This window comes from Serratia sp. PL7 (assembly GCF_945957435.1).
In genome coordinates this window covers 230,310-286,323 of sequence record NZ_CAMFLB010000010.1, presented here as the reverse complement: position 1 = coordinate 286,323, position 56,014 = coordinate 230,310, and the positions used below count along the sequence as shown (strand labels likewise).

Annotated in this window: 57 protein-coding genes, 1 other RNA gene and 1 other annotated feature (1 of these 59 running past the window's edge); of the genes, 28 read left to right on the top strand and 30 right to left on the bottom strand. The window is 54.4% G+C overall.

The features are described 5' to 3' along the window. The 11 genes in view from N6G83_RS31875 to N6G83_RS31825 are tightly spaced (each overlapping or abutting the next) and all read left to right on the top strand, a layout consistent with a single transcriptional unit that may run on beyond the window. Positions 1-184 carry the final stretch of a hypothetical protein gene (locus N6G83_RS31875; protein WP_260524092.1) on the top strand. 185 nt of this gene lie to the left of the window's left edge, so 184 of the gene's 369 nt are visible here — the last part of the coding sequence; its start codon lies beyond the left edge, outside the window; its stop codon occupies positions 182-184. Next, positions 184-654: a hypothetical protein gene (locus N6G83_RS31870; RefSeq protein WP_260524091.1), complete on the top strand. Its 471-nt coding sequence runs from the start codon at positions 184-186 to the stop codon at positions 652-654. The genes N6G83_RS31875 and N6G83_RS31870 overlap by 1 nt, the downstream gene beginning before the upstream one ends. Then, the gene (locus N6G83_RS31865) at positions 651-962 is read left to right on the top strand and encodes an ANR family transcriptional regulator (protein WP_260524090.1); all 312 of its coding nucleotides are present in this window, start codon (positions 651-653) and stop codon (positions 960-962) included. The genes N6G83_RS31870 and N6G83_RS31865 overlap by 4 nt, the downstream gene beginning before the upstream one ends. Beyond that, positions 959-1,180 carry a hypothetical protein gene (locus N6G83_RS31860; protein WP_260524089.1) on the top strand — a complete coding sequence of 74 codons (222 nt, stop codon included), beginning with the start codon at positions 959-961 and terminating at the stop codon, positions 1,178-1,180. Before N6G83_RS31865 ends, N6G83_RS31860 begins: the two co-directional genes overlap by 4 nt. Next, complete coding sequence (locus N6G83_RS31855) at positions 1,180-2,001, top strand: Rha family transcriptional regulator (protein WP_260524088.1); 822 nt, start codon at positions 1,180-1,182, stop codon at positions 1,999-2,001. Before N6G83_RS31860 ends, N6G83_RS31855 begins: the two co-directional genes overlap by 1 nt. After that, a complete protein-coding gene (locus tag N6G83_RS31850) occupies positions 1,998-2,366 on the top strand; it encodes a DUF5406 family protein (RefSeq protein WP_025122272.1) in 369 nt (122 codons plus the stop codon). Before N6G83_RS31855 ends, N6G83_RS31850 begins: the two co-directional genes overlap by 4 nt. Further along, complete coding sequence (locus N6G83_RS31845; protein ID WP_260524087.1) at positions 2,363-2,950, top strand: hypothetical protein; 588 nt, start codon at positions 2,363-2,365, stop codon at positions 2,948-2,950. The genes N6G83_RS31850 and N6G83_RS31845 overlap by 4 nt, the downstream gene beginning before the upstream one ends. Beyond that, positions 2,940-3,161, top strand: coding sequence for a hypothetical protein (locus N6G83_RS31840; RefSeq protein ID WP_223537166.1), 222 nt, complete (start codon positions 2,940-2,942; stop codon positions 3,159-3,161). The genes N6G83_RS31845 and N6G83_RS31840 overlap by 11 nt, the downstream gene beginning before the upstream one ends. Then, complete coding sequence (locus N6G83_RS31835) at positions 3,158-3,631, top strand: hypothetical protein (RefSeq protein ID WP_260524086.1); 474 nt, start codon at positions 3,158-3,160, stop codon at positions 3,629-3,631. The genes N6G83_RS31840 and N6G83_RS31835 overlap by 4 nt, the downstream gene beginning before the upstream one ends. After that, the gene (locus tag N6G83_RS31830; protein ID WP_161739656.1) at positions 3,631-3,873 is read left to right on the top strand and encodes an excisionase; all 243 of its coding nucleotides are present in this window, start codon (positions 3,631-3,633) and stop codon (positions 3,871-3,873) included. Before N6G83_RS31835 ends, N6G83_RS31830 begins: the two co-directional genes overlap by 1 nt. After that, positions 3,857-4,981, top strand: coding sequence for a phage integrase Arm DNA-binding domain-containing protein (locus tag N6G83_RS31825; RefSeq protein WP_260524085.1), 1,125 nt, complete (start codon positions 3,857-3,859; stop codon positions 4,979-4,981). The genes N6G83_RS31830 and N6G83_RS31825 overlap by 17 nt, the downstream gene beginning before the upstream one ends. Before the next feature lie 125 nt (positions 4,982-5,106). On the opposite strand, the gene ushA is transcribed toward N6G83_RS31825, so the two are convergent. Further along, positions 5,107-6,759, bottom strand: a complete 1,653-nt coding sequence (gene ushA, locus N6G83_RS31820) for a bifunctional UDP-sugar hydrolase/5'-nucleotidase UshA (protein ID WP_211134873.1) — start codon at positions 6,757-6,759, stop codon at positions 5,107-5,109. Between the two features lie 251 nt (positions 6,760-7,010). Between ushA and N6G83_RS31815 the strand changes: the two genes are divergently transcribed. Together N6G83_RS31815 and ybaL are read left to right on the top strand one after the other, a co-directional pair. After that, positions 7,011-8,231: an MFS transporter gene (locus N6G83_RS31815; RefSeq protein ID WP_074032026.1), complete on the top strand. Its 1,221-nt coding sequence runs from the start codon at positions 7,011-7,013 to the stop codon at positions 8,229-8,231. Positions 8,232-8,456: 225 nt separating this feature from the next. Then, entirely contained in the window at positions 8,457-10,148 is a 1,692-nt protein-coding gene (ybaL, locus tag N6G83_RS31810; protein WP_024528412.1) for a YbaL family putative K(+) efflux transporter, read from the top strand. A gap of 53 nt (positions 10,149-10,201) precedes the next feature. Here the strand turns inward: ybaL and N6G83_RS31805 are convergent, their stop codons facing one another. The 12 genes from N6G83_RS31805 to N6G83_RS31750 all read right to left on the bottom strand — a co-directional run bounded on the left by N6G83_RS31805 (position 10,202) and on the right by N6G83_RS31750 (position 23,695). Further along, positions 10,202-11,506 carry an inosine/guanosine kinase gene (locus tag N6G83_RS31805; protein ID WP_024528411.1) on the bottom strand — a complete coding sequence of 435 codons (1,305 nt, stop codon included), beginning with the start codon at positions 11,504-11,506 and terminating at the stop codon, positions 10,202-10,204. Positions 11,507-11,617: 111 nt separating this feature from the next. Beyond that, positions 11,618-12,580 (bottom strand): ferrochelatase, encoded by a 963-nt coding sequence (gene hemH / locus N6G83_RS31800; protein ID WP_024528410.1) that lies wholly within the window; start codon positions 12,578-12,580, stop codon positions 11,618-11,620. 127 nt (positions 12,581-12,707) lie between these two features. Continuing rightward, the gene (locus N6G83_RS31795; RefSeq protein ID WP_211134872.1) at positions 12,708-13,856 is read right to left on the bottom strand and encodes a glycerate kinase; all 1,149 of its coding nucleotides are present in this window, start codon (positions 13,854-13,856) and stop codon (positions 12,708-12,710) included. Positions 13,857-13,991: 135 nt separating this feature from the next. After that, a complete protein-coding gene (locus tag N6G83_RS31790) occupies positions 13,992-15,125 on the bottom strand; it encodes a sugar diacid recognition domain-containing protein (protein ID WP_098928396.1) in 1,134 nt (377 codons plus the stop codon). Between the two features lie 112 nt (positions 15,126-15,237). Then, the gene (gene adk / locus N6G83_RS31785) at positions 15,238-15,882 is read right to left on the bottom strand and encodes an adenylate kinase (protein WP_024528407.1); all 645 of its coding nucleotides are present in this window, start codon (positions 15,880-15,882) and stop codon (positions 15,238-15,240) included. A 247-nt stretch (positions 15,883-16,129) separates the two neighbouring features. Next, entirely contained in the window at positions 16,130-17,995 is a 1,866-nt protein-coding gene (htpG, locus tag N6G83_RS31780) for a molecular chaperone HtpG (RefSeq protein WP_037434744.1), read from the bottom strand. Between the two features lie 143 nt (positions 17,996-18,138). Further along, a complete protein-coding gene (gene recR, locus N6G83_RS31775; protein ID WP_024484410.1) occupies positions 18,139-18,744 on the bottom strand; it encodes a recombination mediator RecR in 606 nt (201 codons plus the stop codon). After that, positions 18,744-19,073 carry a YbaB/EbfC family nucleoid-associated protein gene (locus N6G83_RS31770; RefSeq protein WP_021180123.1) on the bottom strand — a complete coding sequence of 110 codons (330 nt, stop codon included), beginning with the start codon at positions 19,071-19,073 and terminating at the stop codon, positions 18,744-18,746. Before N6G83_RS31770 ends, recR begins: the two co-directional genes overlap by 1 nt. A 40-nt stretch (positions 19,074-19,113) precedes the next feature. After that, positions 19,114-21,066, bottom strand: coding sequence for a DNA polymerase III subunit gamma/tau (gene dnaX / locus N6G83_RS31765; protein WP_024528405.1), 1,953 nt, complete (start codon positions 21,064-21,066; stop codon positions 19,114-19,116). Then, positions 19,717-19,781 (bottom strand) — a sequence feature (DnaX frameshifting element). Its footprint overlaps the gene before it by 65 nt. Positions 21,067-21,486: 420 nt before the next feature. Then, on the bottom strand, positions 21,487-22,425 hold the full coding sequence (locus N6G83_RS31760; protein ID WP_409529730.1) for an Rpn family recombination-promoting nuclease/putative transposase: 939 nt from the start codon (positions 22,423-22,425) through the stop codon (positions 21,487-21,489). A gap of 190 nt (positions 22,426-22,615) precedes the next feature. Further along, the gene (apt, locus tag N6G83_RS31755; protein ID WP_021180126.1) at positions 22,616-23,167 is read right to left on the bottom strand and encodes an adenine phosphoribosyltransferase; all 552 of its coding nucleotides are present in this window, start codon (positions 23,165-23,167) and stop codon (positions 22,616-22,618) included. 147 nt (positions 23,168-23,314) lie between these two features. After that, positions 23,315-23,695 carry a DUF454 family protein gene (locus tag N6G83_RS31750; RefSeq protein WP_021805456.1) on the bottom strand — a complete coding sequence of 127 codons (381 nt, stop codon included), beginning with the start codon at positions 23,693-23,695 and terminating at the stop codon, positions 23,315-23,317. A 147-nt stretch (positions 23,696-23,842) separates the two neighbouring features. Here N6G83_RS31750 and priC point away from each other — a divergent pair, with 147 nt between their 5' ends. Both priC and rsmS read left to right on the top strand, forming a co-directional pair. Further along, a complete protein-coding gene (gene priC / locus N6G83_RS31745) occupies positions 23,843-24,379 on the top strand; it encodes a primosomal replication protein PriC (protein ID WP_024528404.1) in 537 nt (178 codons plus the stop codon). A gap of 132 nt (positions 24,380-24,511) precedes the next feature. Next, on the top strand, positions 24,512-24,691 hold the full coding sequence (gene rsmS, locus N6G83_RS31740) for a pleiotropic regulatory protein RsmS (RefSeq protein WP_024528403.1): 180 nt from the start codon (positions 24,512-24,514) through the stop codon (positions 24,689-24,691). Positions 24,692-24,721: 30 nt separating this feature from the next. Here rsmS and mscK read toward each other — a convergent pair whose 3' ends face one another. The 3 genes from mscK to acrR all read right to left on the bottom strand — a co-directional run bounded on the left by mscK (position 24,722) and on the right by acrR (position 29,294). Then, positions 24,722-28,114: a mechanosensitive channel MscK gene (gene mscK / locus N6G83_RS31735; RefSeq protein WP_199063371.1), complete on the bottom strand. Its 3,393-nt coding sequence runs from the start codon at positions 28,112-28,114 to the stop codon at positions 24,722-24,724. A 157-nt stretch (positions 28,115-28,271) separates the two neighbouring features. Further along, on the bottom strand, positions 28,272-28,625 hold the full coding sequence (locus tag N6G83_RS31730) for a DsrE/DsrF/TusD sulfur relay family protein (RefSeq protein ID WP_024528401.1): 354 nt from the start codon (positions 28,623-28,625) through the stop codon (positions 28,272-28,274). A 21-nt stretch (positions 28,626-28,646) separates the two neighbouring features. Next, a complete protein-coding gene (gene acrR, locus N6G83_RS31725) occupies positions 28,647-29,294 on the bottom strand; it encodes a multidrug efflux transporter transcriptional repressor AcrR (protein ID WP_024528400.1) in 648 nt (215 codons plus the stop codon). Positions 29,295-29,436: 142 nt separating this feature from the next. Between acrR and sdeX the strand changes: the two genes are divergently transcribed. The 4 genes from sdeX (at position 29,437) to ykgO (ending at position 34,352) form a co-directional block, all read left to right on the top strand. Beyond that, entirely contained in the window at positions 29,437-30,618 is a 1,182-nt protein-coding gene (sdeX, locus tag N6G83_RS31720) for a multidrug efflux RND transporter periplasmic adaptor subunit SdeX (RefSeq protein ID WP_024528399.1), read from the top strand. Positions 30,619-30,635: 17 nt separating this feature from the next. Beyond that, positions 30,636-33,782, top strand: coding sequence for a multidrug efflux RND transporter permease subunit AcrB (gene acrB / locus N6G83_RS31715; protein ID WP_211134871.1), 3,147 nt, complete (start codon positions 30,636-30,638; stop codon positions 33,780-33,782). Between the two features lie 159 nt (positions 33,783-33,941). Next, the gene (locus tag N6G83_RS31710; RefSeq protein ID WP_065686283.1) at positions 33,942-34,199 is read left to right on the top strand and encodes a type B 50S ribosomal protein L31; all 258 of its coding nucleotides are present in this window, start codon (positions 33,942-33,944) and stop codon (positions 34,197-34,199) included. Positions 34,200-34,211: 12 nt separating this feature from the next. After that, a complete protein-coding gene (gene ykgO / locus N6G83_RS31705; RefSeq protein WP_021805462.1) occupies positions 34,212-34,352 on the top strand; it encodes a type B 50S ribosomal protein L36 in 141 nt (46 codons plus the stop codon). A gap of 108 nt (positions 34,353-34,460) precedes the next feature. On the opposite strand, the gene N6G83_RS31700 is transcribed toward ykgO, so the two are convergent. The 3 genes from N6G83_RS31700 to N6G83_RS31690 are packed head-to-tail and all read right to left on the bottom strand — an operon-like array spanning position 34,461 to position 36,914. Then, on the bottom strand, positions 34,461-35,339 hold the full coding sequence (locus N6G83_RS31700; protein WP_211134870.1) for a metal ABC transporter substrate-binding protein: 879 nt from the start codon (positions 35,337-35,339) through the stop codon (positions 34,461-34,463). Positions 35,340-35,364: 25 nt separating this feature from the next. After that, entirely contained in the window at positions 35,365-36,222 is an 858-nt protein-coding gene (locus N6G83_RS31695) for a metal ABC transporter permease (protein ID WP_024528395.1), read from the bottom strand. Next, positions 36,222-36,914, bottom strand: a complete 693-nt coding sequence (locus N6G83_RS31690) for a metal ABC transporter ATP-binding protein (RefSeq protein WP_211134882.1) — start codon at positions 36,912-36,914, stop codon at positions 36,222-36,224. Before N6G83_RS31690 ends, N6G83_RS31695 begins: the two co-directional genes overlap by 1 nt. A 379-nt stretch (positions 36,915-37,293) precedes the next feature. Here N6G83_RS31690 and N6G83_RS31685 point away from each other — a divergent pair, with 379 nt between their 5' ends. The 3 genes from N6G83_RS31685 to N6G83_RS31675 all read left to right on the top strand — a co-directional run bounded on the left by N6G83_RS31685 (position 37,294) and on the right by N6G83_RS31675 (position 38,427). After that, positions 37,294-37,647 (top strand): hypothetical protein, encoded by a 354-nt coding sequence (locus tag N6G83_RS31685; protein ID WP_024528393.1) that lies wholly within the window; start codon positions 37,294-37,296, stop codon positions 37,645-37,647. A 157-nt stretch (positions 37,648-37,804) separates the two neighbouring features. Continuing rightward, a complete protein-coding gene (gene tomB / locus N6G83_RS31680; protein WP_021180141.1) occupies positions 37,805-38,173 on the top strand; it encodes an Hha toxicity modulator TomB in 369 nt (122 codons plus the stop codon). 50 nt (positions 38,174-38,223) lie between these two features. Beyond that, positions 38,224-38,427, top strand: coding sequence for an HHA domain-containing protein (locus tag N6G83_RS31675; protein WP_021180142.1), 204 nt, complete (start codon positions 38,224-38,226; stop codon positions 38,425-38,427). An 81-nt stretch (positions 38,428-38,508) separates the two neighbouring features. On the opposite strand, the gene N6G83_RS31670 is transcribed toward N6G83_RS31675, so the two are convergent. Then, on the bottom strand, positions 38,509-39,435 hold the full coding sequence (locus N6G83_RS31670) for a LysR family transcriptional regulator (RefSeq protein ID WP_211134869.1): 927 nt from the start codon (positions 39,433-39,435) through the stop codon (positions 38,509-38,511). A gap of 135 nt (positions 39,436-39,570) precedes the next feature. Between N6G83_RS31670 and N6G83_RS31665 the strand changes: the two genes are divergently transcribed. After that, positions 39,571-41,358 carry an adenine deaminase gene (locus tag N6G83_RS31665; protein ID WP_211134868.1) on the top strand — a complete coding sequence of 596 codons (1,788 nt, stop codon included), beginning with the start codon at positions 39,571-39,573 and terminating at the stop codon, positions 41,356-41,358. Between the two features lie 73 nt (positions 41,359-41,431). Here N6G83_RS31665 and ffs read toward each other — a convergent pair. Then, positions 41,432-41,528, bottom strand: an RNA gene (gene ffs, locus N6G83_RS31660) — signal recognition particle sRNA small type. 207 nt (positions 41,529-41,735) lie between these two features. Between ffs and N6G83_RS31655 the strand changes: the two genes are divergently transcribed. Continuing rightward, positions 41,736-42,050 carry an MGMT family protein gene (locus N6G83_RS31655; protein ID WP_024528390.1) on the top strand — a complete coding sequence of 105 codons (315 nt, stop codon included), beginning with the start codon at positions 41,736-41,738 and terminating at the stop codon, positions 42,048-42,050. 52 nt (positions 42,051-42,102) lie between these two features. On the opposite strand, the gene N6G83_RS31650 is transcribed toward N6G83_RS31655, so the two are convergent. Further along, complete coding sequence (locus N6G83_RS31650) at positions 42,103-42,591, bottom strand: YbaY family lipoprotein (protein ID WP_024484390.1); 489 nt, start codon at positions 42,589-42,591, stop codon at positions 42,103-42,105. 234 nt (positions 42,592-42,825) lie between these two features. Here N6G83_RS31650 and tesB point away from each other — a divergent pair, with 234 nt between their 5' ends. Further along, a complete protein-coding gene (gene tesB, locus N6G83_RS31645; RefSeq protein WP_024484389.1) occupies positions 42,826-43,689 on the top strand; it encodes an acyl-CoA thioesterase II in 864 nt (287 codons plus the stop codon). A gap of 52 nt (positions 43,690-43,741) precedes the next feature. Here the strand turns inward: tesB and amtB are convergent, their stop codons facing one another. The 5 genes from amtB to N6G83_RS31620 form a co-directional block, all read right to left on the bottom strand. Continuing rightward, on the bottom strand, positions 43,742-45,028 hold the full coding sequence (gene amtB, locus N6G83_RS31640) for an ammonium transporter AmtB (protein WP_074030779.1): 1,287 nt from the start codon (positions 45,026-45,028) through the stop codon (positions 43,742-43,744). 37 nt (positions 45,029-45,065) lie between these two features. Then, positions 45,066-45,404, bottom strand: a complete 339-nt coding sequence (gene glnK, locus N6G83_RS31635; protein ID WP_004949337.1) for a P-II family nitrogen regulator — start codon at positions 45,402-45,404, stop codon at positions 45,066-45,068. Between the two features lie 273 nt (positions 45,405-45,677). Continuing rightward, the gene (locus N6G83_RS31630; protein WP_024528388.1) at positions 45,678-47,456 is read right to left on the bottom strand and encodes a SmdB family multidrug efflux ABC transporter permease/ATP-binding protein; all 1,779 of its coding nucleotides are present in this window, start codon (positions 47,454-47,456) and stop codon (positions 45,678-45,680) included. Beyond that, positions 47,449-49,224, bottom strand: coding sequence for a SmdA family multidrug ABC transporter permease/ATP-binding protein (locus N6G83_RS31625; protein ID WP_024528387.1), 1,776 nt, complete (start codon positions 49,222-49,224; stop codon positions 47,449-47,451). The genes N6G83_RS31630 and N6G83_RS31625 overlap by 8 nt, the downstream gene beginning before the upstream one ends. Before the next feature lie 80 nt (positions 49,225-49,304). Beyond that, positions 49,305-49,766 carry an Lrp/AsnC family transcriptional regulator gene (locus tag N6G83_RS31620; protein ID WP_021180156.1) on the bottom strand — a complete coding sequence of 154 codons (462 nt, stop codon included), beginning with the start codon at positions 49,764-49,766 and terminating at the stop codon, positions 49,305-49,307. Positions 49,767-49,888: 122 nt separating this feature from the next. Between N6G83_RS31620 and N6G83_RS31615 the strand changes: the two genes are divergently transcribed. Continuing rightward, positions 49,889-50,938, top strand: a complete 1,050-nt coding sequence (locus N6G83_RS31615) for a PLP-dependent cysteine synthase family protein (RefSeq protein ID WP_024528386.1) — start codon at positions 49,889-49,891, stop codon at positions 50,936-50,938. 87 nt (positions 50,939-51,025) lie between these two features. Here the strand turns inward: N6G83_RS31615 and cof are convergent, their stop codons facing one another. Further along, positions 51,026-51,847: an HMP-PP phosphatase gene (gene cof / locus N6G83_RS31610; protein WP_211134867.1), complete on the bottom strand. Its 822-nt coding sequence runs from the start codon at positions 51,845-51,847 to the stop codon at positions 51,026-51,028. Between the two features lie 132 nt (positions 51,848-51,979). Here cof and N6G83_RS31605 point away from each other — a divergent pair, with 132 nt between their 5' ends. Further along, positions 51,980-53,686 (top strand): SgrR family transcriptional regulator, encoded by a 1,707-nt coding sequence (locus N6G83_RS31605; RefSeq protein WP_211134866.1) that lies wholly within the window; start codon positions 51,980-51,982, stop codon positions 53,684-53,686. 164 nt (positions 53,687-53,850) lie between these two features. Continuing rightward, the gene (gene queC, locus N6G83_RS31600) at positions 53,851-54,549 is read left to right on the top strand and encodes a 7-cyano-7-deazaguanine synthase QueC (RefSeq protein ID WP_211134865.1); all 699 of its coding nucleotides are present in this window, start codon (positions 53,851-53,853) and stop codon (positions 54,547-54,549) included. A 434-nt stretch (positions 54,550-54,983) separates the two neighbouring features. On the opposite strand, the gene N6G83_RS31595 is transcribed toward queC, so the two are convergent. Both N6G83_RS31595 and N6G83_RS31590 read right to left on the bottom strand, forming a co-directional pair. After that, on the bottom strand, positions 54,984-55,397 hold the full coding sequence (locus tag N6G83_RS31595; protein ID WP_024528382.1) for an acyl-CoA thioesterase: 414 nt from the start codon (positions 55,395-55,397) through the stop codon (positions 54,984-54,986). A 197-nt stretch (positions 55,398-55,594) separates the two neighbouring features. Beyond that, the gene (locus N6G83_RS31590) at positions 55,595-55,972 is read right to left on the bottom strand and encodes a ComEA family DNA-binding protein (RefSeq protein ID WP_211134864.1); all 378 of its coding nucleotides are present in this window, start codon (positions 55,970-55,972) and stop codon (positions 55,595-55,597) included. Positions 55,973-56,014: the final 42 nt, after the last annotated feature.

Below are 56,014 nucleotides of genomic sequence, written 5' to 3'. Positions count from 1 at the left end.
AGGCTATGAAGAATTTGGCCTGAAAGACGGAGGTGCTCACGTATCTACGCTCTACAGCGGAATGCTATCCAGCATGCACAAGTTAACGCCTCTGGGTGAAACCGTCATGGAAGAGATGATGGTGGCAGCCGTATCGGATGCTTTAGCGAACCCAGGGGAAGCCACCCTGCAGGTGGTGCACTGATGGCAAATAACAAAGGGGTTATTGCGGACAACAAAAAACCTTTGAAATACCACAATCGCCGTGAACATCCACTGCATCGACTGCCATTTGTTCACTTACGGAAAAATAAGTCAGGGGCTTCATTCTGGGCAGTCCCGAGAACCGGGAGCTATCAAGGCAGCGTCGAGGCTGGGGAAGCTCTGGCTTGCATGTATCTAAAACACCTGCGAGAGCATGGTGCCTCTCCCTGCGGAAACCTGCAGCACGTCGTCCTTGAGATGTGCGGCATGGGAAGCCTTGGGGTTCATTTGACCCAGGAGCAAAACTCGTTAGCTGGGCAGATAGTTGGCTTCTTCTCAACGTTGGATGGCTGGCTCGCGGCATCAGCTAAGGGCTTCGGTCGCAATCTGGATGGCGCTAACCCTTCAGATCTGCTGGCTAAAGCAAATTCTGGGATCGAGCTTCGCAATCCAGCATCGGGGGCCAAATGAAATTTAGCCCCTACATGCTCAACGCCACCCAGGCGGCCAAGTTCGAGAAGGCTGACCAGTTGCAACTTGCGGCCACGTTCTGGCGTCAGGCCAGCGCGGTAGCCGTGAAGCCGATAAACCAAAACTGGGCAGAAGTCCGGGCGGATCGTTGCGACAAAAGTCGAACTCTGGACGCGCGCAGTGATGCCTGGGCGAAAAAAGCAAAGGAACGCCAACAGCGCGCCGAAGTGACGAAAGCGAATAAGCGGACGGCCGAGGCGCTCAGCAAGCACATCAACAAGACCACCAGCGGGGAAGCATCAGCATGACAAAAAAACGCAATAGCAAAACACGCCAAGGCCTGTGCGGCGTGACCTTAGCGCAGGGGCTGCGACTGACCAGGGATCCGGTTTGGGAGTCCATCAACGTGAAACAGTCCGTAGCTCCATACCGCACCGATGGCGGCAATGTTCAGATGCCCTTAAATCGCGGTATGCGCCGTTATGCAAAACACATTGGTATCAATTTAGAAAAGGTAACGAAGTAATGGAAAAGCAAATGACAGTAGTTAATAACAAGCCAATGATGGGTAGCCGTAAAATTGCGGTCGTCGTCGGCAAAGATCATGGAAAAGTTTGTCGTGATATCCGCGTCATGCTGGGGAAGCTTTACAGCTTATCCGAAGAGGAGTGCACCCGTAATCCAGATTTGGCTTACCTTACAAATCATGGTGTTACATGCGTGCAATACGACCTAAACAACCCTAACGCCTGGGAATACTGGCTTGACCATGCGCACTCAGAATGCCTGGTTACTGGCTACGATGCAGCCCGACGCATGGCTCTCATCAAAAGCTGGAAAGAACTAAACGCAGAACTGACGCAGCCCCGCATTGTCGCACCGGCACAGCAGGCGATCTCCGCATCCGATCACATTCTGTCGGTCGCCCGTGTCGTGGCAGAGGCCACCGCGTCCGCGACGATGAAAGCCGTGATGGACGTTATCGGTCAGCAGGTGATCCACGCCCCTGCATTACCAACTCCCGAAGCCGCGTTGATCACGGAGCCTGAAATTCACCATCAGGAATCCGAATTTGTCCCGGTTATCGATCTGGTATGGAAGTTTGGCCTGTCTGATGCCGCATGCCGTCGCTTGGCTTCGTATTCGAACCTGCCAACCAAGCTGACCAACGGAGAGCGCGGTTATCTGCTGGTGCATAACGTGGCGTTCTCCGAGGCGTTTAGCTGCCTAATCGAAGAATCGACGCAGCCGACCGGCAAGCTTAAGCGCTGGCAGCATCCCGATTTCGGCGGTTTCGCGTTGAAAATTACCGAAGCCAATAAAGCAGCTGTGGAGGCCAAGCAATGACCACCACAACCAAAGCAACACCTGAACCAATGAACTTTGACCCCAACCTCATAATGTGTGGGCGCATGGTAGATAAGACCGTTCGTCTGACGTTTGGACGGTGGCACTACCGCACAACAATAGAAATCGTTATTGGCGGTAATACCAACGGACTCAGTGTAATTGAATCCGCTGTTGAGTCTGCTTATTACAGGCTCGATACCATTCCTTTCTTCAACGATGAGACAGGTGAAAATGAAGAAATGGCGGTGATCGATTTCGGTGATCTGGAATGTCATGACGATGGGTTGAGGGGCGATGAATGGCTGAAAGACATGCTGATTAGCGCTGAAATTATCAAGATTGAGCCGGAGGCAAAGCAATGATGTTCCCTACCGATATTCTACGCGCCGCCCTTCACTGCGTGGCCGACGAAAGCGAGCCGCGCGAGTACCTGCGAGGGGTGTACATCACCCCTACCCATATCAAAGCCACTGACGGGCGGGCAGCAGTGATGATGGAGCATGGCGATAAGACCGATATCGACGCGGTGTTTATCGTTCACGGCGACATTCCTGCCGAGGCAGATGGCACATGCATCAAAAGCTTTGATGATGGATGGCTCGCCATTCACTACGTCTCTATTGACGAGGATCAGGCTACGCGAATTGGTTGCAACAGGCTTGAGCTGGTCGAATGCCGCTACCCAGATTTCAGCAAGCTACTACCGGCAGACGCCGAGCCTTGTGATGAAATGCCGATGTTTGCCGCCCGGTTGCTGGCGCTCCCGTACCTGATGTTTGGTAGCGCATTCGGCCCGGTCAAGTTCAAGCCCTACAGCAAAACAGGCCCATGCCAACTGATTTTAGATCCGGTAGCCGATCATCTCTACGGCAACCCGTTCCTGGTGATTATGCCGCTGCGTGATAACGCATTTGAACTGTGCGCCGAGGTGCTCAATGAAAATTGATTATCAGGATCACGGCGTGACGGCCAGTCTTACGATCACCAGCTCGGTGTTTGAGTTCCGTAAGCATAACCGGGTGGTGGATACAGCCCTATTCCTTACGAACGTGACAGCCAAACACACCGGCTTTTTTATCATGAAGTCTGCACTATCCGGCAAAACGCCGGTTGTGATGAGAGCTTATAAGGTTGCATTACAGGAGATGGCACGATGAGCATCCTACTTGACCAAATCAGCCTTCTCACCGCGATAGCGACGGAGATCGATCGCCAGCACCCAGGTACCGGCGTTGAGGCAAGAAGGTTTAACGCCATCATCAAAGCTGCAAACGATATCTGCGCCGAGTTTGCCAAACCGGTAGTTAAGGCATCGCCGGGAATGGGGATCGCCGCATGGCTGGCCAGCGACGACACCGGGTTAAGCAGCAAGTTTATGGCGTCAGTTCTTACCGGTGAGTTCAAGGCGGAAAACCATTACCCACGCGATCCGGCTGATTTTGGCCGATGCCTACGCCTAGTTAATGCGGTGCCTGGATTAGCTGAAAAGATTGGTGACATGTCACAGCACGGCAAGCATTGGGCGGTTGTTGCTTCACATTGGGATGAATGGGTAGAGGTTTATCGGTTGAAAGATAGCGATCGCCTGTATCGGCTGATGCAAGCTTGTTATGAAGGGGGTGAATAATGTCCCGCACAATTAAAATCACTGACTGGGCAAAAGAAGAGTTTGACGAGCCGGTGCCGAGTTATCCGACACTGATTAAGTTCGCCAAAAATGGCATGATATCGCCCCAGCCAGTTAAGGCTGGCCGGTACTGGCGGGTAGAACGTACAGCGAGGTTTGTTGGTATGGCTGCCAAGCCGGTAGTGAAGAAAGACGATGATCCACGATTGAAGAGGATTCTTGAAGATGGCGCGACCACGTAAGTATAACGTCACCATTCCGGGCCTATCGTGCTATACCGACGCCAGAACCAAAAAGGTTTACTGGCGTTACAAGCACCCCGTGACAGGGAAGTTTCACGGGCTAGGCACCGATGAAGAGGCGGCGATAGCAATCGCTACAGAGGCCAGTTCGCGGCTGGCTGAGCAGAAGATGAGTCAACTACTCATGGCTCGCGACAAGATCAGCCGCAGCTTAGGTGAAGGTATTTCAGTTAGCGGATGGCTTGATCGTTACTGGAAAATTCAGGAGGAACGCCTGAAGCTTGGCGAAATCAAGCCTACAACCGTGAACCAGAAAAAGAACCCGGTAAAAGTGATTCGCTCGGAAATTGGCAACAAACAGCTTTCCGAGGTTAGTGTGCGCGACATTGCCGATATTCTGGAGCCGTACAAGGAGCGCGGACAGGCCATCATGGCCCAGGTTGTTCGTCGGGTGATTATCGATGTGTACAAGGAAGCCCAGCATGCCGGGGAAGTCCCTCCTGGTTACAACCCCGCCCAAGCAACAAAAAACCCAAAAGCCAAGGTTCAGCGGCAACGCCTCGATCTGGATGAATGGCAATCCATTTTCGAAACCGCCGCATCATTCCAGCCTTATCTGCGTAGAGCTATGCTGCTGGCGATTGTCACCGGGCAGCGTCTTTCAGATATCGCCAACATGAAATTCGCTGACGTTTGGGACGATCATTTGCATGTAGAGCAGGAGAAAACGGGGGCTCGTCTGGCCATACCATTAAGCTTGCGGTGCAATGCGATAAACATGAGTCTGCGCGAGGTTATAGCGGAGTGCCGGGATCGGATCGTAAGCCCGTACCTACTCCACCATCACCATACCGTGGCAACCGCGAAGCGAGGCGGCCAGATTGGCGATAAGAGCATTACAACCACATTTAGCAAAGCCAGGGATCAATCAGGGTTGAAATGGAGTAAGGGAACGCCACCAACATTCCATGAACAGCGGTCACTCTCCGAGCGCCTATACCGTGATCAGGGTATCGATACCATGTCTTTGCTTGGGCATAAAAACCAGCAAATGACCGATAAATACAATGATGACAGGGGCAAAAATTGGACAGTGATCGCGGTGTGATAACGGTTGTTTTTTGTACCGTTTTGCAGAAGAGTTTTGCAGGGGTTTTGCAGAAGATTTTTTGTGAAGCTAAAAACAGGCGGTTTTCAATCCTGTCACCGATAGAAAACCGCCTTTATATTTAATTACTTATAAACTATTTCACCCTTCGGTTCGTACGCCGCCGCATCCAGCGGTGAGTGCTTCTCGATATACTGCTTGAGCACTTCCGCATCGATAAAGCCGGTATTGACGTAGCTTGGCAGGGTATCAATCTTCGGATAACCGTCGCCGCCCAGGGCGTTGAAGTTCAGCGTCGCCATACGATAGGTCTTGTCTGCCTGTAAAGGTTCACCCTTGATCTTGACGTCGCTAACGCCTTTGCCGTCCGCCACCAAGCTGACGTTGGCGAACTGCGCATAGGCACCGGAATCCACCTTCATATTGGCTACCGCTGCCAGATACGGCTCAACCTCGCTGCCTTTCATATCGACATACACCAGGGTGTTGCCAAACGGCTGCACCTTGAGCACGTTTTTATAGGTGATATCACCAGCCTCGATCGAGTCACGCACGCCACCACCGCTCATCACGGCGAAGTCTGCGTTGGCGCGCTCCATCTGCGCGGCTAGCAGCACGCGCGAAAGGTTGGTCTGCACGAAGCGGACTTTACTGCGATCCCCTTCCAGTTTGCCGTTGACGCTGCCCACCTTCACTTCCAACTGGGCCTTGCCCTTGTCCTGGAACGGCGTCAGCAGCTTCATCATCGACGGATCTTCCTGGATCTGCTGGGTGTAATAGACCCGCTCGCTGGTGCCGTCGGCTTTCTCTACCTTTTTCTTCAGGTTGATCGGGATCAGCTGGTAATGCATCAATTTCAGTTCGCCGTTGCGGAACTGGAAGTCGGCACGACCAACGTATTTACCCCATTCGTGAGCCTGGACGATCCAGGTCCCGTTTTGGCGATCTGGCGAGCAAGGCGTGCCCGGGACATAATCCACCTGTTTGTGGTTTTCACTCGCCATACAGACCGGATCTTGCGAATGCCCACCGACAATCATATCCAGATAGCCCGCAGGCAGGCTACGTGCCATCTCCACGTCCCCCGGCGCGTTAGAGCCATGGTTACCATCGTCGTAGTGGCCCATGTGGGTGGTAGCGATAATCACGTCCGGCTTTTCATCTTTGCGCAGTTGCTCCACCACCTGCTTGGCTTCTTGCGCCGGGACACGGAATTCGATATCGGTAAAGTATTCCGGGTTGCCGATTTTTGCGGTGTCATCGGTGGTCAGGCCGATCACCGCAATCTTCACCCCTTGCTTTTCAAACAGGGCATAAGGCTTGAACAGGCGTTGCTGGGTGCTTTTTTGATAAATGTTGGCGGACAGTAGCGGGAAAGAAGCCCATTTTTCCTGCTGGCGCAACACGCTGAGCGGGTTGTCGAATTCGTGGTTGCCAATCGCCATCGCGTCGTAGCCGATCAGCGTCATGCCACGGAAATCGGGTTCTGCATCCTGCAAATCCGACTCTGGCACGCCGGTATTGATGTCTCCACCGGACAGCAGCAGCACACTGCCGCCTTTCGCCGCCACTTCCTGACGGATGCTGTCCACCAGCGTCTTTTGCGCCCCTAGGCCGTACTCACCATGATCGTTCTGCCAGAAATGGCCGTGATGATCGTTGGTGTGCAGGATGGTGATATCGTAGGTTTTATCCTTTTCCCAGGCACTGACCGTTCCTGAAAACAACGTCAGGGAAACAGCCAACGCACATGCGGTGGTGTGAAGCGAAAAGCGCATGGCAGATCTCCATTGTTAATAATGGGTATTTTTTGATGAGGACGAAATTGTAACGCGAATCGACTGCAACTAATTTCAAATTTTTGCGACATACGTCAAATTATGTCGGAAAGGCACGGCCGGTCCGAATTTTATCGGCGCTCCCGATAGCACATAATGATCGAGAGAGAATCAGCTACCCCGTTGTCGGACGAAAGATGAACGTTATAAGATGTCGCTTTCCCTCTCTCACTTACCAGGCTAATAATAATATGACTGACCGTAGTGAAACGGATATTCCACCGGTAACCAGCAGCGCGGCCAAAGGCACGGCGTTCTCTATTCTCGGTGCTATCAGCGTTTCTCACCTGCTCAACGATATGATGCAATCACTGATCGTGGCGATTTACCCGATTTTGCAAGCCGATTTTAGCCTTAGCTTTGTGCAGATCGGGATGATCACCCTGACTTATCAGCTCACCGCATCACTGCTACAACCGCTGATTGGTTATTACACCGATAAGCACCCGCAGCCTTATTCGCTCCCCATCGGCATGGGATTCACTCTGTCGGGCTTACTGCTGCTTTCGGTGGCCAACACTTTCCCTCTGGTGCTGCTGGCGGCCGCTTTGGTGGGCACAGGTTCCTCCGTATTCCATCCTGAGTCATCCCGCGTCGCGCGCATGGCATCCGGGGGGCGGCACGGTTTGGCCCAGTCGCTGTTCCAGGTGGGTGGCAACTTCGGCAGCTCCCTCGGCCCGCTGTTGGCCGCCCTGATTATCGCCCCCTACGGCAAGGGCAATGTCGCCTGGTTCTCACTGGCTGCGCTGCTGGCTATTGTAGTCTTGTTGCAGGTCAGTAAATGGTATAAGCAGCAACATCGGGCGGCCCAAGGCAAGCCAAAAGCCGCTTCTCTGGTCAAACCGCTGCCAAAACGTACCGTCATGTTCTCCTTAAGCATCCTGCTGGTACTGATATTCTCCAAATACTTCTACTTGGCGAGCATTAGCAGCTATTACACCTTTTATCTCATACATAAGTTTGGCGTTTCGGTACAGAATGCCCAATTCCATCTGTTTGCCTTCCTGTTTGCCGTAGCGGCAGGAACCATTATTGGCGGGCCTTTGGGTGATAAGTTTGGGCGTAAATATGTAATTTGGGGTTCTATCCTGGGCGCTGCCCCATTTACCCTGGCTTTACCCCATGCTTCTCTCTACTGGACCGGGATTTTGACGGTGATCATCGGGGTTATTCTGGCCTCGGCCTTCTCGGCCATTCTGGTGTATGCGCAAGAGCTGATCCCCGGCAAAGTGGGGATGGTTTCCGGTCTATTCTTCGGTTTTGCTTTCGGTATGGGCGGGTTAGGCGCGGCAGTTCTTGGTTATGTCGCTGATTTGACCAGCATCGAGCTGGTTTATCAAATCTGCGCATTCCTGCCGCTTATCGGCATTATCACTGCATTACTACCGAATATGGAGCATAACCAACAATAACCCTGATATTACCCCGGTTTAGCGCAGAAGTTAAACCGGGTTATCTACTCCAAAACCCCATTTAATCCGGTCAATTACGCCATGATTCCCCTTCCTTCTGCCAAAATAGACGAATAGTCTGGTTTTTTACACAAAACCCTAAATTAGCTAAGCAATAAACGCTCAAATGCAATAAACTAAATGTATCCTTTCGTAACACCCGTGAGCACAACCAGAGGAGTATGGATGCATAATTCAACACCCTTGATCACCACTATTGTTGGAGGGTTAGTACTCGCCTTCCTCTTCGGAATGCTGGCAAACCGCCTGCGCATCTCCCCGTTGGTAGGGTATCTAGCCGCAGGCGTACTTGCCGGCCCGTTTACCCCCGGTTTTGTCGCTGATACCTCGTTGGCGCCGGAACTCGCGGAGATTGGGGTGATCCTGCTGATGTTCGGTGTTGGTCTCCATTTCTCGCTTAAAGATCTCCTCGCAGTAAAAAATATCGCTATCCCAGGGGCCATTGCCCAAATCGCCGTCGCGACGGTGTTGGGGATGGGGTTGTCCAAACTGATGGGCTGGGATTTGGTTTCCGGCCTGGTGTTCGGCCTGTGTCTGTCCACCGCCAGTACCGTGGTACTGTTGCGCGCCCTGGAAGAACGGCAACTGATCGATAGCCAACGCGGGCAGATCGCCATCGGCTGGCTGATTGTCGAAGATTTGGCCATGGTGTTGGCCCTGGTGCTGCTGCCGGCATTTGCCAATATGCTCAACAGCGATACCGCCAGCACCACGCAACTGCTCACCGAGTTGGCCATCACCATTGGCAAGGTTATCGCCTTTATCGCGCTGATGATTATCGTCGGCCGCCGTGTGGTGCCATGGATCCTGGCAAAAACCGCCAGTACCGGCTCGCGCGAGCTGTTTACGCTGGCGGTATTGGCACTGGCGCTGGGTATTGCCTACGGCGCTGTCGGCCTGTTTGATGTCTCATTTGCCCTGGGTGCCTTCTTTGCCGGTATGGTGCTGAACGAATCGGAACTGAGCCACCGCGCAGCGCACGATACGCTGCCGCTGCGTGACGCCTTTGCGGTGCTGTTCTTTGTCTCGGTCGGTATGCTGTTCGACCCGATGATACTGATCAACCAACCGCTGGCGGTGTTGGCAACGCTGGCGATTATCCTGTTTGGTAAATCGGTGGCAGCCTTCGCACTGGTCAAAATGTTCGGCCACTCCAAACGTACCGCGCTGACCATTTCCGCCAGCCTGGCACAGATTGGTGAATTCGCCTTTATCCTGGCCGGATTGGGAGTCACGCTGGGCATGATGGATCAGCATGGCCGCAATCTGGTGCTGGCCGGGGCGATCCTGTCAATCATGCTCAACCCGCTGTTGTTTACCTTGCTGGAGCGCTATCTGGCCAAGACGGAAACCATCGAGGATCAGATCCTGGAAGAAGCGGTAGAGGAAGAGAAGCAGATCCCAGTTGATATCTGCAATCATGCCGTCGTCGTGGGTTATGGTCGGGTTGGCAGTCTGCTAGGGGCCAAACTGACCGAAGAAGGCGTCTCGATGGTGGTGATAGAAAACTCCCGCCCTCGGGTTGAAGCGCTGCGCGCTCAAGGCATCAAAGCGGTGTTAGGCAATGCAGCCAATCCTGAAATCATGGAACTGGCGCGGCTCGACTGCGCACGCTGGCTGCTGCTGACCATTCCCAATGGTTATGAAGCCGGTGAGATCGTGGCCTCGGCCCGCACCAAGCGCCCAACTCTGGAGATTATCGCCCGCGCTCATTACGACGACGAGGTTTCGTATATTTCCGACCGGGGTGCCGATCAGGTGGTGATGGGGGAACGTGAGATCGCCAACAGCATGTTGAATATCCTCAAGCTGGATACGCTGTCGGACGAAGAAAAGCTGGCCGCCTGCCCAATCTGAAGCCATTAAGCCGGTAAGAGCGCTAAAACCGCGCTCTTACCGGTTGTTGTTGGTTACCGTTCCCAGTAAGACTCTTCCAGACTGTCTTCCCGCTCCGGCAGCCCACGGGTCAAACGTGGCGAGTGCTGGTTAAGCACCTGATAGCTAACGCGGTTGGCATATTTGCAGACCTGCGCCAATGAAGAATAGGTCAGGTAGCTACGCACATGCTTGCTGGAGTTTGGCACGTTGTTACGGTGATAGCCGTTAGCGGCGATATCATGCAGCAGCGCAGACAACGCACCGTCGCCCGCACCGTTGGTATTCATGATCTTTTCCGGGCCGCCCATATACGGGGCGATATGCGAATAGACCTTGAGCGCGTTTTCGCAGCTTGCACGGCGCATCGCACGGCTGAATTCGAAGCGGTTAAACTCGGCGATATGGCCCGGCAACAGCGGATGCTGAGTTTCACGCTTGTTGGCCTCTTCGGTGTAGCCTGCCATGTACAGACCGTTTGGCCCAGCGGTACACAGCACCAAATCTACCCAGTCCAATGCCATCTCTGAGGCCATCAGCGGATCGCTCAACCCTGTGAGTTCCAACGCCTCATCTTCATTCATCGCCAGAATGGAAACATGTTCCCTGAGAAAATCACGCCACCACACCGGGTTATCCGCAATGACATACTTGGTGCCCAGCGTCAGCACCACCGGTACATCATGCTTTTTGGCAAACGCGATCGCCTGCATGGTGGCTTCCGGCATTGGCTCACCGGGTTTGCAACGCACCAGATAGGAGGTCAGTACCAACGCGGCAGCCCCTGCGATCACTTCTTCAGGAATGCTTTCCGGGCGTAGCTGGTTCATCTGCCCCGGGCTGATGGCAAAGGTGCGCTCGCCGCTCTCGCTAATCAGCGTAAAGCAGCGGCCAATGGCCCCATCCACTGCTTGCAGGTAGTTGAGATCGGTACGACTGGAGGTGTTGCACAGATAGCGATAGGCATAGCTGCCAATTTTGACGTTGCTGCACATCACGCCGAGCAGCACGGAACGATCGTCCGCCAGTACCGAGTAGTTGTGCAGGGTGTTACCGATGGTGCCACCGGCAAATTGATGAGTGATCAGGTTGTTGTCGCTCAGTTCCTGATACAGCGCCTCGGCAACGTCGTCTTCAATGACCAGCGAATGGCCCAGGCTAAGGCCGTAGCGTTCAACAAACGCATCATCCACTTTAGCTTCGATATCTACCAGCGTCTGATCGATACCGACGACATAAGAGGTACTGACTTCATTTTCAGGCTGTGTCTGCTGCAATAACGGATCGCGAGCGTTGACCGGAAAATAATGTTTGGATTTACGTTTACCAGGAAATTTCATGTGATTGGCGGTGAGTTGCGGTGAACAGGCAGGAATGTTAGCACATTCCCGCCTGATTGCTGCGCTTTCACGTGAGCATTTTGCTAGCCGAGCGGTGAAAAGCCGGCTTGATTACAGCCGTTGCCCCACCAGCTGTTGCATCATATCGATATGGGCGGCGTCATCATTAAGTGCCGGGATGTATTCAAACTTCTCGCCCCCCGCCTCCAGGAAAATTTCGCGGTTCTGCTCTTTGATCTCCTCCAGCGTTTCCAGGCAATCCGCAGAAAAACCGGGGCAGATCAGTTGGATATGCTTCACCCCTTGCGCTGGCAGGCTCTTCAGGGTTTCGTCGGTGTACGGCGTCAGCCAGGGCTCCCGGCCAAAACGCGATTGATAGGTCATCATCACCCGATCTGGGGCCAGAGGTATGGCCGCCGCCAACGCGCGGTAGGTATCTTCGCAACGTTGCGGGTAATCATCACCCAGAGTGGCGTAGCGTTTGGGAATACCGTGGAACGACATCACCAGGCGATCGGGCTTACCGTGTTCAGCGAACGACCGCTCAACGCTTTGCTGCAAAGCCAGGATATACGCTGGGTGCTCGGCATAGTCACGGATAAAGCCAATCGATGGCAGGCGGCGATAGCCTTTCAGCACCCGCGCCACACCATCCCAGACCGCTGCGCTAGTCGAACACGAGTATTGCGGATACAGCGGCAACACCACCAGATTGGTCACGCCCTGCGCCAATAGGCTGTCGATCGCCTGTGCCAGGCTGGGTGAACCGTAGCTCATGCCCAGTTCTACCGGGGTATTTGGCATACGCGCCGCCAGCTCCCGCTGTTGGCGGCGGCTATAGACCAGCAACGGTGAACCTTCTTCCATCCAGACGGATTGATAAAGCTTTGCCACACGCGGTGAACGGATCGGCAGAATGATGCCGTTAAGAATTGGCCACCAGATCAGCGGGGCAGTATCGACCACCCGGTTGTCACTGAGAAATTCTTTCAGATAGCGTTTTACCGCCTGCGGGGTAGGTGCCTCTGGCGTACCCAGATTCACCAGCAATACCCCGTGTTTCTCTTGTTTCATTCCGATCCCCTTGTCCTTCCCGGCAAATACCCTGTTATTTCTCAGCGTATTAACAGCCACTCATGCGGCCTATTGTAACGGAAAAGCGCCGGACCGGAACCTATATCAATAACAGGTAGAACGGGGGTTATTTTTGCGCCAGTTGCCAGACGGCGGCTACGTTACGCGCCGTGACTTCCAGGTTATGGGCCGCGTCCGCCAGCGCCTCTGGCAGCGTCACGATGCGGTCGATCACCGAGAAAGCGGCGTCGATGCCGTGTTGATGCACCACCTGATAGTCTTTTGACAGGCTACCGGCGATGGCAATCACCGGTAATTGGTGGCGCTTGGCTACCCGCGCAACGCCGATCGGGGTTTTGCCGTGGATCGACTGGCTGTCGAGCCGACCTTCACCCGTGATCACCAGGTCAGCATTACGTACCGCGTCTTCCAGATGCAGCGTTTCGATCACGATTTCGATGCCTGGCCGCAGTTCAGCGGCCAGAAAACCGATCAATGCCGCTCCCATGCCCCCTGCCGCGCCTGAGCCAGGCACCTGCAATACCTTGCGCCCGGTGCTCTGCTCCAGGAGCGTGCCGTAATGATGCAGCGCCTTGTCCAGTTGCTGCACCTTCTCCGGCGTAGCCCCTTTCTGTGGGCCGAAGATTGCTGAAGCCCCGTGATCGCCACACAGCGGGTTATCCACATCACAGGCTACCGTAATCTTCACCTGCTGCAAGCGGGGATCCAATTGGCTAAGATCGATATACGCCAGTTGCGCCAACGCCGCGCCACCGGGCCGTAATTCTTGATTATGATGGTCGAGTAGCTTAGCGCCCAGCGCCTGCATCATGCCCGCCCCACCATCGTTGGTTGCGCTGCCGCCGATCCCCAAAATGATCGAGTCTACACCTTGTTGCAGTGCCGCCAGGATCAGCTCACCGGTGCCAAAGCTGGTGGTCACTAACGGATCGCGTTCGTCACCCGCCACCAGATGCAGCCCGGACGCGGCCGCCATTTCGATAACTGCGGTTTTCCCTTCCCCCAGCAGGCCATAAAACGCTGCGGTAGGTTTGCCCTGCGGCCCGCTCACCTGCACATTGATGATTTCCCCACCGGTGGCGGCCACCATCGCATCGACGGTGCCCTCGCCTCCGTCCGCCATGGGCAGCAACACATAGTGCGCCTGCGGATAGATTTGCCGGAAACCACGCTCGATCGCTTCTGCGACACCCTGAGCACTCAGGCTCTCTTTAAAGGAGTCGGGGGCAATTACCACTTTCTGTAGGGTGTTCATCGACAGTGCCTTAATCTTCAGAGGATGCCACTGCATCGGTTAGTGAATACCATACCCTGCCGACAACGGAAATTCTTTAGCGATAGACACAAACAAAAGGGTAAAAAATAACGTTATTTTGTGCATTCACACAATTCAATCCTGCATCAACATACCGATATACAGTTGCAAGACGTCCGCCAATTGATTGATCTTCAGGCCAGTCGTTTTTTCTACGCGCTGTAGGCGGTAACGCAGGGTGTTAACGTGAATATGCAGCTGTGCCGCAGTCTTGGTTTGGTCACAATTCTGATTGAAATAGTGGCGCAGCGTGTTTCTCAGCATCCCTTTCTCATCCAGGGCGCTCAATTGCTGCCAGGGCCGGGATAGCTCCTGCGCTCGCCAATCCTCCCCCAAATCACACAACAGAGAGGGCAGCGGGTAATCATCATAAAATAGCGTATGCTGGGGCAACTTAAGGCGGTGCGCCATGGTTTGCACTGCACGCGCGGTCTGAATGGAGCGGTAGACGCCCTCATCACCACTGTAAAAGCCCCCGACGATCAACCGCAGGCCAAAGCGTTGCTGGATCTCATGCTGGAGTTGCTGGGCCAGCTTGCGCTCCTGCTGCACGTCCCACACGCCCTGTCTCATACAGGCCGGGCGCAAGAGCACCAGTTCATTAAAGCTGGTCATGGTGATAAGCGCCTCACGCTGGGTGATCTCCAGCTCTGCCAGCAAGCCTCTCAGTGCCTGCGGCTGCGGCTCATACAGCTCAAGCAGCCAGACAATGCGTGGCTGTTGCAGATCCAGCTCTAAATAGGCCGCCATCGCCTCGCGCGAACCGGGTTCACTGTGCCCTTGCAGCAGTTGGTTGGCCAGCTCTTCCCGGTAACGCTTCTCCCACTGATGTTGATCGAGCATCGCGGCCTGTTCCACCATCAGCTCCGCCGCCATTTTCACCAGTTCACCATAGGCTCGCACCTGGGCCGGATCGCCGGAAACCCCTATCGCGCCGACCAGTTGATTGCGGAAACTGAATGGGAGATTGATGCCGGGTTGCACCCCCTTCAGATGCTGTGCCGTTGCCTCATCAATCTCCACCACCCGGTTTTCGGTCAGAGCCAATACCGCCCCTTCATGGCGCTGATACAGGCGTGAGGCGTTACCGGAGGCAATAATGACGCCGTTGCTGTCCATCACGTTGACCGAATGGTGAATGATGCTCATCGCGCGTTGCACGATCTGACGCGCGGTCGCTTCTTGCAAAAAATTTGTCTGCCTGGGCATGCGGCTTTTCCTGTCGGGCGAAACGGTAGCACTGATAACCTAGCATGAAGCGGCAAAAAAAAACGCCGGGCAGCAACAGCAAGCCCAGCGTTTTCTACAGCCTTGACACCGATTAGCCCAGAATGGTCGCCAGCTCAGCGCTCACTTCCGTCACCTTACGGGTGCCATCGATCTTGTGGTAGGACGTATTGCCCGCCTCGGCTTCTTTATGATAGTAAGACACCAGCGGCGCGGTCATCTGATGGTATTCCACCAGGCGCTTACGCACGGTCTCTTCCTGATCGTCTTTACGGGTGGTCAACTCTTCGCCAGTGGCGTCATCTTTCCCTTCCACCTTCGGCGGATTGAATTTGATGTGGTACACGCGGCCAGATGGCGCATGCACGCGGCGGCCAACGATACGATCGACGATCAGTTCGTCCGGCACGTCGAACTCCAGCACGTAATCCACTTTAATGCCGGCTTCTTTCATCGCATCGGCCTGTGGAATGGTGCGTGGGAAACCGTCCAGCAGGAAACCGTTACGGCAGTCTTCCTGGGTAATACGCTCTTTGACCAGCGCAATAACCAGCTCATCGGTCACCAGCTTGCCGGCGTCCATGATTTCTTTCGCCTTTTTGCCCAGCTCAGAACCGGCCTTAACGGCTGCGCGCAACATATCGCCCGTGGAGATTTGCGGAATGCCGTATTTCTCCATGATGAATTGAGCCTGAGTGCCTTTACCAGCGCCTGGAGCGCCCAGCAGAATGATACGCATTGCGTAAATCCCCTTGCTATGTATTTCCCTTCATTCTTCGGGCCGCGGCCGGAAGTCTATCGGGTTTGAGTTTTTATTAAATTTCGAAAACACTCAACCTTACCATTTCTGAGGGGGGTGGCTCAAGGTAGCGAGAGGAAATCGGTTGCGGAAAGATCGGGCTGAAACGAGGCAAGCAGCGAGAAAATTTAACCGGAATAGAAGAGATTACGCCCCAAACTCTAAGGTCTGGGGCGTATTTTGCTGATTAAGCGGACAACAGCTTATTCATGCGGCGGATAAACTGGTTTGGATCTTCCAGCGTCCCACGCTCGGCCAGCAGGGCCTGATCCAACAGCAGATCGATCCATTCGGCAAATTGTTCGTTATCGCCCACATCGGATGCGCGTTTGACCAACGCATGCTCTGGGTTCAGCTCGAAGATATACTTCACTTCCGGCGCAGCTTGCCCCGCAGCGGCAAACAGTTTGGCCATCTGGGTGCTCATCTCGTCGGCATCGGTGGTGACGATGGCCGGGGTATCAGTCAGACGATGCGTCAGACGCACGTCCTTCACGCGCTCACCCAGCAGCGTCTTGACCCGCTCGATAAACGGCTCCAGCTGCTTCTCGGCTTCTTTCTGCTCTTCGGTTTCATCCGCCAGTTTATCCAGCGCTTCATCCGCTTTGCTGACCGACTGGAACACCTTACCGTCAAACTCGGTCAGGTAGCTCATCATCCACTCATCGATACGGTCAGACAGCAGCAGGACTTCGATGCCTTTCTTGCGGAACAGCTCCAGGTGCGGGCTGCTCTTGGCGGCGGCATAACTGTCTGCGGTGATGTAGTAAATCTTGTCCTGGCCTTCGGTCATGCGGCTGACATACTCTTCCAGCGAGACGGTTTGCGCCGAGCTGTCATTATGCGTAGAAGCAAAGCGCAGCAGTTTGGCGATGGCCTCTTTGTTGCCGCCGTCCTCCGCTGGCCCTTCTTTCAGTACCATACCGAACTGCTGCCAGAACTTCTGGTAGGCTTCCGCATCGTCTTTCGCCAGCTTGTCAAGCATCTGCAACACACGTTTGGTCAGCGCGCCACGCAGGTTCTGGGTAACACGGCTGTCCTGCAGGATTTCACGCGAAACGTTCAGCGGCAGATCGTTGGAATCGATCAGGCCACGCACAAAGCGCAGGTAGTTCGGCATGAACTGCTCGGCGTCATCCATGATAAACACGCGCTGAACGTACAGCTTCAGGCCGTGTTTGTGATCGCGATTCCACATATCCCACGGTGCCTGGGCCGGGATGTACAGCAGGCTGGTGTACTCCTGCTTACCTTCCACCCGGTTGTGGCTCCAGCTCAGCGGATCGGTAAAGTCATGGGCAATATGCTTGTAGAACTCTTTGTACTCTTCTTCGCTCACGTCAGCTTTGTTGCGAGTCCACAACGCTTGCGCCTTGTTGATTTTCTCCCAGGTGACGGTGCCGTCTTCTTCATTCTTGGTTTCGATCTCTACCGGCAGCGCAATGTGATCGGAATATTTGCCAATCACCGAGCGCAGACGCCAGCCGTCGAGGTATTCGTCTTCGCCTTCACGCAGGTGCAGGGTAATTTCGCTGCCGCGATCGGCCTTGCTGATATCGGCGATAGTGTAATCACCTTCACCGGCAGACTCCCAGTACACCCCTTGATCTTCCGCAGCACCGGCCGCGCGGGTACGTACGGTGACTTTGTCCGCCACGATGAACGCTGAGTAGAAGCCCACGCCGAACTGACCGATCAGTTGGCTGTCTTTAGCCTGGTCTGAGCCGATAGACTCCAGGAAGGCCTTGGTACCAGATTTGGCAATCGTCCCCAGGTTTTCGATCACTTCTTCGCGGCTCATACCGATGCCGTTATCGGCAATCGTCAGGGTGCGCTTCTCTTTGTCGAAAGACAGACGCACGCGTAGTTCACCATCACCTTCATACAGCTCAGGCTTGGAAAGCGCGCGGAAACGCAGCTTGTCTGCCGCATCGGAGGCGTTGGAGATCAGCTCACGCAGGAAGATTTCTTTATTGGAGTACAGCGAATGGATCATCAAATGAAGCAGTTGTTTGACTTCAGACTGGAACCCACGGGTTTCTTGACCTTTCATACTCATTGATTACCTCAAAGACAGTAGTGACCAAATCATGCAATGAGGATCAGATGGGGTTAACTCTGTGGTTTTTCAAGCGGCTGGCGGGGAATTTTTTGTCAACTGAATTACGGGGCAGAGGGCTGCCCCGTACAGAATCATCAGAATTTGATCGCGTGGCGTCCGGCCAGGGAGTGCGACAGCGTGGTGCCATCCACCATTTCCAGTTCACCACCCACCGGGACCCCGTGAGCAATGCGGCTGGCAAGTACGCCATATTGGCCACACATCTCGGCGATGTAGTTGGCCGTAGCATCCCCTTCCACCGTCGGGTTGGTGGCCAGGATCACTTCGGTGATGGTTTCCTTCTCCAGCCGTTGCTCCAGCCGGTCCAGGCCGATGTCGCCAGGGCCAATGCCGTCTAACGGTGACAGATGGCCCATCAGCACAAAGTAGCGCCCGGCAAACTGGCCGGTCTGCTCGATGGCGTGAATATCCGCCGGGCTCTCCACTACGCAAATCTGGCCGTTTTGCTGGCGGCGCACATTATTGCAGATGGTGCAGGTATCCTGCTCGGTGAAGGTACGGCAATCGGCACAGTGGCCGATCTCCGACATGGCACGGGTCAGCGCCTGTGCCAACCGCATCCCGCCGCTGCGATCGCGCTGCAGCAGTTGGAACGCCATACGCTGCGCCGACTTCGGGCCAACGCCCGGCAGGCAGCGCAGTGCCTCCATCAATGATTCAAGGAGCGGGCTGGTTTGCATCAGAACGGCATCTTAAAGCCTGGCGGCAACTGCATCCCGCTGGAAACCGACGCCATCTTCTCTTTCTGGGTTTCTTCGATGCGACGTGCTGCGTCATTGAAAGCAGCAGCAATCAGATCTTCCAGCATCTCTTTGTCGTCTTCCATCAGGCTTGGGTCGATTTCTACCCGGCGGCAGTTATGCGCCCCGTTGATGGTCACTTTCACCAGGCCTGCGCCGGATTCACCAGTCACTTCCAATTTGGCAATTTCTTCCTGCATCTGCTGCATCTTTTCCTGCATTTGCTGGGCTTGCTTCATCAGATTACCCATACCGCCTTTACCAAACATAGTCGTCTCTCATAGCATTGGCCGCGCACTGTGCGCCGCGTTAAATAGGGCGAATACTCTCTTCATCCAGATCTGCATCGAAGAACCGACGCAGGGTCTGGATATTGGTATCCGCAACGATGGACTGGCGAGCCTGTGCCAGTTTTTCTTCATAAATGGCTTGCCGCCACTCCAGCGGAGTCCGCTCCGCCGGATTATCGTCTTCCACCACGCTGAGTTCAACCGTGCGGCCATGTAACTCACTGAGTGCCTGTGCAAGCGTCTTCTGCGCCGAAGGCGAATTCAGATGACGCTGCGAAGACCGCAGGTGGAGACAAATACTGTCTGGTGCCAGTTGCTGCTTAAAGGCATTTAGCGCCAGTTGCTGCACCAGTTTCGGTATTTTTAGCTGGTCGATCTCTGCCGCCCAAGGATCGCGTTCGATGGACTCAACCACCAGTTTAGCCGACAGCTCAGGCGTTTTTTCATGTTCGAGCGCCGTACGCAACGCTTTTGGCGTGGCCAGCGGTTCCGGCGCGGCTTCAGGTTCGGTAAGCGCGCGCCAGCGATAAGCCTCCGGCTTGGCCGGTTTCTCCGTCACGATCTTTTCGGCCTGACGCTTCTGGCTGCGTTCGGTTACCGAGGCTAAACGCTCTAGTGCCGAGTTAGCCGGCCGCGCTATTCCTGGCGCCGCCGGCTCATTCTTTTTTGCGGTGGATGCCCCCTGTTGCCGCAGCAACTGGGTTCGCGCTTTAAGTAGCTGCGCGGTAGCATCCGGTAAATTTGTTGGTTGAGTATTCTGCGGCTGTGCAGCCTGCCCTAAGGGGGGCGGGGCATCTGGATAGGCAGAAGGTGGCGCAACGGCCATATTCCCCTGCGGCTGCGCCGGCGCGATCTGCACCATGGCCACCGGCTCAGGGATCACCGCTTTTGGGTGAAACGCCAGCGCGCGCAGCAGGGTCATCTCAACGCCCATACGGCGATCCGGGGCATAGGCCAGCTCTTTGCGGCCAACCAGCAAGGTTTGGTAGTAAAGCTGTACGTCCGTTGGCGGCAGGGTGCGCGCCAGCTCACGTAACCGCTGCTCAATCGCAGCGTAATGGTTATCCAGCACCGCAGGCAGCAGTTGCACCATCGCAATACGGTGCAGCAGCGCCAGTGTTTCCACCAGCAGGTTTTCCCAATCCACACCGCGTGACGCTGCCTGGGCGACCTGCGCCATCACTTTTTCGCCGTCGGCACTCACCAGGGCTTCCAGGATGGCCAGCGGCTGCTCATCATCCAACGTCCCTAGCATCTGGCTGACGGTGTCGGTCGTCACCTGCCCTTGCCCCATGGCAATCGCCTGGTCGGTCAGGCTGAGGGCATCACGCATACTGCCATCGGCGGCGCGCGCCAACAGTTGCAACGCGCGGGCATCGCTGGTGATGTGCTCTGCCAGCAAGACGGTTTCCAACTGCGTGCGGATCTGTTCCACGTCCATCGCTTTAAGATGGAATTGCAGGCAGCGGGAAAGAATAGTGACCGGTAGCTTCTGCGGATCGGTGGTTGCCAATAGGAACTTGACGTGCGCAGGCGGCTCTTCCAGCGTTTTCAGCAACGCATTGAAGCTGTGGCGCGAGAGCATGTGGACTTCATCGATCAGGTAGACCTTGAAACGGCCGCGCGCCGGGGCGTATTGCACGTTATCGAGCAGATCGCGAGTATCTTCCACTTTGGTTCTGGAGGCGGCATCGATCTCGATCAGATCGACAAAGCGCCCCTGCTCAATCTCACGACAGTTATCACATTGGCCGCAGGGCGTCGCGGTAATGCCTGTTTCGCAGTTCAAACCTTTGGCCAGCAGCCGCGCAATGGTGGTTTTACCCACGCCGCGTGTGCCGGAGAACAGATAGGCGTGATGGATCCGCCCCAGAGAGAGGCCATTAGCCAGCGCCGTCAGGACATGCTCTTGTCCGACAACCTCTGCAAACGTTTGGGGGCGCCACTTACGGGCAAGAACCTGATAGCTCATTAAGACTTCATCACTGATTTATGGAGTAATTTCAACCCAAGTAGTACATCACAACGTCAAGGACATTGCCATGTGGGCGGCCTGCTGGGTACCGAGGTTGAACCGATACCCTTTATCGTCCGATGGCCACGCACACTTTAGTGTAACAGTACGCCCGCCGTCATTCCTATAACTTTGCATCATGCCTGCCAGACGCGAGCCTGGTGGCCAGTCAATGACAGGGAAACCCCTTGGTGAAGGTTAACCGCCTGAAAGAATTTATACTGTGTTTGACAATGAAGAGCTATCGATGGGGCTTTATCTGCCGTCTGAAACTGGCTTTTTGCAGTTTTAGCTAACCATGCAGTAACCGGTTGCCCCTGAAAATAAGGCCATCGCGATACCAGGTGGAACGGCCAACGAACGCCAGCCGTTAAAGCTTTAGTGGCGGATCTGGGCCAGCTCGTCTTCGGTCAAACCCGTTGCCTCAAGCACGGCCTCACGAGCCATGCCCATTTTGAGCAGGCTACGGGCTACGTCCAGCTTACCCAGCAGAACGCCTTCTTCGCGGCCTTCTTCAAGCCCAGCAATTCGGCCCTCTTCTCGACCTGCAATTCTGCCTTTCTGCTCCAGCTGTTTTGCAATAGTCATTAGTTCGTCTCCGTGTTCGGGCACTCGTTGTGCCAGCTCGCGTACAAAGGCTTCTGCGTCGGCGGTTTCGCCAGCCTGTACTAAATAGTGTACCAACGATATCACCTGTTGCGAAGAAAGATATCCCGCCATCAGGATGGTCGCTAACCGGTCAGTCAGCTCTGTGATGTCGCGTTGGTGGATATGTTTCTGTAACAGCGTCAGTGCGGCCATGCTGCGGTGATTCATAATTTCATCATCGGGAATGACAGTGACATCCACCACAGGAAAATCGGCACCGTAGATTTTTTTCGCCAGCTCAGGAGCGTCAAACTCCTGCAGCCAGTTGGTTGAATACGGGTACGGGCTACGTTTGCCAGTGTAGAACAGTATAGGAATAACCAGGGGTAGCTTTTTGTGCCCGGCCGCAAGATGACGCTGCATGGCGGCAATGGCGTAACGCAGCAGCCTGAAGGCCATATGTTGATCTGGCGTTGACTGATGTTCGATAAGCACATGAATGTAGCCATCGCCCGCCGCGGTTTTCAGGCTATAGAGAACATCACTGAAATACTGGCGTAGATCGTCCTCAACAAAAGAGCCGGATTCAAGCTTCAGAGTGCTGAGGTCGCAAATCTTGCGTAGTTCTCCTGGCAGATGGATTTCGAGGAAATCCTGTGCTGTCCCTGGGTGCATTAGAAACTGTTTGAATACCGCATCGTGTAAATTGAGTTTGCTGTTTTTTCTCACAATCGATCACTTTTCAACCATGCCTGAATGGACTTTATCATATGAGGCCGTGGGTTAAAATGTTGCCGCGAGCCAGAACCTTGGTGTTTTCAGCAAGAAATTGATGAGGATAGAATACAGCGGAGAATACGGGGAAGTCGTGGTTATACGTCAACCCCGCAGCGAACCACGGGGTTGTCTATCGAAGGTATCAATGCCCAGCGAAATCGAGCAGGCAGTAGCAATTGATACCCAGATTATTCAGGCGCGTTTCGCCCCCGAGGTCCGGCAGGTTGATGATGAATGCCGCGTCTGTCACTTCACCACCCAAACGGCGGATCAGCGTAGCGGTGGCTTCGATCGTGCCACCTGTGGCCAGCAAATCGTCAACGACCAGTACTTTGTCGCCAGCAACGATGGCATCGGTGTGAATTTCCAGCTTGTCGGTGCCGTATTCCAGCTCATAGCTTTCGCTCAGCGTCGCACGCGGCAATTTGCCCGGTTTGCGTACCGGCACAAAGCCAACGCCCAGCGCCAACGCCACCGGTGCGCCGAACAGGAAACCACGCGCTTCAGTACCCACCACCTTGGTGACGCCCGTATCGCGGTAACGTTCGACCAGCAGTTCAATACTGGAAGCATACGCCAGCGGGTTTTCCAACAGGCTGGTCACATCACGGAACAGAATACCCGGCTTCGGGTAGTCGGGAATGGTTTTGATACTGTCTCTAATATACTGAAGCTGTTGCGCAGTCGCGGTCATAGTTATTGCCTGATAAAACTACCTGATAACTTCCACACAGGCCTTCAACTACCACGCCTTGAACAAAAATACGGCGGGAGGAAACCTGCGCACGAAAACGCCCAAATCTATGCAAAATGGCGGATAAATGCAACTGACGCCGCACGATCAGCGCTGTTTTTGTTGCGGCAGGTCAATAACTGGCAGCCGGAGCATAAAGGTCAGCAAAATAACCAGGATAGCCAGCAGTACGCCTCGCACCCACCAAAGGTTCACCAACCAGAGGGAAGCGGCAAACGTCACTACAATAACCAGCACCGCTTTCCACTTGGCTCCGGGCGGTAACGCCTTATGCTGTTGCCAATGGCGCAAATAAGAACCGAACCAGGAGCGATACAGCAACCAATGATGAAACCGCGGTGAAGAACGTGCAAAGCACCAGGCAGCCAACAACAGAAATGGGGTCGTTGGCAGTAGTGGCAACACCACGCCCAACGTTGCCAGCACCACGGCTAACCAACCCAGTATAATCAACAACCAACGAGTCATGCCTGTCCTTACCTATCGTGATGGCCCGTTTACTGTAGCATCCTTGGCCATAATGCTGCCAGTTGGCGGCTTTATCCATCCGGAGCTTGTCTCATCTCTCTTTCACGGGCAAGCTTAGGCACCTACTGCCTTATCGAAGGATCTCACGTGACTACGCACCGCTTATTACAGGCGCTTGAACAACAGATCGCCGCCCTGGCCAGCGAAATCCAACCGCGAGGTGATACCCCGATCTCGCAGGCGCGGTTTGACGTTGCCCTGTTCTCCAACCACGGCACGCGGTTACGAGATTATCTGGCCGAGATACAAAAGAACTTTGCCCAGCTACAAACGGCGGTAAAAGACAGCCGTACCGCTCACGTCGCCTTTCTGGCGGAAAAACTGGTGGCACAGCTCACCGCGTTACAGCGCGAAATGGCGACCCAGACGATACGGCGTAAAAATCAGCCGAAGGAAGTGGCGGTGGTCGATTTGTACCACAAGCTCGCCGAACATCAGGATTATGAACGCCGCCTGATCGCCATGATCCAGGACCGCGAAAGTCTTTTAGGGCAACAAACCACCTTCGCCGCGCAGAAGAAATTACAACAGGAACTGGCCGCATTCGAAGGCAGATTAGTGCGTTGTCGGCAAGCGTTGGCGCGCATAGAGCGCAGTATCGAGCGAAAAGAAAACGGTTTTTGAATATTTGTCACATTATTTTAATGATTATTCCCCTCCCCGCGCCAGGTTCACTATACTCAGCCAAAGCACAATCTCGTCTCTCCTGCGTTTAAAACACGGGAAGATCCCTTTACTCACACAAACGTTGGACTTATGTCGCTAGAGAATGCCTCCCCAGAATTACAACTGGCGGTAGACTTGATTTACCTGCTGGAATGCAACGAGATCGATCCGGCAACGGCGCTGGCCGCGCTGGACATTGTCAGAAAAGACTATCAGGAAAAGATGCAGCGTGCGGGCATCACCTCACCGTATTTGCCCACGGGCCAATGATCATGGCCCGCTAGCGTTATCATCTGGTTCCTATACCGCAGGTTGCTCACCGATGCCTGGAACCTGCGCCCGTTTGACCTCCTGCACTTCGTTACCCTGCTGGTTATGCAGATACACTTCCAACTGGTTAAAGGCGATATTAATATCGTTCTCACGGCATAGGCGGTCAATCGCCCGGTTCAACTCATCCACGGTATAGCTGCGATCGCGCAGCTCACGCACGTACAACCGCAGTTCATGATCCAGCGTGCTGGCGCCAAAGTTGAGGAAAAAGACCATCGGCTCAGGATCCGTCATCACGCGCGGGTTTTCATGCGCCGCTTGCAACAGCACCGCCTTGACCTTGTCCAGATCAGAGCCATAGGCCACCCCCACTTTAATCAGCACACGGGTAATGGTGTCTGACAGTGACCAGTTAATCAGCCGCTCGGTGACAAACGCTTTGTTAGGAATGATCACTTCTTTACGGTCAAAGTCCGTAATGGTGGTCGCGCGAATACGGATCTTGCTGACCGTCCCGGAGTACGTGCCGATGGTAATGGTATCGCCGATCCGCACCGGGCGTTCAAACAGGATAATCAGGCCGGAAACGAAGTTGGCAAAGATTTCCTGTAAACCGAACCCCAAGCCTACCGACAGCGCCGCCACCAGCCACTGGAGTTTGTCCCAAGAGACACCTAGCGATCCTAATGCGGTGATGGTGCCCACCGCCGTGATCAGATAGGTCAGAATGGTGGTGATGGCGTAAGACGCCCCCTGTCGCAGCTGCAGGCGAGATAACACCAGTACTTCCAGCAAACCGGGCAGGTTACGCGTCATGACGTAAGCAACGATCACCGCCAAGACGGCCACCATCATGTTACCCAGCGTCACCGCCTGCGGGATCACACTGCCCGCCACGCTGCTGGAGTAATGCCATAGGGTAACGCTGTCAAGGTAGGAGATCACCGTGACCAGATCCGACCATATCGCATAAAACGCACTGGCGAAGATCAGGAACAGCACCATAGTAGTCAAACGCAGCGACTGCTGGTTGATTTGATCCAGCGCCAGAGGGGGTTCCTCTACCGGCTCGTTGCCTTCGGCTCCCTCTTTCTCTTTAGCCAGGCTTTGGCGGCGCGCCAGGGCACGGCGGTAGGCCAACCGACGAGCTGCGACGCTCAGGCCACGGATCGCTGCCAGATAAACGATATTCCACAGGAAATACAGGTACAGGCTATCGATCCAACGGCCAGCCAAACGTAACGTGGTATAGAAGTAACCGGCAAACATCAGCCCTAGCAGGATAACCGGCGTGGCAGCCAGAGCGGTGACCATCAGCAACCGTACTTTATGGGAGTCTTTTTCACGCCAATGGTCGCGGCAGATGGGGAATACCAGCACCGCTAATAGCGCTAACGTCAGGATCACCACCACCTGGCCAATAACATCCTCAACCAATCGCAGCGGCGCTTTTTCACCCAGAACCGACCAGAAGATCAGTGGTAACAGGGCAAGACCCAACCTGAAGGTCTGTCGACGATAGTGCGCACAGCGATCGGCCGGGATAGTAAAATGCCTCTGTGAAATACCTTCGGGGGCCAGCATGCGGAAGGTGAAGCCAAATACCAGCCAGAACAGCGCCAACTGTTGTGACAAGGCCCAGATAAAATCGCTGATGCTGAAATCGGCCCGATAGAACCAGAACCCGGCACCGAGCAGCAGTAAAGAACCCGGTAACACCTTTAATAAGGTGAGCAGAATGGCTTTCGGCGTATGCAGTTGGCTATCACGCTTTAGCTGGCCGACATCATTGGCCAGCTTTTGCAGATGCCTGTCAATCAGGCGGTAGCGCCAGCGCAGTAGGCCAATCACTACCAGCAATGGGATCAGGAACACCAGGGCATGCAGTCCGCCCAACAGCAACTGTCCGGGTTCGAATTTAAAATCCAGCCCGGCCAGTTGTTCTTTCACCGCGCCAGGCAGCCCCTTGAGCCAAGCGAAATCGATAGGCTTATTACTGTTAACCCAGAAAATCTGCTGGGTCAGCGTGTCCTGTACCGAGCTGTAGACGCTGGTCAGTTGCTGTTGATTAATCTGCAGATTGATAGCCAACGACAGTTGGTTATTGAGCTGCTTATTCAGTTGATCGAGCAGCTCACGGCGCATGTCGACAATTTCACTCAAGGCATCAAGCACGTCACCGTTGGCCTTTTCCTTGCTGTCCGCCACCAGTTTATTGATGAAGTCATCGCCCTTGAACAACTCATCGCGCTGCTGGTTGATCTCAAACTGCTCCAGCCGCAAATCCGCGATCTGAGTGCTCATATCCGCCACCAGCGTGCCCGGCGGCAGGTTTTGCTGCTGCTGATAAAGAATGCGTGATAGCACCAGGCTGCCCTTCAGCACCTGGATCTGCTCTTTCAGGTTTTGTTCCGATTGCAGGCCGCGATCGAGCCAGTTTTTTACCTGAATATTTTGCTGGAACAGGGTATTGCTCTCTTGCGTGGCGGTGATCAGCCGCTGGCTGATTTGCCGGTTGATGTTCAGCTCTTTACTCACCAGCTTGTCGCTCTGGATATCGCTGGCATCCTCCGGATTCTGCGCCTCTTTCGCCGTCTTTTCCGACAGTGTCAGCCGTTTGCTGTTTACCACATCCTGCAATACCTGCACCCGGTGGTCCAGGGCGTCGATGTTCATGGTGGTATAATCACGCTGCTTCTGGAGTAAATCTTGTAGCGTGGTATTGGCTTCCAGGCTTCTGCGTTGCAGGTCTATCTCGGCATTCAGCAACACCTGCTCCGTATTGAGCATGACCTGCTGGGTGTTGCGTAATACCTCTTGCCCCGGCGCACGATTGCTAAGGAGGTTACGGATTTCCTGTAAGCGCTGGGAAGCGGTGTACATACTGCTCTGCACACGTTCGGGCTGGGTCTGTAATGAGATGAGCTGGCTGTTGTAGGTCGAGAGGCTTTCCTGGGTGTCCTGCAGGTCGTCCAACGTTTGGTACAGGCGGTTTTCCAACTGGCGCAGGGAAAGCGGCAGCAATTCGGCTCGCGTTACCGCTTCATCAGCAGGGTTCTTCAGCGACTCCAGATCTCGCGTGACCTGCTGTAATTTGGCCGGTGCCTGCTGAACCTGCTGTTTAAGCTGATTGAACTCTTGCCTGGTGCGATCGAGGCGATCAAGCAACTCCATCGTGCGGGTTAAATCCTGCAAGGATTGTTTTTCGACCGGCGTCAGATTTTTTTGCTTGTTCAGCGTTTCTATCTGGCTCTGAATATCGCTACGCGCGGGGAGATCGCCGCTCTGCGCAGCGAACGAGCCCAAAGGCAGAACCAGCGCCGCCGCCAACAAAAACCATAGCGTAATAATGCGGAATTGGCCCGCAGCGTAAGACAAGGAAACAGTTTGAACTACGGGGAGAATACGCCTGCGACTCATGATTTAACGTCGGTTTAACAATGAAGCGCCAAGGTTATCACGATCGCAGGTCAGCAATGAATAAGAAAAGCGTTGCAGTTGATGAACCGCAAATCCCCGTCGTCTTTCAAGCTACAGCGTTGTTACCTGCGAGCGTTAACCCCAGTCACTTACAATATTAGAAAGTCAGCACTTTCTCTGCCGCCAGCGTCCACTGGGCCAACTCCACCAGCGTGCCAATTTCTACGCCATCGGCCAGCTTCAGTTGGCTGACGCCACGAGCATCGGCACAGGTTTTGCACAGTTTGACCGGCACCTGCTGCGCCGTCAGAATCTCCAGCATCTGCTGCAAATGATAGCCTTCACGCGGCTGCTGCCCGGCAATGCCCGCCACGACCGCATCGGACATCAGAAACAGCTTCAACTGCAGCTCGGGCTGCTGTTCTTTCAGGGTGATGGCCAGACGTAGCGCATTGAACAACGATTCGTGGCCATAAGCCGCACCGTTGGCAATCAGTAACAGAGATGACATTGGGATTCTCCTTATCGAGGTCTAGCGGGCTGGCGCGTTCACACGCAAAGAAGGGCTAAGCTGCGCCATTTCGAGGAAGCTGTCGACCAAGATACTCGCCTCGGCTTTGAGATCAAAGCTTTCCGGCATAAACAGCCAGTTCTCCATCAGGCCGGTGATGTAAGCACGCAGGATGATTGCGGCCCGGCGAGTATGCAGATCGGTAGGGAGTTGCCCCTGCTCCATACTGTTGCGTAAAACACGTTCGATACGCTCATAGCCTTCAAGATAAAGCACCTTGCGAGCGTCATGCAACGGCATCATTTCGCCGATAAATTCGCATTTATGGAACACGATCTCCATCAATGCCCGGCGTCGACAGTCATCGACCGTAGCGGTCAGAATATAAATCAGAATTTCTCTTAAAATACGCAGTGGATTATCAGGATACTTTGCCTGATACTCTAACTCCAGATCGCCTATTTTCGACTCTGAGAGCTCCCAAACTTCATTAAACAGGTCTACCTTATTTTTGAAGTGCCAGTAAATTGCACCACGCGTAACCCCGGCAGCGGTTGCGATATCAGTCAAAGATGTTGCCGAAACGCCACGCTCGGAGAATTCCCTCACTGCGGCGTCGAGGATCTGTTGTCGTGTTTCTTGCGCCTGCTGTTTGGTTTTTCGTGCCATGATGTTGTTTTTTAGGGGCGGTGTGATTTACATACATTCGCGAATGTATGTACCATAGCACGCAGATAAAATTAACGCAGCAATGGGTTTTAAAGCTTGTGATCCATTGATCAATTTGAAATCGGACACTTGAGGTTTTTCTATGAACAAAAACAGAGGGTTAACGCCTCTGGCGGCAGTTCTGATGCTTTCAGGCAGCTTAGTGCTTACAGGATGTAATGATAAAGAAACCCAGCAACAGGCCCAACACCAGGCTCCTGCCGTGGGTGTGGTGACGTTGAAGGCTGAACCTCTCAACATTACTACCGATCTTCCTGGTCGTACCGCAGCATACCGCATCGCCGAAGTTCGCCCTCAGGTCAGTGGCATCATCCTGAAACGCAACTTTACTGAAGGCAGCGATATCAAGGCGGGTGTTTCACTGTATCAAATCGATCCAGCGACCTACCAAGCAGCCTATGACAGTGCCAAAGGCGATCTGGCCAAAGCCCAGGCCGCGGCAGAAATCGCGCGTCTGACGGTCAACCGTTACAAGCCTTTACTGGGTACTAGCTACATCAGTAAGCAAGACTTCGATAACGCCAACTCCACCCTGCTGCAGGCTAACGCTTCCGTGGTCGCTGCCAAGGCCGCAGTGGAAACCGCACGTATCAACCTGGCTTACACCAAAGTGACTTCGCCAATCTCTGGTCGTATTGGCCTTTCATCGGTAACCGAAGGGGCGCTGGTGACTTCCGGTCAGGCCAATGCACTGGCTACCGTGCAGCAACTGGATCCGATGTATGTCGACGTGACCCAGTCAAGCAACGATTATCTGCGCCTGAAACAGGAATTGGCTAACGGCACCCTGAAACAGGAAAACGGCAAAGCCAAAGTGAAGCTGCTGCTGGAAAACGGCCAGGAATATGCGCAAGAAGGTTCGTTGGAATTCTCCGACGTGACCGTTGATGAAACCACCGGTTCCATCACTATTCGTGCCATTTTCCCTAACCCGAACGATGCCTTGCTGCCAGGTATGTTCGTGCGCGCCCGTCTGGACGAAGGCGTGCGTACCGATGCCTTGCTGGTTCCGCAACAGGGCGTCACCCGTAACCCGCGTGGCGAAGCTACCGCGATGGTTGTAGGTGCGGACGATAAAGTGGAAGTGCGTACGCTGACCGCCGCGCAGGCAATTGGTGACAAATGGTTGGTGACGGCTGGTTTGAAACCGGGCGATCGCGTCATTGTTTCCGGCCTGCAGAAAATCAGACCTGGCGTTCAGGTGAAAGCGCAAGAAGCTGATAGCAAGCCACAGACTGCGTCTGAACCCGAGAAGAAGTCATAAAAAGGAGCCGGTAATACATGGCTAAGTTCTTTATAGATCGCCCCATATTTGCATGGGTAATCGCCATCATCATCATGTTGGCGGGCATCTTGTCGATCATGAAGCTGCCTATTGCGCAATATCCGACCATTGCGCCACCAGCAGTCACGATCTCCGCCAACTACCCGGGCGCTGACGCCAAAACGGTGCAGGATACCGTGACGCAGGTTATCGAACAGAATATGAACGGTATCGATAACCTGCTGTACATGTCCTCCAACAGTGACTCGTCCGGTAACGTCCAGATTACGTTGACCTTCAACTCTGGTACCGATCCTGATATCGCTCAGGTGCAGGTACAGAACAAGCTGCAGCTGGCAATGCCGCTGCTGCCGCAAGAAGTGCAGCAACAGGGCGTCAGCGTTGAGAAATCAAGCAGCAGCTTCCTGATGGTCGCGGGCTTTATTTCCGAAGACGGTAGCATGACGCAAGAGGATATCGCGGACTATGTAGGTTCCAACATCAAGGATCCTATCAGCCGTACCTCTGGTGTGGGTGACGTTCAACTGTTCGGTTCCCAGTACGCAATGCGTATCTGGCTTGATCCCAACAAACTGAACAACTTCCAACTGACCCCGGGCGATGTTATCGCTGCGATCAAGGTTCAGAACAACCAGGTAGCTGCAGGCCAGCTCGGTGGTACTCCACCGGTGAAAGGCCAACAGCTGAACGCCTCGATCATCGCGCAAACCCGCCTGACCTCGCCGGAGGAATTCAGCAAGATCCAGCTGAAAGTCAATCCGGACGGCTCGCAGGTACGCCTGAGTGATGTGGCCAAGGTTGAACTGGGCGGTGAGAGCTACAACGTCATTGCCCGTTATAACGGTAAGCCTGCTGCCGGTATCGGTATCAAGCTGGCAACCGGTGCCAACGCCCTGAACACAGCGTCAGAAGTCAAGGCAGAACTGGCCAAACTGGAACCGTTCTTCCCTGCAAGTCTGAAAGTTGTTTACCCTTATGACACCACACCGTTCGTTAAGATTTCCATTAACGAAGTGGTAAAAACCCTGATTGAAGCGATCATCCTGGTATTCCTGGTGATGTATCTGTTCTTGCAGAACTTCCGCGCTACGCTGATCCCGACGATCGCCGTGCCGGTAGTATTGCTGGGGACGTTCGCCATCCTGGCTGCGTTTGGCTTCTCGATAAATACCCTGACGATGTTCGGCATGGTACTGGCGATAGGCCTGCTGGTGGATGACGCCATCGTGGTGGTAGAAAACGTCGAGCGTGTCATGGCTGAAGAAGGCCTGCCGCCAAAAGAAGCCACCAAGAAATCGATGGAACAGATCCAGGGCGCGTTGGTGGGTATCGCCATGGTGCTGTCAGCGGTATTTATCCCGATGGCCTTCTTCGGTGGGTCAACCGGGGCAATCTATCGCCAGTTCTCGATTACCATCGTTTCCGCCATGGTGCTGTCGGTATTGGTCGCGTTGATCCTGACGCCTGCGCTGTGTGCCACCATGCTCAAACCGATCCCGAAAGGCGATCACGGCATCAAGACTGGCTTCTTCGGCTGGTTCAACCGCCTGTTTGAAAAGAGCACCCATCACTATACCGATAGCGTAGCGAACATTCTGCGTAGCACTGGGCGTTATCTGGTGATCTACCTGCTGATCGTGGTCGGCATGGCGTTTCTGTTCCTGCGCCTACCTTCCTCGTTCCTGCCGGACGAAGACCAGGGCATCCTGCTGACCATGGTACAAATGCCAGCGGGTGCCACTCAGGAACGTACCCAGAAAGTTCTGGACGAAGTTAACCGCTACTACCACGAGAAAGAAGGCAATAACATTAACTCGGTGTTCACCGTTAACGGCTTCGGCTTCAGCGGCCAGGGTCAGAATACCGGTTTGGCGTTTGTCAGCCTGAAAGACTGGTCTGAGCGTAAAGGTGAAGAGAACAAGGTGCCGGCTATTGCAGCCCGTGCAATGGGAGCTTTCTCGCAGATTAAAGACGGTTTGGTATTTGCCTTTAACCTGCCAGCGATTGTGGAACTGGGGACGGCGACCGGCTTCGACTTCCAGTTGATCGATCAGGCTAACCTGGGTCACGAAAAACTGACAGCAGCACGTAACCAGCTGTTGGGCATGGCGGCAGAACATCCAGACATGCTGGTCGGAATGCGTCCAAACGGTCTGGAAGACACGCCTCAGTTCAAACTGATCATCGATCAGGAAAAAGCACAGACACTGGGCGTTTCCCTGAGTGATATTAATACCACTCTCGGCACCGCACTGGGCGGCTCGTATGTGAACGACTTTATCGACCGCGGTCGTGTGAAGAAAGTGTACGTGCAGGCTGACGCTCCGTTCCGTATGTTGCCGGATGATATTAATAACTGGTATGTGCGTGGTAGCACCGGACAGATGGTTCCGTTCTCCGCCTTCGCCACGGCGAAATGGGAATACGGTTCACCGCGTCTGGAACGTTACAACGGTCTGCCATCAATGGAAATCCTCGGCCAGGCTGCACCGGGTAAGAGTACCGGTGAAGCGATGGACATGATGGAACAGCTGGCGGCGAAACTGCCAAACGGCGTCGGCTATGACTGGACCGGTATGTCCTATCAGGAACGTCTATCCGGTAACCAGGCACCGTCACTGTACGCCATCTCTCTGATTGTGGTGTTCCTGTGTCTGGCTGCTCTGTATGAGAGCTGGTCGATTCCGTTCTCCGTTATGCTGGTTGTGCCTCTGGGCGTCATCGGTGCCCTGTTGGCCGCGACCATGCGCGGGCTGGAAAATGACGTTTACTTCCAGGTAGGCCTGTTGACAACTATTGGGTTGTCGGCGAAGAACGCGATATTGATCGTGGAGTTCGCCAAGGACCTGATGGATAAAGAAGGTAAAGGGCTGGTCGAATCAACCTTGGAAGCGGTGCGTATGCGTCTGCGTCCAATCCTGATGACGTCACTGGCCTTTATCCTCGGGGTTATGCCGCTGGTTATCAGCAGCGGCGCAGGCTCCGGCGCTCAGAACGCAGTAGGTACCGGCGTAATGGGCGGGATGGTGACGGCTACCGTCTTGGCTATCTTCTTTGTACCGGTGTTCTTCGTGGTGGTTCGCCGCCGCTTCAGCAAAAAGACTGAAGATCTGGAACACGCTCATCCGGTTAAGCATCACTGATGCTTTCCTGCTGAAAACCAAGGCCGCGCAAGCGGCCTTTTTTATGTCTGCTATTTAGCCAATAAGCCCAACGCTGATTAGCGCTATTTTGGGGGTTGATCCCGACCCCAGAGAGGTGCATAATTATTGTTATAGTATAACATAACATTTGAGGCCATCATGAAAACAGGCATCCATCCAGACTACCGCACCGTGGTATTTCACGATCTCAGCGCCGATACCTTCTTCAAGGTGGGGTCGACCATCAAAACCGATCGCACTATCGAGCTTGAGGGTAAAAGCTGGCCCTACGTCACCATAGATGTCTCTTCCGCTTCGCATCCGTACTACACCGGCAAGCAGAAAGAGTTCTCAAAAGAAGGCAGCACCGCGCGCTTCCAGCAGCGGTTTGGCCATTTGGTTAACAGCAGAAAATAATCGGGATTGATGATGCAAGTATTGAGTTCACTGCGTTCGGCGAAGGGTCGCCATCCGGATTGCAAAGTTGTGCGCCGTCATGGTCGCGTCTTTGTGATTTGTAAGTCCAACCCGCGTTATAAAGCGGTACAGGGACGTAAGAAGAAGCGTTAAGCCAAAGTGTCATTGGTAGCCAAAGCCCCGTTGCTGCTCAACGGGGCTTTTTTATTGGCAAATGCCACTGCAAAGGGAAAACCCCACCGCACACGGTGGGGATTAAACTTACTTCATGCTGCCAACAATGGCCTCGACGTTGTGTTTGAATGCCTGCACATAGCTGGCTGCCGGACCTTGTGGTTTGGATAGTGCTTCAGGATACAACTCACCTCCCGCTTTCGCCCCTGTTGCCGCCGCGATCTGCTTCACCAAGCGCGGATCCGTTTGGTTCTCAATAAAGTAGGCATTGACCTTTTCCTGCCTGATCTGCTTGATCAGCCCGGCCACATCGCTGGCACTGGCTTCAGCCTCGGTAGAAAAGCCGACTGGGGCAAGGAAGGTGACGCCGTACTCTTGGCCAAAATAACCGAAAGCATCATGGCTGGTCAGTACCTTGCGTTTTTGCTGTGGCACCACCGCGAACTGGGCTTTGGCCCAACCATCGAGCTGCCGAAGTTGTTGAATATATTCACCACCACGTTGGCGGAAATAGGCGGCGTCTTCAGGATCCGCAGCAATCAGCGCATTCATCACGTTGGTCGCATACTGCACGCCATTGTTCATACTGTTCCAGGCGTGTGGATCGGTGACCTGTTTACCCTCTTCTTCCATGCTGCGCGACGCGATCCCTCTGGATGCGGTGATCACCGGCCCCTGATAACCTGAAGCCTTCACCAACCGATCGATCCAACCTTCAAGCCCCAATCCGCTGACAAACACCACATCGGCCTGCGCCAACTGCTTGCTGTCTTGCGGCGATGGCTCAAAACTGTGCGGATCGCCATCCGGGCCAACCAGCGTGCTGACCTTCACATGTTCACCTCCCACCTGTTTGACGATATCGCCAAGAATAGAAAAACTGGCCACGGCCTCAACGGTTTTCGCCTGCGCTAAGGGGCTGGCGAACAGAGCAGCTGCCACCAGCGTTATGGGTAAAGATTTCATGTTTTCTCCTTGCAGATAGCACTTCTCAATGACGCGCACGGCGCAACATCCCGCCACGCGTCCCAAACAAAATCGACATTAAAAACATCACGCTGGCGCTGAGGACAATTGCCGGGCCTGCGGGTAATGAGGCGTAGTAGGACCATTCCAGACCAACCAGGCTGGCGAGCAGCCCAATTCCGATAGCCACGGCTAATGTCTGCGGCAAATCTCGTGCCCAGAACCGGGCGCAGGTCGCCGGTAGCATCATCAGCCCCACCGACATCAGGGTGCCAAGGATTTGAAAACCGGCCACCAGATTAATCACCACCAAGGCGAGAAAAAGCCCGTGGATCCACGCCAGTAAACCTGGCGAACTTACGCGTAAAAAAGTGCTGTCAAAGGATTCAATCACCAGAGCCCGATACAGCATGGCCAGCATCATCAGCGAAATACTGGTGATAATGCCGACCATAACCAGCGCCTGCGCATCCACCGCCAGGATCGAGCCAAACAATACGTGCAGCAGATCAACGCTCGATCCGCGTAAAGAGACCAGCGTGACGCCCAACGCCAGCGACCCCAGATAAAAACCTGCAAAGCTGGCATCCTCTTTTAACGGGGTTTTGCGGCTCACCAACCCGGACAGCATGGCTACAGCCAACCCGGCAATAAATCCCCCTACGCCCATGGCTACCAGCGACATGCCGGAAATCAGATAGCCGATTGCTGCACCGGGTAATACCGCATGAGAAAGCGCATCGCCCACCAGGCTCATCCGGCGCAGCAATAAAAACACTCCTAGTGGTGCGGCACCCAGCGATATTGCCAGGCAGGCTACCAATGCCCGGCGCATAAACCCGAAAGAGACAAAAGGATCGAGCAGCAGATGGAGTAGCGTCATTACGCGGCCCCCCTCTGATTAGCCGCCGTCGAATAATGCGCCAACACTAGTTCGGCGTTATCCCAATGGCAGCGTTCGGGGGTAAGCAACAGCGCTTCGGGGAAATGATTGGCTACGGTAGACATATCGTGCAATACGGCAATCACCGTTCTTCCCTCCCGGTGTAATTGCGCAATCACCCGCAACAGCAGCTGAGTGGTTGCCGTATCGATGCCGGTGAAGGGCTCATCCAGTAAAATCAGTGGCGCTTGCTGGACCAACAAACGGGCAAATAGGACGCGTTGCAGCTGCCCACCAGATAGCTCCCCCACCGCCTCACGAGCCATTGAACTCATGCCGACGGTGTCTAAGGCACCGGCAATATGCTGCCTGGAGCATTTATTCATACCGCCAAACAGGCCGCTTTGCGGCCAGCAGCCCATGGCGACCAGATCCTGAACCAGAATAGGAAATTGACGATCCAGCTCCGCCAGTTGTGGCAAATAAGCCATTGCCGGAGCCTTCCCGCCCGCAAAATTTAGCTTGCCACCCAACAGCGGGTGCAACCCGGCCAACGACTTCAATAACGTAGATTTACCGGCGCCGTTAACGCCGATCACCGCCGTTAATGAACCGGCGATAAAATGACCGCATAACGGTGGAAACAGAGGAGTGTGGTCATAACCCACGATGGCATTTTGCAGCGTCATCATGGCAGTGCCACCGCCCACGCAATGGCTAGCCATAGCAGGATCAGCAACAGAGTAACGGCACCGCAGCGCAAAACCGCGGCTGAAGTAAACAGGGTTACGGGAAGGAAAGGCAGCATGATTATCGCCAAAAAGATCACCAAAATGTAATAATATAACATCACACAAACTGGAGATTCTCAAGTCAATCAAGTGCGAATAATGCAACGGAACGTAACATTTCCAGGCTATCGAACCGATGATGCTGGATGGGTAGCAGAACTATCGAACGGTAAAAATCTCAAAGCTGGGTAAAAAAGCGTTATTCAGTGAAAAGTTTGCCCATCAAGGCTGGAAAAGGAGTAAGATAGAGGCATAGAATATGATACAACCAGATATCCAAATGCTAGTGACGCTAAGCCGTTGTCCCGAAGTAGACACACTTTCTGTGAAACAATTAAGAAAAGTGGTCGGTAATCAATTATCTGACTTGGTACCGGCGCTCACCAGTGGGCTAAGCTTTTACTCCGAGAATGCACGCTATGTGGAAGGCTCATTAGAAATCATTGAGATTAACTGCATCAGTAATAGCGAGTATTCAATGAGTTACCGCTATCAGTGGTCGATTTTTAACGGATGCCTGGATATCAGTGGTGACGAATACATAAATGATTCTGTCACTTTTACCCTGACGGAAAAGGGTTTGGTGTTTGAGGTTATCGACAACTCACGGCCATCAACCGCTGACGAATTGTAAGTTTCGGTAATAGTAACAAGCTAGATGGCAAAAAATGATTTATATTTAATATGCTGAAAGTTTATTAAGCCTGAGCTAAGCTTTACAGCATATGATGTTAAGTCAATGTACTCACAGAGTGTTATCAACACCGAAATTAAGACTGACGGGGGATGATATGGATGAGTATTCGCCTAAAAGGCACGATATTGCTCAACTCAAATTCTTATGTGAAAATTTGTACGACGAAGGCATCGCCACCTTGGGTGACAGTCATCACGGCTGGGTAAACGATCCAACGTCTGCCGTCAATCTGCAGCTTAATGAGCTGATCGAACATATTGCTTCGTTTGTAATGAGTTTTAAAATTAAATACATGGACGAAGGTGATTTATCGGAACTGGTCGAAGAGTACCTCGACGATACCTACACGCTGTTTAGCAGCTACGGTATTAATGACTCCGATTTGCGTCGCTGGCAAAAAACCAAGGCACGCACATTCAGATTGTTCTCAGGAGAGGGCGTCTGTACCACGATGAAAACTTAGGGGATAATTATCCTCAAATAATTTTATGGTTAATAAGACTAAAGGTTATCATGACAAAAATTGACTATCTGATGCGTTTGCGTAAATGCACCACGATTGAAACCCTTGAGCGCGTGATCGAGAAAAATAAGTACGAACTCTCTGACGATGAACTAGAACTGTTCTACTCTGCCGCCGATCATCGCCTGGCCGAACTGACCATGAACAAGCTGTACGATAAAATTCCGGTCGCCGTTTGGAAATTTGTAAGATAATCAAAGTAGCCTTGCGTTGAGCCGATAATATTATCGGCTTCAATGGCCGGTCAGATTAAGTATTATCTTAAAAATGCAAGTTTACTTGCCTCTGAGTTGGAAATCGTGCAGTAGCAACTGGAAACAGTTTTCAATTAAAGGCGAGTGATTTTGTTTTGCGCTGCGCATAAGTGCCACAGTGCGGCTCAGTAATGGCTGTTGTAATTGAATAACGGTTAATTCTTCATCGTTTAAATGCGTCGTATAAAGCTGCGGCAAAATAGCCACCGCTAATTGTGACCGCACCAAACCATACAGCGTTTCCAGAAAATCGACCTGATAACGCGCCGTTAAGTTCAGACGATGGCTTTCCGCCAATGCCGACACCAATCGACTGCTATTCCCTTTCGAAAATACTGCAATATCCCTGTTAGCCAATTGCCGCCAGGGCAGATGATGTGGATCCGCCAAAGGATCGTCCCGATGCATCACCGCCACAAACGGATCTTCCTGCAACGGATAAATCTCAAGCCGATCTGACACCGAGCTGTCCAAAGCCCCAATGCCGAAATCTATCTGCCCATTTTCCAACTGTAGTAGCAGGGAATCATTGGTTTGATCGTGGAATTCTACGCGTAAACGCGGGAAATGTTGCGCCAGCAATCGCGGTACCGCAGGAAACAGCAGGTTGCTCACCGAAGGCACCAGAGCGATACGTAACGTGCCATCCCCTCCGGCCAACATGACGCGCTGCATATCATCAAAGGTAGCGTGAGCCACATTCAGCAGCCGCTGCGCATGCGGCAGGATCGCCGTGCCTAGTTCCGTCAGGGTCACCGCAGAGGCCGTTCGATTGACTAACTTCCCGCCAAGCACGGTTTCGACTTGCCGCAGCGCACTGCTTAACGCGGGTTGGCTGATCGCCAGACGGCTGGCGGTATCGGTGAAATGTCGTAGCTGCGCCAGGGTCACAAAGTACTGAATTTGCTTGAGGGATAGCGCGGGTAACCGTCGCCATGGCTCGGACATAGCCTAACCTGCCAGGAAAAGAGGTAAACGTTTGCCACAGCATAAACGTTTCTTATCGCACAATAAATCAAATCATCTGTGCAAAGCTTACGCTCCCACCTACAGTAACCCCTTACTCTTATTCCGGGGATTATCATGACCACCTTTTCTGTCAGTAACGGTGAACGCCAACGTGCCGTACAGGCCGCGCTGGGCAATACGCCGTTTGATCTCTTGCTGACCAATGCCAACCTGATCGACATGGTCACGGGCGAAATCCGCCTGGTTGATATTGGCATTGTCGGCCCGCTGATCGCCAGCGTTCACCCCTGTGGCGCCTTGCCAACGGCACATCGGACACAAGACCTGGCGGGAGCCTACCTCAGCCCAGGTCTGATCGATACCCATGTGCACGTTGAGAGCTCCCATCTGCTGCCAGAACGCTATGCCGAGATCGTCGTCGCACAGGGCACCACCACCATTTTCTGGGATCCTCATGAACTAGCGAACGTGCTTGGCGTTGCGGGAGTGCGCTACGCGGTAGATGCCAGCCGCAATCTGCCTCTACGGGTGATCTGCGCTGCACCTTCCAGCGTGCCTTCGACCCCTGGGCTGGAAATGTCCGGTGCCGACTTTGGCGGTAATGAGATGGATACCATGCTAGCCTGGCCCGAAGTAGGCGGTGTGGCGGAAGTGATGGATATGCACGGCGTGCTGCACGGCAGCGAACGGATGCAGGAGATCCTCAACGCCGGGCTTAACAGCGGAAAATTGATTGAAGGCCATGCGCGCGGTTTGAGCGGCCCGCAGCTGCAAGCCTATCTTGCTGCAGGCGTAACCTCCGATCATGAGCTGACCTCTGCTGCCGATGCTCTGGAGAAACTACGCTCTGGGCTGACGCTGGAGATCCGGGGCTCTCATCCTTATCTGTTGCCTGAAATTGTTGCGGCATTAAAATCTCTGCCGCATTTCTCCTCCCAAATCACCCTCTGCACTGATGATGTGCCACCCGATATGCTGCTGGAGAAAGGCGGCGTTATCGCCCTGCTCAATCTGCTGATTGAACATGGATTACCGGCCACCGATGCACTACGGATGGCTACGCTCAATGCCGCCATACGCTTGCAACGTAACGATCTGGGCCTGATTGCCGCAGGAAGGATCGCCGATCTGGTCGTCTTTGATTCCCTGGAACACCTCCAGGCCCGGCGGGTTTACGTTGCTGGCCAGTGTCTGGCAGAGCAGGGAAAAATGCTGACTCCAGTACAAGCCACGCCAGGCGTATCCGCACCACGTGACACACTCCATCTTTCACCATTGGCCGCAGATGATTTCATCATGCGGGTTGCGGCCATCCGTCACGGCCAGGCCACGTTGCGCCATATCAAAGGGGCACGTTTCACCCAATGGAATGAAACTACGGTAGAAGTGCGCGACGGCAAGGTACAGCTCCCGCCGGGGTTCAGTCTGATTTGGGTACAGCATCGCCACGCCCGGCACCCAGCCAAGCCTCAGTTGGCATTGCTGGAAGGTTGGGGAGAACTACGGGGGGCAATTGCCACCAGCTACTCTCATGATTCGCATAACCTGGTGGTGCTGGGCCGCGATCCTCATGACATGGCGCTGGCCGCCAACGCGCTAATTGCCACCGGCGGCGGCATGGCTCTTAGCCAGAACGGTGAGATATTGGCGCAGGTGGACATGCCGATCGCCGGAATGCTTTCCGATCTCCCCGCCGCACAGCTGGCAGAGCAGTTTAAAAACCTGCGCGATCTGAGTGCCAAAGTTGCAGACTGGGAACCCCCCTACCGGGTGTTCAAGGCGATTGAGGGCACCTGCCTGGCATGCAATGCCGGGCCGCACCTGACGGATTTGGGCCTGACCGACGGCACAACGCGCCAGATCGTCGATCCGCTGGTTGCCTGCTGGGAAACCCAGGCATAAACATCATATAGGCAAGGCATCGGCGGCTTGTCGGTGCTTTTTTAGGAGGTGGGGAGTTAGAAATTGGTGGGGACCCTGCCAGCTACATCCCGGCACACACGTCACTCGCTACGGCTGCTTCCTTCCGGATCTGACCGAGTTCACCAGTTAGTGTTGCGGGAGAACCAACAGGGCCCCCATTGACGGCTTCTTGAATTGCGAAGCGGTGGGCATTATCGGTGATGGCCAAGCAAATAGCAAGCCAACCGGGAGCAACCGCTGTTTTCTTACCCATCTCGCCCGTCGCACCTGAGTTTAGATTGGTGACCGAGTAGCAATGTTGCTAAATTGTCAGGAGCAAATATTCGCCGCTCAACTCATCACGCAGGAAGAGAGTCATGCAACCAGAAGATGCTACCTTCAGCCAACGCGTATTCCATATCGTGGCCGCCATTCCTCCTGGCAAGGTCACTACCTACGGCGAAGTTGCGCGGCTGGCAGGCTCACCCCGTGCGGCACGTCAGGTTGGCGGCGTATTACGGCGTTTACCAGAGGGCAGCACCCTGCCCTGGCACCGGGTCATTAATCGGCACGGGCAGATCTCACAGCAGGGTGAAGATTTTCAGCGCCAACGACAGGCGTTACTGGCAGAAGGGATTATTTTTGGCCCGCAAAGCACGGTTGATTTTGAACGGTATGGTTGGCACTGGTAAAAAACAGCCCTTGGCCAAAGGCACAAAGGCTGTCAGATGTAGGCATTGCTGCTTACGGAGCTGGGGTAGGTGCAACCTGAACCGGAACGTTTTGTACCGGTACCAACAGCAGATCGGCCTGTGTCCCGTTACGGTTGATCACTTCCTGAATGGTGTCGGTGATAAACATTAACTGGCCATTCACCGTAATCGCCGCGCTCAGGATGATACGCGCATTAGGCTGAATGTCCGCTGGATTGTACGGTAGCGTAAAGCGGAACGGGCTCTGCAAACCTTCAGTACGCATCGCCTGCTGTGAAATCACTCGTGAAGGGGCATCAGCAAGTGATGCATCGGACAGGGTCACTGTCAGTACCGCATCCGGTGGCAGCGCGATACGCTGGCGAATATTAACTGAGCCCTGCACCACCGGGCCTTGGATCTGCGTTTGCGAAGCCGCAGCGTTAGCCGTCTGCGTTGGCACATCCGCATTCTTGTGGGCACAGCCTGCCAGTGTGATCGTCAATGCGGCTGCTCCCCCTACCATTTGCCAGAGTTTCATGGGTCGGTCTCCTTTATTATTAGTCACATGTTGGTGGCTTAAACCACTACACTGATTAAACCTAGCACAAAATACTAACAACTGCCTATCGGACTAGGCCTAAATAGCCCTAAGGCCTCATGACGCAGCCCCTGACTGCGGTAGCTTCCCCCGCAGAAATAACGCAATATATTGACGTCCTGCCATCATATTCAGCACACTGCGCAACATGATGACTAAAAGGATCGCCACTTTATGAGCCAGGCACTGCACAACCTCCTCGAACTGCTGGATTTGGAAAAAATTGAAGAAGGTTTATTTCGTGGCCAAAGCGAAGATCTGGGGTTACGCCAGGTCTTTGGCGGTCAGGTGGTTGGCCAGGCGCTGTATGCCGCCAAGCAAACCGTTCCTGCGGAGCGTATCGTTCACTCCTTCCACAGCTATTTCCTGCGCCCTGGGGATAGCAGCAAACCGATAGTTTATGACGTAGAAACCCTGCGTGACGGTAATAGCTTCAGCGCGCGCCGCGTTAGCGCCATTCAAAATGGCAAACCCATTTTCTATATGACGGCCTCCTTCCAAAGCCCCGAGCAAGGTTTTGAACACCAAAACACCATGCCGGATGTCCCACCGCCGGAAGGATTGATGTCGGAGTCAGAAATAGCACAAAAGCTGTCGCATATGCTGCCTGAAAAAGTGCGCGACAAATTTATTGGCCCGAAGCCGATCGAAATGCGCCCGGTGAAATTCCACAACCCGTTGAAGGGCAGCGTGGAAGAGCCGTATCGCCACGTCTGGTTCCGTGCCAACGGCACCATGCCGGACGACCTGCGGATCCATCAGTATCTGCTTGGCTACGCCTCCGACTTCCACTTCCTGCTGACGGCGCTACAGCCACATGGCGTCGGTTTCCTCGAACCAGGCATGCAGGTGGCGACCATTGACCATTCCATGTGGTTCCACCGCCCGTTCCGCATGGACGACTGGCTGCTGTATGCGGTAGAAAGCACCTCAGCCTCAGGTGCCCGTGGCTTTGTACGCGGCCAGTTCTACACCCGCGACGGTGTGCTGGTGGCGACGACGGTGCAAGAAGGCGTTATCCGCAAGCGCGATGTTTAAATGAAAAAGGGGCGATGTTTCCATCGCCCCTCAGAGTTTAATTCAACATATTTTACTGGTTATAAGCATTCTCGCCGTGGCTGTTCACATCCAGGCCTTCGCGTTCCTGCTCTTCCGGTACGCGCAGCCCCACCACGGCCCCGGCTACCTTGAAGGCGATAAACGCGGCCACGCTCGACCACACCAGCGTCACAATAACGCTCAGCAACTGGACCCACACCTGATGCCCCATGGTAACGCCAGCGGCGTAGCCCGTTCCGCCCAGTGATGAGGCGGTGAAGACGCCGGTCAACAGACAGCCAACGATACCGCACACCCCGTGCACACCAAACACATCACAGGTGTCGTCTACTTTCAGCCATTTCTTCAGCGTTACCACGCCCCACAAGCCAGCGACACCGCCTACCAGGCCGATAATCAGCGCCCCACCTACCCCCACGGTACCCGCCGCTGGCGTAATCGCAACCAGACCCGCGATACAGCCCGAGCAGGCTCCCAGCAGAGATGGTTTACCGCGTACGACCCACTCGGCGAAGGTCCAGGAGAGGATTGCACCGGCAGTGGCTATTACCGTGTTGAGGAACGCCAGCGCCGCAATACCGTTGGCCGCACTGGCCGAACCGGCGTTGAAGCCAAACCAACCGATATACAGGATCGAGGCACCGGTAAACACCATCGGCAGGTTGTGTGGCTTGAAGGCCTCTTTACCATAACCAGCACGTTTACCCAACAGGTAGGCCCCAACCAGACCAGCACTGGCGGCGTTGATATGCACCACGGTACCGCCCGCAAAGTCCAATGCACCGTCGGTTGCCAGGAAACCACCGCCCCAAACCATATGCGCAATCGGCAGGTAGGAAATCGTGAACCAGATGGCGGCAAAAATAACCACCGCAGAGAAGCGGATGCGTTCAGCAAAGCCGCCCACCACCAACGCCACGGTAATACAGGCGAAGGAGCACTGGAACGCCACGTGGATCATCTGGCTAAAGGTGCCGGTCAGGCTATCGATCCCGATCCCTTTAAGCATCACGGTCTGGAAGCCACCGAAGAAGGCATTACCTTCGCTGAACGCCAGGCTGTAACCGTAAATAACCCACAGCACGCACACCAGGGCAAAGGTAACTGTCACCTGAGTCAACATGGAGAGGACGTTCTTCGAGCGCAGCAGGCCGCCGTAGAACAGCGCCACGCCCGGTAAGGTCATAAACAGCACCAGCGCGGTGCAAATCATCATAAAGGCGTTGTCCGCCTTGTCTGCCACCGCCGGAGCGGCCAGAGCCAAAGAAGGAACCAGGGTTACCAAACTCAGGCCCAACGTGGATAACAGTCTTTTCATTATCAATCCATCCCCATTCAGTTGACTGAGCCTGCGATCACAGAGCCGCTTCGTCGGTTTCGCCGGTACGAATTCGAATCACACGTTGCAATTCGGCAACGAAAATTTTGCCGTCACCGATCTTGCCGGTGTAGGCCGCCTTGCTAATCACATCAACCACTTCATCCAGCTGGTCATCGGCAATAGCGATATCAATTTTGACCTTAGGTAAGAAATTGACGCTGTACTCTGCCCCGCGATAGAGCTCGGCATGACCCTTCTGGCGGCCAAAGCCTTTGACTTCGGTTACGGTCAGCCCCTGAATACCTACAGAGGATAAGGCTTCACGCACGTCCTCTAACTTGAATGGTTTGATCACCACGGTAACCAGCTTCATATTGCCTCTCCACGATTAAGCCCAAAAACTTACCCCCGGTACGAGTCATATAAAGCAAAGGCTGTGCCACAAATTATTTTGCATTTAAATTCAATTGCTTATGTTATTTTACCCATGATCAGAGTCTAACTCTGGACGAAAGCAGAGATCGCCACCTGGAGATCGCGCACCTTTTTGGTGCATTACGCGTTGGGAAAGTGCAGTAGGAGGGAGTTGAAAAGTGCTATTGCCTGTTGGTGGTGCGGGCTCCTGGAGCGGAGCCCTTGCTTGAAGTTATGCGGGCTGAGTTTCGTCGCGAGCCGTGGCAGCCAACTCTTCGCCCACCAGTTGTAGCTGATACATCTGGTAGTAGCGGCCCTGCTGTGCCAACAGCTGCTGATGGTTGCCCTGCTCTACGGCATGACCGCGATGCAGTACCAGAATAGAGTCGGCATCCACAATGGTTGAAAGGCGATGGGCGATCACCACCAGCGTCGTCTGCTCGCGGATCAACCGTAAGGCACGCTGGATCGCCTGCTCGGTGCCAGAGTCGATGTTTGCGGTCGCTTCATCCAGGATCAGGATCTGCGGTGCCTGGACCAGCACGCGCGCCAAGGCCAACAACTGCTTCTGTCCTACGGACAGGTTATTCCCCTGCTCCCCCAGGCGTGTATGGATGCCCTGTGGGAAGCTACGTACCAGTTCCCCCAGTTGCACCGTTTCCAGCGCCTGCCAGACCGCTTCTTCACCGATAGAGCGACCAAGCGTGACGTTCGCCAGCACCGATTCCGCCATCACCACCGGATCTTGCTGCACCATAGCAATGCCTTGGCGCAGGGTACGATGTGAAAGACTGGACAACGGACGACCATCCAGACAAATTTCCCCTTCGCTCAGCGGGTAATAGCCCATCAACAGGTTAGCCAGGGTGCTCTTTCCGCTGCCGGTATGGCCCACCAGGGCAACAAAACCCCGTGACGGAACCTGCAACGAGATGTGCTGCAGCACTTTTTTGTCGCTGCGGTAGGCAAAGCTCAGGTCGCTGACATCGATACGGCCGCTCGCCAGCGGACGATCGTCACTGCCATAGCTCTGCTGGCTGCGATCCATCAGTTCGAAAATACGCTCACCTGCCACTACAGCCTGCTGCAATATCGATTGCTGGGCAGTCAGCTCAATCAACGGTTCGTTCAATCGGCCAAGATAGTTGATGAAGGCATACAGCACCCCCACACCAATCGCGCCTTCGCCGCTGAAGCCAAACAGCATCAACAGGCCGCATAGTACCAGGGCAGAGAACAGGCTAAGCAACGGCCGCAACAGGAAACCATCCAGCCGCAGCGTCTGCATCCGGGCGGTATAATGCGAACGGCTGGCCGCGCTCATGCGCTCACCAAAGCGGATCTGTTGGCGGAACTGCTGGATCACCCCCATGCCGCTGATCACTTCGTTGAAGCCGTCGTTGATATCCGCCAGGTAGCTACGCATCCGCCGCACGATCGGCGTGCTGTAGTATTGATAGATCCCCATCACCACCAGCACCGCCGGAAAGATGCAGATCGCCACCAGCGCCATACGCCAGTCCAGGCTGAACATCGCTACCAGCATCGCCCCGATCAGTGCCGCACTTTTCAGTACCGTGGACACCACCATCACATAGAGATCTTTGATCACTTCGGTATCGTTGGTCACCCGCGAGATCAATTGCCCGACAGGCTGGGTATCAAAGGCGCTCAGCGGTTGGCGCAGGGCCGCGTCCATCACGTCGGTGCGCAACCGCTGTACCACCCCGACCGCCACCCGATTAAACAGAATGGCCTGGAAATAGTGCAACGCCGCAGCGAGCAGTTCCAGCAGGATATAAGCCACAGCCAGGGAGCTGACAATCACCAGCGGCAACTGCCCTTTGGCTACGTAGTTATCAATAAAGTAGCCGATCAGAATTGGCCCGGCGACTTCCGCCGCCGCCGCTACCCACAACATCAATACCGCCAATCCCAAGGGTTGACGATATGGCGAACCATAGGCCAGCAAACGTTTCAGCGTTGGCCACATGTTTTGTATTTTACTCATCGGCCAAAGCCTCCTCGGTGCTATCAGGAGCCTCATCCAACGCCGCTTCCAGTTGCTGATAACGATACATGTCGCGATACCAACCAGGCTCGGTAGCCAATTGCCCATGCTGACCGCGCTGTACCACCGAGCCGTGTTGCATCACCAGGATTTCGCTGGCTTCCGTCAAGGCCGAAAGGCGGTGTGCACTGATGATCACCGTGCGGTTTTGCCCCCAACTGCGCAGGTTATGCAGGATCTGGTGTTCGGTGCGCCCATCCACCGCCGAGAGAGCATCGTCGAGGATCAGAATTTCCGCTTCCAGCAGTAGCGCCCGCGCGATGGAAATACGCTGTTTCTGGCCACCAGAAAGCATCACGCCGCGTTCACCCACCTCGGTCTCGTAACCTTGAGGCAAACGCAAAATATCTTCATGTACGCTGGCCAGGCGCGCTGCCTGTTCAATCTGTTCCTGAGTGGCCGCCGGGTTGCCCAAGGCAATATTATTGGCCACGCTATCGGAGAACAGGAACGGCGTCTGGCTAACGACCGACAAGCGTGAACGCCACTCATCGAGCTTGATCTGGGTAAGTGGCAAGCCGTGATAGCTGATATGGCCGTCATCAATATCGAATTGGCGCTGGATCAACGAAAGCAGCGTCGACTTGCCCGAGCCGGTAGGCCCACACAACCCCAACATTTGCCCCGGTTGCAGCTGTAGCGCCACGTCATGCAGCGCTGGTTTGTTGGTTTGCGGATAATGGAAGGCGTTGATTTCGACACTCAGATTGCCGCGCCCGGCGGGCAAATCGAGCTCACCATCCTTCACGGCCGGCGCCTCTTCCAGCAGGCTGCGGATACGGCTATAGGCGGCACTGCCGCGCTCGACGATGTTGAACATCCAGGCCAGTGCCAACATCGGCCAAATCATCAGGCCAAGGTACATGACAAAACTGGTCAGTTGGCCCAGCGTGAGAGAACCGTTAACCACCATCCAGCTACCGCCGCCGATCGCCAGCAGGTTGGCCGCACCGATAGCGATGTAAATCGTCGGATCAAAGCGCGCATCAACTCGCGCCACGTGCATATTCTTCGCGCCGGTTTGCGCTGCCACTTCGGCAAACTGGTTGGACTGATGATCCTCCAGGCCAAAAGCCTTGATCATACGAATGCTGGTCATGCTCTCCTGTGCCTGATCGTTAAGGCTGGAAAACGCGGCCTGCGCCGACTTGAAACGTTGGTGCAGTTGATCGCCATAGTATTTGATGACGATCGCCATGATCGGCATCGGGATCAGGGAAAGCAGGGTCAATTGCCAGCTGATCTGGGTGCTCATCACGATCAGCACCGCCAGCCCCATGACCAGAGAGTCCACCAGCGTCAGCACGCCTTCACCGGCGGCAAAAACCACGCGGTCGACGTCATTGGTCGCTCTGGCCATCAAATCGCCGGTACGGTGGCGCAGATAGAAGGCCGGGTTCTGACGGCTGAGTTGGCGATAGAAGTTTTCCCGCAGTTCGACGGCCAGCTGGTAGGAAGCCCCAAACAACAGCACTCGCCACACGTAGCGCAACAGATAAACCACAATGGCGGTACCAATCATCAACCCCAGCCAGGCCATCAGTACCTTGTTGGACATCTGATCCTTGGTGACGCCATCAACAATGATACCAACCAGCTTAGGCGGCAGTAGTTGCAATATGGCAATGGCAATCAGTAGCACCACGGCCCCGAGGTAGCGGCGCCACTCGCGGCGGAAATACCAGCCGATTTGAGCAAAGAGTCTCACGCAGTTTTATTCCAGACAGTATCCGACAAATTACCGGCTGCAGCCCTGCAACCTTAACATTCAACAGTAGAGTGACGATTTCACTCTGGCACGGGTAGCGCCGTGGTGTATTTGATTTTTTCCATCGCGAAGCTGGAAGTGACATCAATCAGCCCCGGCACGCCGGTCACCAGGCGTTTATAGAAATTGTCATAGCTTTTCATGTCCGCCACCTCGACCTGCATCAGGTAATCATACTCCCCCGCCATACGGTAAAACGCCAACACTTCCGGCATCTGCGCGGTGAGATCGACAAATTTCTGATACCACTCGCTGCTGTGCTGCTGGGTTTTTATCAGCACAAACGCCGTCAGGCCAAGCCCGAGCTTTTCATTATCCAGCAGCGCGACGCGTGCGCGAATGTAACCTTCATCTTCCAGCCTTTTTAGCCGTTTCCAGCAGGGCGTTGAGGTCAGATTCACCGCTTCGGCCAGCACTTGCAGCGATTGCGTACAGTCCTGTTGCAGCATGCACAGCAGTTTTCGGTCAGTTTTATCCAACATAAGGTGATTTCATAGAAAATATTTCTCCCATTAGGCGATTAAACAGGAAAAATGGCAATCCTTTTTTCTCGCTGAACCGCTATGCTACTGCATAAATTAAGACCCTATTTTGAGGCCAGATCATGACAAACGCTTGGGTAAAATATGCTATTGGTGAAATAGAAGCGGATTTCCAACGCTCCGCCGATACGCACTTGATCCGCTTGAACCTGCCGGAATTTCCCGGCATCTATCTTTACCTGAAAGATGAAAGCACCCACCCTACCGGCAGTCTTAAACACCGCCTGGCGCGTTCGCTGTTCCTTTACGGGCTCTGTAACGGTTGGATCAACCAGAACACGCCGATTATTGAAGCCTCTTCGGGCAGCACGGCGGTATCGGAAGCCTATTTTGCCCGCCTGCTCGGCCTGCCGTTTATCGCGGTGATGCCTTCCTGCACGGCTAAACGTAAGGTGGAGCAAATCGCCTTTTACGGTGGCCGCAGCCATTTTGTCGATCATGCCGCCCAGATTTATGCGGTGTCAGAGGAGTTGGCCAAAGAGCTGAACGGCCATTATATGGATCAGTTCACCTTTGCCGAACGCGCCACCGACTGGCGTGGTAACAACAACATCGCCGACAGCATTTTCCGCCAGATGGAGCGTGAACCGCACCCGGTTCCGAAACACATCGTGATGAGTGCCGGTACTGGTGGCACCTCGGCGACGCTGGGGCGCTATATTCGCTATCAAGGTCATGATACGCAGCTCACCGTGGTCGATCCGGAAAACTCGGTGTTCTACGACTGCTTCCATCATGGCGATCGCACCATCATCGGCAGCTGTGGCAGCCGCATCGAAGGGATTGGCCGCCCACGCGCCGAACCGTCGTTTATCCCTTCGGTGATCGACAACATGTTGCGCGTGCCAGATGCCGCCAGTATCGCCACCATTTATTGGCTGGAAAATATTCTTGGCCGTAAGGTAGGTGCCTCTACCGGGACCAACGTATGGGGAGCACTGCAACTGGCCAAGCAGATGCGGGATAAAGGCGAGCAAGGTGCCATCGTCACCCTGCTATGCGACAGCGGCGAGCGCTATCTGGATACCTATTACAATAGTGACTGGGTCAGCAACCATATCGGCGATTTGACACCATATAGCGCTCAGTTGGCTAACTTGTCAGGTAAATAACTTATTAGGTTGCCAACTCATTAAGGCGAAGTTCAGGGGATAAAAAAAGCCGGGTAGTCATACCCGGCCGGCTGTAATGCTAATACCTCAGAATTCGGGGGAATAGGTGAGGTGTGGTGAACGCAGCCAATGTTGTAAATAGTGAGCCACCGCCTGCTGTTCGCAGTGGCCAATAACCTGTAGTTGAGGCAGTAACGATTTCAACTGTGGCAGGGCATTGCCCATTACCACGCCATGCCCTACTCCCGCGAGCATTTCCTTATCATTCATCGCATCGCCAAAGGCCATACAATCAGCCAACGTCAGCCCCAGATGGCGGCTCAGCCTGTCCAATGCCGCTCCCTTGTTGCAATCCTTTGGCAGCACTTCGAGGCAATCATAGGCCGAGAAGCACAGATCGGTACGGGTGCCGAAATGCTCACTCAACAGTGCCTGTAGTTTGACCAGTTCTTCATGGGGGGCACAGAAACAGACCTTGCTGTTGCCAAGCGCAGGCAGACGGCGCAACTCGGCGAGTTGGAAATGAAAGCCGCTGAGATGATGTGCAGCCAGCATTTCCGGCACCGCAGTTTCGGTCAACCAACCTTCATCACGAAACACGTGCATGCTGGCAGAGGTACGCCAGTGGGTGTGCAACACCTCTTCGGCAATCTCCGCCGGTAAGTCGGTAGCATGCAGTTGCTGCCCTTGCTGGTCATAGACGCGAGTGCCATTACCGGTGATCAGATAACCTTGTAGACCCAGTTGCGCCATGATCGGCTGAGCATCAAGGTAATGCCGCCCAGTGGCAAAGGTCACCACCATCTCCCTGTCGATAAGCTGCCTTAACGCACTCAGCGTTTCCGGCCCGACACGGTGATCGGGAGTCAGCAGGGTGCCGTCCATATCGAAAGCGGCCAGGCGATACATAGGAACCTCGTAAATGTGAGCACAATGGCAATCACCGCAGTATGGGGTGGTATTTGCGGAAGTAATAGTGAACAATTTGTATAAACGCTTCCTGATTTATCTTTCATCGCTTGCAACATCTAGGATACCGCTATGCGCTTGGTTCATCGCCTCAGCCAGTATCAACGTTTGTACCACCAGCTAGGCAGCACGCCGGTGGCGATCACGATCGGTGAATTAGCTACGATCTTCTATTGCAGCGAGCGGCATGCACGCACTCTGGTACAGCAGTTGCAGCAACAAGGTTGGCTAAGTTGGCAATCACAGGCTGGGAGGGGGAAACGCGCGCAGCTGCAGTGCCTGAAAACCCCCGATGAACTGCGGACTGCGCATCTCCAACGTTTACTGCAACTGGGCGATCATCAGGGGGCCTTGGAAATGGCGCAGCTGGCGCCACAGCATCTGCAAGAGTTGCTGAGCCCTCACCTCGGCGGCCAATGGCAGGAAGGCAGCCCTACGCTGCGTATCCCTTATTACCGCACGTTGGAAAAGCTCGATCCGTTGACGCTAAGCGGCCGTGCGGAACAGCATCTGGTCGCAACCGTTTATGCCGGTTTGACGCGCTTCAACACCGGTTGCCCCGAGCCGCAGCCCGATCTGGCCCATCACTGGCAGATTAGCGAAGACGGCCTGCGTTGGCAGTTCTTTCTACGCAGTCAACTGCGCTGGCATAACGGCGAGGCCTTGACCGGCCAACAGCTATTGCAAACCCTCAACGCCCTGCAACACCATCCGCGCAGTCAGCCATTATTGAGCAGCGTGGCAACAATCAGCCTGCCACATGCACTATGCATCCAGTTCGATCTGCAAATGCCCGACTATTGGCTGGCGCACCGGCTGGCAGAACTGCCCTGCCTGATGACACATCCAGAGTTACCGACCCTCGGCGCAGGTCCCTTTAAGCTGGCACTAAACGAGCCGCATATGGTGCGGCTGGAACAACATCCTTACTACCATCTGCAACATCCCTATTTGGAAAGCATCGAATACTGGATCACGCCAGAGTTACCAACCCACAGTACCGATACCAGTTGCCTGCACCCGGTACGCATCACTATCGGCCAACAGGAAGAACTGGCACTGGCACGGCCGGTACAACGCAGTATGAGCCAAGGGTGGTGCTACCTGGCGATTAACCAGCGCCGTGGCGTACTGAGTGAAGCCCAAGGGCAAAAGCTGCTGATGCTGATCCAGCGATCCGGCCTGCTGGCCAGCTTGCCCATCCAGCAGGGCGTGATCATACCAAGTCATGAAATGCTGCCGGGCTGGGCGATCCCTGAGCATGACGTCCTGCAGGACGTTGAACTGCCACCTCAGTTGACGCTGTTGTACCATCCACCGATCGAACTAGAGAGCGTAACTCAGGCTTTGCAACAATTGCTGGCGGACCATGGCTGCCAATTAGAGATCCGCTATTATTCCGGCAAACGTTGGCAAAGTACCGAGCAGATAGCCCAAGCCGATCTGTTGCTGGCCGATAACCTGATTGGTGAAGCTCCGGAAGCGACGTTGGAAAGCTGGCTACGTCGCGATTTGCTGTGGAAAGGAATTTTGCGAGAAGAGGATTGGCAGCACCAACAGCGGACCCTGCAACAGATCCAGCAATGCCCAGCACCGCAGCAGCGCTTCAGCCAGCTAAAAGCGTATTATCAACAGTTGATGGGAGCCGCAATCCTCACTCCCCTATTCAACTATCAGTATCAGGTCAGTGCCCCTCCCCGCATACATGGTGTGATGCTCACCGCCTACGGCTGGTTTGATTTTTGCCAGGCTTGGCTGCCACCGCCGCTGGATGATTAGGTTACCCTACGCTGTGGCGAACATTTCTGATAGCATCCCCGCATGTGTGTTATGAAGCCCAATAGCGCCAGGCTATGGCCAGTCAAGCTGTAGCCTGGCAGCAAAGGGCATAAACCGGCCGCCCGAATGTGCATCGGGAATGGCCCTAGCCAGAAGGTAGATTTATGAAACGCGCAGTCGTCGTTTTTAGCGGTGGACAAGACTCCACGACCTGCTTGATCCAGGCATTGCAACAGTATGATGAAGTTCACTGCATCACGTTCGATTACGGCCAGCGTCATCGCGCCGAAATCGAGGTGGCCCAGGCCTTATGCCAAACTCTGGGAGCCAAGGCGCACAAGGTTTTGGACGTTGGGTTGCTCAATGAGCTGGCCATCAGCAGTTTGACTCGCGATAACATCCCGGTTCCCACCTACGACAGCTCACAGACCGATGCCTTGCCAAGCACTTTTGTGCCGGGGCGCAACATCCTGTTCCTCACCCTGGCGGCAATTTATGCTTACCAGGTGGAAGCCGAAGCCGTGATCACCGGGGTATGCGAGACCGATTTCTCGGGCTATCCGGATTGCCGCGACGAGTTTGTCAAGGCCTTGAATCAGGCCATTGTACTGGGGATTGCCCGTGATATTCGCTTTGAAACCCCGCTGATGTGGCTCAACAAGGCTGAAACCTGGGCGCTGGCGGATTATTACCAGCAGTTGGAACGCATCCGCCATGAGACGCTCACCTGTTATAACGGCGTTCAAGGCGACGGCTGCGGTGAATGTGCGGCCTGCCACCTGCGCGCCAACGGATTGCAGCAGTATCAGCAGGGCAAGGTCGGCGTGATGGCCAGCCTGAAGCGGAAAACCGGCTTGGTTTAAGCCAATTCATGGGCGGCGGCAATGCCGCTCAATAAGTCAGATTAAGCCATCGTTGGGTCCCCTCACCCCAACCCTCTCCCACAGGGAGAGGGAGCTGGTACGCCGTTGTCATTCAGGCAAGAGTCACCCCTTCCATGAATTGATACGGTGTTGTCATCCAGGCAAGAGTCACCCCTTCCATAAGTTGATACGGTGTTGCCATCTAGGCAAGAGTCATCCCTTCCATAAGTTGATACCGTGTTGCCATCCAGGCAAGAGTCATCCCTCCCATGAGTTGATACGGTGTTGCCATCAGGTACTGAGATACTCCTGTAGCACCGCCCCTTTCATTTACCGATGGTCAGGTTGTGAGAGAAATAACCACTGGCACGTTCGGTCCCCTCTCCTTGTGGGAGAGGGCTAGGGTGAGGGGGCATGACGAGCACGATGCTTCATCAGCCCTCAGCATCTTTCTGCTGTAGTGCCACCAGGTGTTCACGCAATGCACCTTCAATCGGCAGTGCCCGCTGGGTTTTCAAATCAATACAGACAAAGGTCAACGTCGCGTCGGCGACCACGGTCCCCTCAGGCTCCAGCAATACCTGCTGGCTCAGCACGCCGCTCTTGCCATTGAGTTGCAGCATCTGGCTATCGATGCGCAGCTTATCCCCCAATACGGCGGGCTTACGATAATTGATATTGATGTTCACCACGATAAACGCGATGTTGTTTTGCGTCATCCAGTGGAAAGCATCCAGATCCTCCAGCCACTCCCAGCGCGCTTCTTCCAGGAATTCCAGATACCGGGCATTATTAACGTGTTGATAGACATCAAGATGATAGCCACGAACTTTGATATAAGTCTGCATAGTGAAACAACCGCTCCTGCTCTGGTGATAGCGAGTTAATACCGGCATACCCGTTCAGTGATATCCCTCCTTGCAGGCCGCATGCTTGTACCGCAGGGCTTGGGCAAAGAGTTTGCGATGGATGACTGGTATGACCTGTAAAATGTAGCAGAGCAGCGCGGCTGCGAGGCCACTTTGCCACGCAGCCGCGAGCGGGATCACATTTTCAGTCGATCACGATTTCTTTCCACCAAGGAGGGACCGATCCCCGGCACCTCTTGTAGCTGGTCTATTTCACTAAACGGCCCGTTCTGTTCGCGATAGCGCACTATGGCCTCCGCCTTTTTCAGCCCTACGCCGTTCAACATGCTGGCTAACGCCTCTGCATCTGCCTGGTTAATGCTGACCTTGGCTTCCCCCTCGCTTTGCGCTTCAAGGCTGACCTTAGGCGATACCGCAGCGGCCTGTGGTTGCCCCAGAGAGGGTTTCTCTGCGGCAATGGCTGAGTTCCCTATCAGGCCAAACAGCGCCGCCGCCAGGAGTAGCTGGCGGATAACGGTAAAACGGGTAATGGCTTTATTTTCGCTAAGTTGCATGCTGTATCCTCCTTGTGTTTGACAGCAAGGTTACCTTGCCGC

Coding starts and splice junctions, on each gene's coding strand:
- N6G83_RS31795 (WP_211134872.1), bottom strand. CDS start 13,856: ATGAACACCCTACAGAAAGTGGTAATTGCCCCCGACTCCTTTAAAGAG.
- N6G83_RS31630 (WP_024528388.1), bottom strand. CDS start 47,456: ATGAGTAAAATACAAAACATGTGGCCAACGCTGAAACGTTTGCTGGCC.
- tesB (WP_024484389.1), top strand. CDS start 42,826: ATGAGCCAGGCACTGCACAACCTCCTCGAACTGCTGGATTTGGAAAAA.
- N6G83_RS31860 (WP_260524089.1), top strand. CDS start 959: ATGACAAAAAAACGCAATAGCAAAACACGCCAAGGCCTGTGCGGCGTG.
- dnaX (WP_024528405.1), bottom strand. CDS start 21,066: ATGAGCTATCAGGTTCTTGCCCGTAAGTGGCGCCCCCAAACGTTTGCA.
- N6G83_RS31690 (WP_211134882.1), bottom strand. CDS start 36,914: ATGATGACGCTGCAAAATGCCATCGTGGGTTATGACCACACTCCTCTG.
- acrR (WP_024528400.1), bottom strand. CDS start 29,294: ATGGCACGAAAAACCAAACAGCAGGCGCAAGAAACACGACAACAGATC.
- N6G83_RS31710 (WP_065686283.1), top strand. CDS start 33,942: ATGAAAACAGGCATCCATCCAGACTACCGCACCGTGGTATTTCACGAT.
- N6G83_RS31805 (WP_024528411.1), bottom strand. CDS start 11,506: ATGAAATTTCCTGGTAAACGTAAATCCAAACATTATTTTCCGGTCAAC.
- N6G83_RS31845 (WP_260524087.1), top strand. CDS start 2,363: ATGATGTTCCCTACCGATATTCTACGCGCCGCCCTTCACTGCGTGGCC.
- N6G83_RS31605 (WP_211134866.1), top strand. CDS start 51,980: ATGCGCTTGGTTCATCGCCTCAGCCAGTATCAACGTTTGTACCACCAG.
- N6G83_RS31700 (WP_211134870.1), bottom strand. CDS start 35,339: ATGAAATCTTTACCCATAACGCTGGTGGCAGCTGCTCTGTTCGCCAGC.
- rsmS (WP_024528403.1), top strand. CDS start 24,512: ATGTCGCTAGAGAATGCCTCCCCAGAATTACAACTGGCGGTAGACTTG.
- N6G83_RS31595 (WP_024528382.1), bottom strand. CDS start 55,397: ATGCAGACTTATATCAAAGTTCGTGGCTATCATCTTGATGTCTATCAA.
- N6G83_RS31675 (WP_021180142.1), top strand. CDS start 38,224: ATGACAAAAATTGACTATCTGATGCGTTTGCGTAAATGCACCACGATT.
- N6G83_RS31655 (WP_024528390.1), top strand. CDS start 41,736: ATGCAACCAGAAGATGCTACCTTCAGCCAACGCGTATTCCATATCGTG.
- N6G83_RS31770 (WP_021180123.1), bottom strand. CDS start 19,073: ATGTTTGGTAAAGGCGGTATGGGTAATCTGATGAAGCAAGCCCAGCAA.
- N6G83_RS31665 (WP_211134868.1), top strand. CDS start 39,571: ATGACCACCTTTTCTGTCAGTAACGGTGAACGCCAACGTGCCGTACAG.
- ykgO (WP_021805462.1), top strand. CDS start 34,212: ATGCAAGTATTGAGTTCACTGCGTTCGGCGAAGGGTCGCCATCCGGAT.
- N6G83_RS31685 (WP_024528393.1), top strand. CDS start 37,294: ATGCTAGTGACGCTAAGCCGTTGTCCCGAAGTAGACACACTTTCTGTG.
- N6G83_RS31835 (WP_260524086.1), top strand. CDS start 3,158: ATGAGCATCCTACTTGACCAAATCAGCCTTCTCACCGCGATAGCGACG.
- apt (WP_021180126.1), bottom strand. CDS start 23,167: ATGACCGCGACTGCGCAACAGCTTCAGTATATTAGAGACAGTATCAAA.
- mscK (WP_199063371.1), bottom strand. CDS start 28,114: ATGAGTCGCAGGCGTATTCTCCCCGTAGTTCAAACTGTTTCCTTGTCT.
- acrB (WP_211134871.1), top strand. CDS start 30,636: ATGGCTAAGTTCTTTATAGATCGCCCCATATTTGCATGGGTAATCGCC.
- N6G83_RS31840 (WP_223537166.1), top strand. CDS start 2,940: ATGAAAATTGATTATCAGGATCACGGCGTGACGGCCAGTCTTACGATC.
- N6G83_RS31790 (WP_098928396.1), bottom strand. CDS start 15,125: ATGCCCAGGCAGACAAATTTTTTGCAAGAAGCGACCGCGCGTCAGATC.
- N6G83_RS31615 (WP_024528386.1), top strand. CDS start 49,889: ATGACAAACGCTTGGGTAAAATATGCTATTGGTGAAATAGAAGCGGAT.
- recR (WP_024484410.1), bottom strand. CDS start 18,744: ATGCAAACCAGCCCGCTCCTTGAATCATTGATGGAGGCACTGCGCTGC.
- adk (WP_024528407.1), bottom strand. CDS start 15,882: ATGCGTATCATTCTGCTGGGCGCTCCAGGCGCTGGTAAAGGCACTCAG.
- cof (WP_211134867.1), bottom strand. CDS start 51,847: ATGTATCGCCTGGCCGCTTTCGATATGGACGGCACCCTGCTGACTCCC.
- tomB (WP_021180141.1), top strand. CDS start 37,805: ATGGATGAGTATTCGCCTAAAAGGCACGATATTGCTCAACTCAAATTC.
- htpG (WP_037434744.1), bottom strand. CDS start 17,995: ATGAAAGGTCAAGAAACCCGTGGGTTCCAGTCTGAAGTCAAACAACTG.
- N6G83_RS31670 (WP_211134869.1), bottom strand. CDS start 39,435: ATGTCCGAGCCATGGCGACGGTTACCCGCGCTATCCCTCAAGCAAATT.
- N6G83_RS31730 (WP_024528401.1), bottom strand. CDS start 28,625: ATGTCATCTCTGTTACTGATTGCCAACGGTGCGGCTTATGGCCACGAA.
- N6G83_RS31855 (WP_260524088.1), top strand. CDS start 1,180: ATGGAAAAGCAAATGACAGTAGTTAATAACAAGCCAATGATGGGTAGC.
- N6G83_RS31825 (WP_260524085.1), top strand. CDS start 3,857: ATGGCGCGACCACGTAAGTATAACGTCACCATTCCGGGCCTATCGTGC.
- amtB (WP_074030779.1), bottom strand. CDS start 45,028: ATGAAAAGACTGTTATCCACGTTGGGCCTGAGTTTGGTAACCCTGGTT.
- N6G83_RS31815 (WP_074032026.1), top strand. CDS start 7,011: ATGACTGACCGTAGTGAAACGGATATTCCACCGGTAACCAGCAGCGCG.
- N6G83_RS31695 (WP_024528395.1), bottom strand. CDS start 36,222: ATGACGCTACTCCATCTGCTGCTCGATCCTTTTGTCTCTTTCGGGTTT.
- N6G83_RS31620 (WP_021180156.1), bottom strand. CDS start 49,766: ATGTTGGATAAAACTGACCGAAAACTGCTGTGCATGCTGCAACAGGAC.
- N6G83_RS31590 (WP_211134864.1), bottom strand. CDS start 55,972: ATGCAACTTAGCGAAAATAAAGCCATTACCCGTTTTACCGTTATCCGC.
- glnK (WP_004949337.1), bottom strand. CDS start 45,404: ATGAAGCTGGTTACCGTGGTGATCAAACCATTCAAGTTAGAGGACGTG.
- N6G83_RS31865 (WP_260524090.1), top strand. CDS start 651: ATGAAATTTAGCCCCTACATGCTCAACGCCACCCAGGCGGCCAAGTTC.
- N6G83_RS31850 (WP_025122272.1), top strand. CDS start 1,998: ATGACCACCACAACCAAAGCAACACCTGAACCAATGAACTTTGACCCC.
- N6G83_RS31870 (WP_260524091.1), top strand. CDS start 184: ATGGCAAATAACAAAGGGGTTATTGCGGACAACAAAAAACCTTTGAAA.
- N6G83_RS31830 (WP_161739656.1), top strand. CDS start 3,631: ATGTCCCGCACAATTAAAATCACTGACTGGGCAAAAGAAGAGTTTGAC.
- ushA (WP_211134873.1), bottom strand. CDS start 6,759: ATGCGCTTTTCGCTTCACACCACCGCATGTGCGTTGGCTGTTTCCCTG.
- N6G83_RS31650 (WP_024484390.1), bottom strand. CDS start 42,591: ATGAAACTCTGGCAAATGGTAGGGGGAGCAGCCGCATTGACGATCACA.
- ybaL (WP_024528412.1), top strand. CDS start 8,457: ATGCATAATTCAACACCCTTGATCACCACTATTGTTGGAGGGTTAGTA.
- queC (WP_211134865.1), top strand. CDS start 53,851: ATGAAACGCGCAGTCGTCGTTTTTAGCGGTGGACAAGACTCCACGACC.
- sdeX (WP_024528399.1), top strand. CDS start 29,437: ATGAACAAAAACAGAGGGTTAACGCCTCTGGCGGCAGTTCTGATGCTT.
- hemH (WP_024528410.1), bottom strand. CDS start 12,580: ATGAAACAAGAGAAACACGGGGTATTGCTGGTGAATCTGGGTACGCCA.
- N6G83_RS31750 (WP_021805456.1), bottom strand. CDS start 23,695: ATGACTCGTTGGTTGTTGATTATACTGGGTTGGTTAGCCGTGGTGCTG.